Raw genomic sequence first — 54482 nt, 5'->3', positions numbered from 1 at the left:
GGCAATTACGATCTACAACCAAGAGCGACCGCACCTGTCTCTGAAATACAAAACGCCCGATGCGGTGCATCGGGCGTTAGAGTGAAAAAGGTGTAAACCTATTTCAGGACTAGACACTGCGAATTGCTGAAACCGAAAAAACCGAGCACAAAAAAAGCACCCCGAAGGGTGCTTCTCTTTAAGCGATCAGCAGATTACTGGGCTGGCTCATTCTGCGACAGAACCAGTTTGCCTTCCTTGTCGACCGGTATCTGGTTGCCCGGATCACGATCCATGCGCACTTTGCCTTCCTTGCCATCCAGCGAATAACGAACGTCATAGCCAACGACCTTGTCGCTGATGTCGTTCACCGTATTGCAACGGGTTTGCGTGGTGGTGTAGGTGTCGCGATTCTGCATGCCTTCCTGCACCTTATTGCCGGCGTAACCGCCACCGACCGCACCGGCCACCGTGGCAATCTTCTTGCCGGTGCCGCCGCCAATCTGGTTACCCAGCAAACCACCCGCTACGGCACCAATCGCGGTACCGAGAATCTGGTGTTGATCCTTGACCGGCGCCTGCCGGGTCACTGCGACATCCTTGCACACTTCACGTGGCGTCTTGATTTGTGTCTTCACCGGTTCAACGGCCAACACTTGCGCATACTCAGGGCCGCTTTTAACCAGGCTGTAGGTGGCAACAGCACCCCCGGCAGTCACACCGACAGCACCCAATACCGCACCAACCAGCAACGACTTGTTCACATGAACCTCCTGACCATCACATGCGGGACGCGCCCGCGCTTCTCCCAGCCTTGGAGCATAAAAAAAGGCGCGAGTTCAACTCGCGCCTTTTTTAGCTGATAGCCGGGAAAACGACGACCGTTATGGAAGGTCGTCGACTTCCTTCTCGGTGTTAGCCGGTGGAATCAGGTCTTCGGTCGTCAGGTTCAGCCAGATCAGCACCACGTTGGCGATGTAGATCGACGAGTAAGTACCCGCCAGCACACCGATGAACAGCGCGATGGAGAAGCCGAACAGGTTGTCACCGCCGAAGAACAGCAGCGCCGCGATCGCCAGCAAGGTGGAGATCGAAGTCGCCATGGTGCGCAACAGGGTCTGGGTGGTCGAGATATTGATGTTCTCGATCAACGTAGCCTTGCGCAGCACGCGGAAGTTCTCACGCACCCGGTCGAATACCACGATGGTGTCGTTCAGCGAGTAACCGATGATCGCCAGTACCGCCGCCAGTACCGTCAGGTCGAAGGTGATCTGGAAGAACGACAGGATACCGATGGTCACGATCACGTCGTGGATCAGCGAAACAATGGCGCCGACCGCGAACTTCCACTGAAAGCGGAAAGCCAGGTAGATCAGGATGCCACCGAGCGCCAGCAGCATGCCGAGGCCGCCCTGATCGCGCAGTTCTTCACCGACCTGCGGCCCGACGAACTCGACACGCTTGACCATCGCCGGGTTGTCGCCGCCGACTTTCAGCAGCGCTTCCGCCACCTGATGCCCCAACTGCGGATCTTCACCCGGCATCCGCACCAGCAGATCGGTAGTCGCACCGAAGCTCTGCACGATGGCTTCGTGGTAACCCGAGGTCGCCAATTGCTCACGCACCTTGGTGACATCGGCCGGACGCTCGTAGGTCAGCTCGATGAGCGTACCGCCGGTGAAGTCCAGACCCCAGTTCATGCCCTTGGTGGCAACACTGAACAAGGCCAGCACGGTGAGAAATACTGTGACGCCGAACGCGAAGTTGCGAACGCCCATGAAGTTGATTGTACGTAACATGGCAGCCCCTTAAATCCACAACTTCTTGAAGTCACGTCCGCCGAAGATCAGGTTGACCATTGCGCGGGTCACCATGATGGCCGTGAACATCGAGGTAAAGATCCCGAGGGACATGGTCACTGCGAAACCTTTGACCGGGCCGGTGCCCATCGCAAAGAGAATCCCGCCAACCAGCAACGTAGTCAGGTTGGCGTCGAGAATCGCGGTGAATGCCCGGCCGAAGCCTTCGTTGATTGCACGCTGCACGGTCATGCCGGCGGCGATCTCTTCACGGATCCGCGAGAAGATCAGCACGTTGGCGTCGACCGCCATACCCATGGTCAGCACGATACCGGCGATACCCGGCAGGGTCAGCGTTGCACCCAGCAGCGACATCAGCGCCAGCAGCAGCACCATGTTCACCGACAGCGCGACCGTGGCAATGACACCGAAGAAGCGGTAGATGGCGATGATGAACAGCGAGACAAACAGCATGCCCCACAGCGATGCATCGATACCTTTGGTGATGTTGTCGGCACCCAGGCTCGGGCCAATGGTGCGCTCTTCAGCGAAGTACATCGGCGCCGCCAGACCACCGGCACGCAGCAGCAGCGCCAGTTCGGACGATTCGCCCTGGCCGTTCAGGCCAGTGATGCGGAACTGAGCACCGAGCGGCGACTGAATGGTCGCCAGGCTGATGATCTTCTTCTCTTCTTTGAAGGTTTGCACCGCGACATCTTTCTCGACGCCGTTGACCACTTGCTTGGTGTAAGTGGTAACCGGACGCTGCTCGATGAAGATCACCGCCATGCTGCGACCGACGTTGCTGCGGGTTGCGCGGCTCATCAGTTCGCCACCGTGACCATCCAGACGGATGTTCACTTCAGGCGTGCCGTGCTCGCCAAAACCGGCCTTGGCGTCGGTAACCTGGTCACCGGTGATGATCAGACCACGTTCGATCTGCGCCGGAGGACGGTTGCCTTCACGGAACTCGAAGCTTTCGGAAGTGGCTTTCGAAGCGCCGGGCTCAGCGGCCAGACGGAATTCAAGGTTGGCCGTCTTGCCGAGGATACGCTTGGCTTCGGCAGTGTCCTGCACGCCCGGCAGCTCAACCACGATACGGTTGGCACCCTGACGCTGGACGATCGGTTCGGCAACACCCAGCTCGTTGACGCGGTTACGTACCGTGGTCAAGTTCTGCTTGATGGAGTATTCACGGATTTCCGCCAGCTTGGCCGGGGTCATCGCCAGACGCAGCACCGGTTGACCGTTGAGATCGGCCGGAACAATGTCGAAATCGTTGAAGCTCTTGCGGATCAGTGCACGGGCCTGCTCGCGGGAATCTTCATCGCTGAAGCCCAACTGAATGGCACCGCCCAGTTGCGGCAGGCTGCGATAACGCAGTTTCTCTTTGCGCAGCAGGCTCTTGACGTCGCCTTCGTAGACTTTCAGGCGCGCATCAAGCGCTTTGTCCATGTCCACTTCGAGCAGGAAGTGCACACCACCGGACAAGTCCAGACCCAGTTTCATCGGGTGCGCGCCGAGGCTGCGCAGCCATTGCGGGGTGGTCTGAGCCAGGTTCAGTGCGACAACGTAGTCATCACCCAGCGCCTTGCGTACAACGTCTTTGGCCGGCAACTGGTCTTCAGCCTTGGTCAGACGGATCAGACCGCCCTTGCCGTTGGCCGCCAGGCTCGAAGCCTTGACGTTGATCCCGGATTCTTTCAGCGCAGTACTTACGCGATCCAGATCGGCCTGATTGACTTTCAGAGCCGTGCTGGCGCCGCTGATCTGAATGGCCGGGTCATCAGGATACAGATTGGGAGCGGAATAAATCAGACCGACCGCCAGCACCGCCAGGATCAGAATGTATTTCCACAGAGGGTATTTGTTCAGCATCACGCCGCCCGTTATGAACGCGGGGCGCCTTGCGCGCCCCGTCGATTGAGTAGAAGTTGAAACCTTTAGATCGCTTTCAGCGTGCCTTTTGGCAGCGTGGCAGCGATGGCGCCTTTCTGGAACTTCATTTCCACGGTGTCGGAAACTTCCAGAACCACGAAGTCATCGGCCACTTTGGTGATCTTGCCGGCGATGCCGCCGGTGGTGACCACTTCGTCGCCCTTCGCAAGACTGCTCAGCAGGTTCTTCTGCTCTTTGGCGCGCTTGGCCTGTGGACGCCAGATCATCAGGTAGAAGATGACCAGGAAGCCGACCAGGAAAATCCACTCGAAGCCGCCGCCCATTGGGCCGGCAGCTGCCGGTGCAGCAGCGTCAGCCATGGCGTTAGAGATAAAAAAGCTCATTTAGCACTCCAGTTGCAAATGTTGAATCTTGGGGTCAGAAAACTCAGTCCAAAGGCGGAACGGGGAGCCCGCGTTTGGCGTAGAAGGCATCGACAAAGGCGGCCAATGTACCCTGTTGAATAGCCTCGCGCAAACCAGCCATGAGCACCTGATAATGGCGCAAATTGTGGATGGTATTGAGCATGCTGCCGAGCATTTCGCCGCACTTGTCCAGATGATGCAGATAAGCGCGCGAGAAGTTCTGGCAGGTATAGCAATCGCAGGTCGGATCCAGCGGCGAATCATCATGGCGATGGAACGCGTTACGGATCTTCAGCACGCCGGTATCAATGAACAGATGCCCATTGCGGGCATTACGGGTTGGCATCACGCAATCGAACATGTCCACACCGCGGCGCACACCCTCAACCAGATCTTCCGGTTTGCCAACGCCCATAAGGTAACGAGGTTTGTCAGCCGGCATCAGGCCCGGCAGATAATCCAGCACCTTGATCATCTCGTGTTTCGGTTCGCCCACCGACAGACCGCCAATGGCCAGGCCATCAAAGCCGATCTTGTCGAGGCCTTCCAGCGAGCGCTTGCGCAGATCCTGGTGCATGCCGCCCTGAACGATGCCGAACAGTGCAGCGGTATTCTCGCCGTGGGCATTCTTCGAACGCTCCGCCCAACGCAACGACAGCTCCATCGACACACGGGCGACGTCTTCGTCAGCCGGGTACGGCGTGCATTCGTCGAAAATCATCACGACGTCCGAACCCAAATCGCGCTGAACCTGCATCGATTCTTCCGGACCCATGAAGACTTTCGAGCCATCGACCGGCGAGGCGAAGGTTACGCCCTCTTCTTTGATCTTGCGCATCGCGCCAAGGCTGAACACCTGGAAACCACCGGAGTCGGTCAGGATCGGGCCTTTCCACTGCATGAAATCATGCAGGTCGCCGTGGCCCTTGATCACTTCGGTGCCCGGGCGCAGCCACAGGTGGAAGGTGTTGCCCAGAATCATTTCTGCGCCGGTGGCGACGATGTCACGCGGCAACATGCCCTTGACCGTGCCGTAAGTACCCACCGGCATGAAAGCCGGGGTCTCGACGGTGCCACGCGGGAAGGTCAGGCGACCACGGCGAGCCTTGCCATCGGTGGCAAGCAGCTCGAACGACATACGACAGGTGCGACTCATACTGTTTCCTCTGGGTCCGATTCACTAGGGGCAGTCGGCGCGGGATTGCGGGTGATGAACATCGCATCACCGTAGCTGAAAAAGCGGTATCCATTTTCGACGGCGGCTTTATAGGCGGCCATGGTTTCGGGATAACCGGCGAACGCCGAAACCAGCATCAACAGTGTGGATTCGGGCAAATGGAAGTTGGTCACCAAGGCATCGACCACATGAAACGGGCGGCCCGGGAAGATAAAGATATCGGTGTCGCCACTGAACGGCTTGAGCACGCCATCGCGCGCGGCACTTTCCAGCGAGCGCACGCTGGTGGTGCCCACGGCAATCACCCGACCACCGCGCGCACGGCACGCGGCGACCGCATCGACCACGTCCTGGCCGACTTCCAGCCACTCGGTGTGCATGTGGTGATCTTCAAGTTTTTCGACGCGCACAGGCTGGAACGTACCGGCGCCAACGTGCAGCGTGACGAACGCGGTCTCGACGCCTTTGGCGGCAATCGCTTCCAGCAGCACCTGATCGAAATGCAGCCCCGCCGTCGGCGCCGCCACCGCACCGAGCTTCTCGGCGTACACGGTCTGATAACGCTCGCGATCCGAGCCTTCGTCCGGGCGGTCTATATAAGGAGGCAACGGCATGTGCCCGACGCGGTCGAGCAACGGCAGCACTTCTTCGCTGAAGCCCAACTCGAACAACGCATCGTGGCGGGCAAGCATTTCTGCTTCACCACCGCCATCGATGAGAATCTTCGAACCCGGCTTCGGCGATTTGCTGGAACGCACATGCGCCAACACGCGATGGGTATCGAGCACGCGTTCGATGAGGATTTCCAGCTTGCCGCCAGACTCCTTCTGCCCGAACAGGCGCGCCGGAATCACCCGGGTATTGTTGAACACCATCAAATCGCCCGGGCGCAAATGCTCCAGCAGATCAGTAAATTGACGGTGTGCCAGGGCGCCGCTGACCCCATCGAGGGTCAACAGGCGACTACCGCGACGCTCGGCCAAAGGGTGGCGGGCGATCAGCGAATCAGGGAGTTCGAAAGTAAAGTCAGCAACGCGCATGATGGGGTTCGTCTAGCAGGGGCCGGAAGTCTAGCCGAAATAGTGAAAATTCTCTATGTACCTGATTGACCGACGGTAATCTCATCTCTATACTTCGCCGCCATTGAGCCCTGATGGCGGAATTGGTAGACGCGGCGGATTCAAAATCCGTTTTCGAAAGGAGTGGGAGTTCGAGTCTCCCTCGGGGCACCAAAATTAAGAAAGGTCTTGCTTAGCAAGGCCTTTTTTTTCGTCTGGAGGAAAGTGGTAGCCAAACTGCACGTGCGGAGAAAGCGCTGCGCCTAGCCTTGGCAGCGCTGTCCACGGCGAATTGTGGCAACCACTGCACAGGCTTTGAAAAATGAAGTTGAAAAGCTCGACGCGGAAATCACAGAGATCAAAGAGGTTCTGAAAGATCTCCGCCAGCGGCAGCTACGGGTAGCGCGCATTATGTGGGCTGACTGCTTGGACAAGGCCGCTCTGGAATTTGCCGCCGTCGCAGCACACCTGGAAGCCACCGAGAAAGCGCTGGGTTGGACAAGCTCGATGAGTGAGCTCTACGTACAATTGCAAACCCCGCACGGCCCTGCGTGCATCAGCGGGAAGACAGTCAGCGAGAAAGCCTACGCACTGACCATGGAGCAATTGCTAGCTGCCAGATTCACCGCATCGCCGATACCTACGGCGATGCTCTCCATCCGTAACCGGATCACCAATCGCGGAACACCAAACGTGTTCCACTTAACCGGTGTTCCGGTTATTTGCATTTCGAGTTCCACCTCTTAAAGCCACGTATTCCGTGGTCTCCGGCGTTTTTGGAACACATGGAACACATGGAACACCGCTTTTTCGCTACCTAAGCGTTAGCGTTCCCCTCGCCCCTTTTCACGGGGTGAACCTTCAGCGCTAACGGACGCGGCGGATAGCTCCAGATCTCCCGATTGTTGTGTCCGATTCGTCCCAGGCGAAGGAGCTGTAGCGGCAGATTTTACGGGTCCTCCCTAAGGGGGGGCCCCTACACGGGTTATCAGACTCGCAGGTTTCCTCTAGCTAAAACATCAGACGGAATGTCCGTCTTATTAAATAACATTCTAAATAAGCTGATCACTGACGACCTTACTAAGAATCAGTGAGAGCTGATATACAATGACGCCTCGGCTTTAGAGCATGTAGCTGAAAGCTCCGGCATGAGGCCCAAAATAATCTTCAGACTAGTTAACAAATAAGCGGACTGTTCACCTGCCTCTACCTCATAAGACACTTCTGTTAACCAATCACCCAAAAACACAGACCACCCCTCAATGCTTGATATTGAAGCAGCAGCTATTAGAGCTATTCTTAACTCCTCCACTGCCGATATAGCTAAATCCTTACGCCTCCTTGTGACTCTGCTCAATATTCGGACTTCAGCTGCAAGTTCCTCACTTCTAGTCACTGCAGCAACAGTAGCCAAGCCACTTATTAATGCAAAAAAATTATTAGTACTTCCTGACTGCTCGAGTTGGTATTTAACTTTTCGAAGAGCTGTAGCAGCAAGACGCGCATGATCGATAGTAATATTAAAAATCAACGAACTATTAACTAGGGAATTGAAGGAGTCAATATTGATAACATCAGACTTAAGCTGACACTCCAAGCCTTTTAGGATCTCCTGAGGCATATCTAATATGGATGCAACCCCGCCTTCCAAAGGACCAGGTAGAAATGATTCAGGAAATTTTAGAAAACTAACTCTCCCTTCAGCATCCACCTTTGACAAATCAAATAATTCCGGCAGCGTAATACTGTCCCGCCTTAGATTTAATGCGTTTACCGCCCTACCGAGCAACTCAAATTTGAGCTGTGTCGGTGAAATGAAATCCGGTTGCCATCTAGGTTCTAGCCGCATATCTAAAAGAGACTGCATGAAAAAATGCATTCCTCGAGTTTCAAAAACCCAGCTTTGAAAATCTTCTGGCATTGTGTGGGTAGCTAGATACACTCTTTCAATGTGAGACGCATGCGCTATTGCAGCGAGGCGTATCCAAAACGGTGGCCTATCTTTAAAGATTTTAGTCCTAGACAACTCACCTACCACCAAAACAACAAGCGACGAAACTAACGCAAATCGCCCGCATGGATCGAGCGGATCATCATTAATCAACTCATCGAACAAATCCAATAGGTACGGTTGAATCTCCGGCCATTTATTAATGTTCGCGAGGCCCAACTCTATCACACCAACCTTAGAAAAGACGTCCCCCTTACTCTTAACAAATTTCAACACGGAGAAAAAATCTTCCAACCCCCAACCAGCCAAGTCAATATTTGAAATCAACTGCGAATGACCTGAAAGCAGCAAAGCAAATTCCAATCCAGGTACACACTCCCATTCCAAAAGTTGAGCCATAAAAACTTTGTTCTCCAGAACGTAGCTGGAGAGATCTTCGACTTGCGGAGGTGAACCTACTAACGCCTCATAATATGCAGTCTCCCGAGGAATGAGATCGGTAATATTACAATCGTCCCGACGTAATTTCGCTGCTAGAGATTCCGCAAAGCGTTTTGGAGTTAATGACAGATCCTTTCTAAACGCATCAAGACTATCGAGATCTAAAGGTGCGACGGATATTTTTTCCTTCCAATGAGTTAGAGCTGAACCTCTTAGATTAGTTAATCTAGCTTCTTTATCAAACTCTGAAGCACGTATGACAGCGTTAGGAGAAAGCGGCCAAAAATAAGGAAGTCTGGCTTTTTTTTCACCATGCACTAGCAATGTAAATATACCACTTTTATCAGCTTCGACACTCAGCACCCACTCGTTGCCATTTGAGTCGTTCAGAACTGACTTAGCCCCCAACTCAGACATAATATAGGAAACACTACGGAAGAAATCCTTACTATCAAACGAGAAATCCAAATCGCCGAACGAGAGTTGGGAGGAAGTTTCAATACCAAAACGCTGAGTCAACTGCGGGTCATCTAAAACCGAATTACTTATGACTTCAGGAAACAGACTCAACGCCGCTTGAAACATTAAGGACCCGCTTTCTTCACTGCGCATCGCTCACCTCGTTATCATATTGCTGCTTGAGCCCATGTTCAATAACTACGGAGGCCTGCTCTATTAAACTACTAAAGAGAACTGGATCCTCTTCCTTAAGCTGCCTTAATATTCTCCCCTCCAGCCAATCCGAATAGTTCTTCCGAACAAATGAAGATTGATGGTTTGGAACAACCATAAGAGCCATTAGCTGCGCTTCAAACTGACTTTTGACGTCCAAACCAGCGACTGAAAACCGATGTGACCACTTTCTTATATCCAACAAATTAAAAAGCCAATTTGATCGAGCTATGGAGATGCTTAGTTCTGCGCCTTCATACCAGAGCTCTCTCATCGCATTATAACTCTCTTGAAATATGCCATGTAGCCAAGGAAACTCTTTAGGGAGCTGCAGAATGTCAGACATTGCAATCCTGAGCACCGATTCTCTAAGCGCTTTTAATCCGGCATTCTCTATTACTTGGCCATCTACAATTTTTGACTGCAGCAAATGGTGCTTCAACTCAAACGCATCCACAGGAACTAATGCCATGCCCATACGACGCAACTGAGTTTTGAGCTCTGAAACTTCAATATCAGTCAATACTCCACGAGAGGAAAGATTGTACAAAATGTCAACTGTTGTAAGCACATGATGTGAAACACCACTTTGCTCAAAGGCAAGAAATTTATTTATATACCTATCGTCGGAAACGATCGCATCCACAACATTTATTAACTTCAGGACATCGAGACAGGGGTGGTCACGCATTGATTTTTCGTCTTCAGTTTCGGAATCTCGAGAAAGTGAACCCACCACGATTCTTCCAGAAACAATTCCATCCCTAATTCTCAACCTAAGATTTTCAAGTACCGAGATAGAAACCAAAGCTTGCTTCTCATAACTAATCAACTCATCAGACTCAGAAACCTCACGCGGTGAGACATACACAGTAAGGCCTGACCGAGAGAGTTTTGGCAGTAACTTCAAATGCTGAAAGTAGGAAACCGCAAGATCATCTAAATATAAATGAGCAGAATCAGCTATCACAGGTGATTGAGGCCACGTGTGCTCACGAGGAGACAGAAAATCTTTTGCAACTTGCGCCTCTGCTGCCGTTAGGACACCACGTTCTATCAGCTTTTCGATTACAGCCTGACAATTACAAAGGCACGCTGAAAAGTCCGATAGATCCGCTTCCTCCATTACTAGACTACCGATTCGATGTACAGGACCAGGGTGAACCACAAGGCGTTGCGGGACAGTGCTAGAAAGTCCATCAGATGCAACAGCCAACATTGACGCTAGCCCCTCCCCAACCTCCGAAGAGATTGCAGTCGACGCTTTCATGGTAGTCTCGAAATGTTTAATTGTTCCCGCAGCTATTAATTGCTTAAGTTCGTGAGCCTCTCGGACTTTACTGGGCTGATGAAATGACAGGCTACGCCTCTCATCAAATAGCCATTTCAATGTTCCATGAGCAATCATTACAACGCTAAAGGAACTGAGGACCGAATCCAGCACTCCAATTAGCTCTAAAGTTAATAGTGCAGTGACGTCCATAGCGATGCGGTCAGGAGTAACCGTGACCGTTGGTCTAGATCCTGAAAACGAAAAAATCACGCTCCGTTTTCTTGCATCAACCTGGTCTAGGTTATTGAGCGCTAATGCTAGATAAAAATTGAGTAGATTTTTATTATGAAGCCTAGCTGCTACAAATATTGGAATATCGCCTTCGACCATTTTCTTATATGCTTGCCCTGTTTGCTCCTCCCAATCTGGCTGCCTATCCATCACCTCTTGTAGAGACATTTTAAGAACAGGCCCGTCTTTATCCGATAGCTCACTGGCAGTCTGCATCCACCCAAACGCGAGATCTCCTTCCTCCCACCCACATTCAGTTGAAATCCCGTAACACGCTATTAGTATTTGCGGATCGCCCTCCCCTTTTCGAGCTGCTTCGAACACCAACTCTTTTAGCCGAGGAGATGCTATAAGCTGGGCAAGTTTTGCCGCACGAATTAAGTCCATGGCGGAGCGAGTTTCCCTAGTCCTCCACTCTTCCTCGACATTGACTTGAAGTGAATCCCAGTCACCAGACGCTACCGCAATACTAATCGTTAGACTTCTCTGCTCATCTTCGTTAAATCTTTTTTTGAGCTGGTGTAGAGCATCACGCGCCTCAACGAAACGCCCCTTTTCATAAAGACTCCAGCAACGAATTCGCTGTAATTCTTCTGACTGCTCTAAAAATATAGAATATTCAGTACAAAACCCTAAAGCTTCATCGACCTTTCCAGCATTGTAAAGTGCCCGCGCGTAACGCTGCGCATCTTTTATATCGCGAGTGAGAACAAATATTTCGCTAGCGTAATTTACTAATCCTCCCCAGTCTTGCTGCTCCTCTAATAATGACACCACATTATGTAAGTCTGTAATGGATTTACTAGACTCATACAAAGCAACGCGTTGTGAAATCAGGTCGGAATCAGACGCTTCGAAGACTAGCCTTTCAATTCTCTTTCTTTCGAGATCTGATACACCAGCTTCTATTACTTCTCTTAACCGTTCCTCGGCAGCGGTTTTTTGACCAGATCGAATTAACATTTCAATCTCGAGAAACGCGACGGTTTTGTAATTTAAATGACCAATCAATTGAGATCTATGACGATCGATATATGAGGCAACAGCCCTTGGGCTATTTTGTTTAAATGCCAAAGCAAACCTTGCAACTGCGGCGTCGGATGATTTACCTCCGCTTAAAGCAGTTCTGCGCTCAATTTCCCGCTCTACAGCGGGGACATCGATATTTAGACCAAACTGCATCGCGAGGGGTAAACGTCTCAAAGACGCACCTCGATCACTCATACTTTGTTCAAGTTCTCGTCTAGCTAGTTCATAACGCTGAACATCTCTAAGAGCAAGCCACAAAGCACTATCACTTGCTATTTCCGCCATCGAATTGAGATTCAAGCTAGCCGCACTGCGAGCAACACCTTCAAAATAACTCAGTGACTTTCGCCTGAATTGTAGCGCCTGTTGGTCCCCTGCCAGTGGAAACGTGCGCGCCTCGAAAGGAGGGGTTTGATATACCAACGCCCTCAACTCTGCGGGCACTGCTTGAGCCAAATAAACAATCGCAGACAAATATGCAAGAGCTGGCGTAGAAAGGTGGTCTTCTTCAGAGAGCCTTTCAACAAGTTTCAAGGCTTCATCCCAACAGTCACACTCGACGAGGCTTTGAACTAAAAAGAATTTGCCATCTGAATCAAGATCACCCAAACAAACTTCTGAGTCCTCAGTCCATTTTAATGCCTCAGAGGCACCACGAATATTGCGCATCAAGATTAGAGCCGCCGATCTTGACGTCGGAGTTTTTAAATCATCCAAGAGTGCTAAAGCCGACAGTAGATCCCCCGTCTGCCCTGCTATAAAAGCTTTCGTAATTTTTGTTTCATCAATAGCATCTGTACTACTAACTTCGTCTATTAGATCACGCGCATACTCTATATCAGACACAGATATGAAGCGGGCACACCAACTAAACACTCGTGTCTTTATTGGCACCGAAACTCCACTAAGATCTCCTAACCGTAAACTCTCCGCTAGTTTTTTCGATTCCAACCCTGACTCATACTCTAAAAACAACCTTGATTTCGCAATAATTTCGAGGCGCTCACAAGCTTCATTATCGACGATTTTTGATGTTCCACTCACTATAGAGCTTGTAGATACAATACGCTCAACGGAGCTTATTATTTTCCCCACTTCCTCGATTGCTTTAGTATGCACTTCAGATTTATTAGAGAGATCTTCAAGAGCCGCTGTCTGCACCCTTAAATTTTTTTCGATCAAGAAGTCTTTATGTTGCCTCGTAAATTCCCGACTGACAAACTCTCCGATATGAATGTAAATCTCTGAGCTTCTAGTGGCAGGTTTAGCAATTTGAATGTGGTCTGCATCTACTGGAATAGCTGTGGCATTTACTCCTGGGTCAGAGCTATCCGGACGTACAACTTGCCCTAAAAATTCCGGCAATCTCACTCCTAGAATTCGTACCGATTTAGTTTCTACGAGTACCAAATTTTCTAGATCGCTATCAATGCAAAATTTTCTGTACCAGTTATTCAGATCACGCAAATTTGGATCATTTCGCTCGAGAGCTCGAGTAGACGAGGAACGTCTGATGATTGGGCTTAATAGTTTTGCTAGTTGTGCCAAACTCGCACCAAAATGCGGCGTACCAAGAAATACGACACGCCTCACACGATGCAAAAAAGACTCAGCTTTGAGGTTATTTGATGCATCCCGCTGAGCGATTCTTAAAAGTTGTTTTATTACAAGTCCGCCGAGACTGTGCCCAATAAGAATCAAGTTTCCATCTTGGAGCCGGCGCTCAGCTAAAATCAGAGGTAAAACATTCTCCGCTCGGTCTGGTAGGTGCATGCTGCCGCCCCACCATTTTGTTGCAGATGACTCATAGCCCACGCTCCAAATACCGACGTTGGCGTAGTCCGCACCTAACCAACGCGGCCACAGCTCAGTTGGTTCGCTACTGGAGAGCCATGTTTTTTCTTTATCACCGTCCAAACCGTGAAAAAAAATTACATGGGTAGTTACTCCATCATAGCTATCCGACAATTCTAATAACTCTGCCAGATCATCCTCCCGATGCTCAAATTGAGCTAGTCACAGAGCTAAGCGGTAACCATTCTTGATGGCTCGCTGGCGGCTCTTTCTAAAATTCGGACGCGTCTCAGGTACGCGTCTGCTTATTATCAATGTTCTCCTACCGGATGATCGTAGCAGTTCCTATGCTGCTGAATGCCGGACAAGGGAGCACATCTGTGAGTAAGATAGGGCATGATCGCTTGAGCATGTGTAGCCCTCTTGGGAGTGCCGGGATCTTGAGACAGCCGAATCAGCTTCGACGCGGAGAAGAACGGTACTGGCGGGAATCGCACACTGTCCAACGCTTTGTGAACAGAGCCCTTGGAGCAATGGGACCAACCTACAGATAGAAAATCTGACGCAGATATCTTAGCGAGAACTCGAAACCTGAATCGAGATGACATAAGCAAAGTAGCGCACGCCTTGTATCCCCAGATGTATCCCATCACGTATAATTCTGCTGCAAGCCACGGATTATATAGGACGCACGAGTCTCCCTCGGGCACCAAAATCAAGAAAGGTCTTGCTTAGCAAGGCCTTTTTTTCGTCTGTAGAAAAGTGACCGGCGCATTCAACTGACCGCCACCTTCCTACCCAATCTCCCCCGCCCCTTCACCATCCCCACAACCAACGCCGCCAGAATCAACCCAATCGAAAGCCCTTCACTGACGTCGACTCTGTGCCCAAGCATCAGCACAGATCCGCCAATCCCAAACACCGGAATCAACAACGAAAGCGGCGCAACCTTCGACACCGGGTACTCGCGCAGCAACAGGTTCCAGCCCCAGTAACAGAACAGCGTTGCCGCGTAGACCTGGAACAACAGCGAGAACACGGCCATCCATTCGAATTGCGTGACCAGATTGGTAAACGGTGCTGTTCCATGCGCGAGCCAAGTGAGGATCAGTAACGGGATCGGTGGAAACAGGCTGGCCCATACTACGAAGGCAAACATCTCGCGCACTTTCGACCGCTTAATGATGACGTTACCGACGCTCCAGCTGAATGCGCTCACCAACAACAATCCGTAGCCGACAGTTGCCGCGTGACCGGGGCTGGCGACGATGATGCTGATCAAGCCAAGTGCTGCAAGTACAACGCCTGCGATTTGCCCAAGACTCAGGCGTTCGCGAAACAGCAAGACGCCCCAACCCAAAGTGAAAAAAGCACTGAACTGAATTAACAGCGCGGCGGTTCCTGGCGGCACGCCCATTTCGATGCCGAGGTTGATCAGCGCCCACATTGCGACGCCGAAGATCAATCCATACGCCGCCAACCAACCGATGGCGATCGCTGGTCGCTGCACAAAAAACACCCAAGGCAACGCCGCCAGAGTAAAGCGCAACGCCGTCAATAACAGAGGATCAACCGCGGCCAGTCCCAGTTTGGTAATGGGAAAATTCAGTCCCCAGATTGCCGTCACCAATATGGCCAAGGCCAAGTGTTTCTTTTGCATCGCGCTCTGATTCCAGATGTGAGGGTCGGCGGCTGTGTGCGCCAACCAAGCCGTCACTATGGGCAATCAGTGCACTGGCTCGCTTGCACTATCAGGTCACACATCATTAAATTCGGGCCATGCGCGAAACTGAACTGGATCTTCACGAAAATATCCCCCGCGATGCGGTAGTTACGGCCAATGACTATCGAGATGGTCAGCACTTTGTGCTGCATACGCATCAACGCGGGCAATTTGCCTATGCGGCTTGCGGGGTGATTACCGTGTTCACCGATCAGGGCAATTGGGTGGTGCCACCACAGCGGGCAATCTGGGTGCCGGCGGGCGTGCCGCATGAGATGAGCATGAATGGGCCGGTGACCATGCTCAACACTTACATCCGCAGCAGCGCTGTTGAACGAGTTGGTCTGCCAGCGCATTGTCAGGTGTTTGGCGTTTCGACATTGCTGCGGCAGTTGCTGATCCGCGCGATTGACTTGCCGGCGCTGTATGCCGAGCAGCAGCGTGACGGTCATCTAATGAGCTTGCTGCTGCATGAAATCGCCGACATGCCGCCGCTGTCGCTGAATGCGCCGCTGCCGAGCGAGCCACGGGTGGTGCAGGCCTGTCGCAGATTGCTCGAACAACCGTCGCTGGAAATCGGCATTGACGACATGTGCCGGCAAGTCGGCATGAGCCGCCGTACCTTCACCCGACTGTTTCGCCAACAGACCGGTATCAGTTTCGTCGAATGGCGTCAGCAGGCGTGCCTGTTGATGGCCGTCGTACGGCTGGGCAACGGCGAGTCAATCACGCGCGTCGCGACCGATCTGGGTTACAGCAGCCCCAGCGCTTTCACCAGTGTTTTCCGGCGTGTGCTGGGTGATGCGCCCAGTCGATACTTCTCAAAAAACGGGCTTTGAAACATCGGGTTGGAAAAAGCCCAGCCACGTTCCTACAATCGCGGCCCGAATCTTTTGATCCCGTGCTCCAAACCCTAACTCCCGAAGGATTTGCACCATGCAATTGTCACTGGAAGCCGTCGCCCTGTTCTGCCTGAAACTCGCTTACGAGGAAGAAGGCCTGAGCCCGATTCTGCGCGATGATCTGGTGATGGGTGATTACGACCGCGACGTTTTCGAGTTGCTGGTGCGCCGTGGCGATGTCGAGACAATTCAGCTCAAGCTGAATGAATGCCTGAGTCTGGCGCTGAGCGCCTTGGGGGGTGTAGACAAGCCGCTCGGGCGTGAGCTGCAACGCTTGACCGCCGAGCTCAGCCACGCGCAGACGATGGAGCAGCTGGATGCGCCGCTCCTCGCGCTCAAAGGTTATTTGAAGGACATTCTGTAATCAGACGCGCGATCTGAAGAAACAGCCCTTCGGATTACTCCCGCACTTTTACCACTCGAATGTCGATGGGAAACCCACCAGGGCCTTCCAGCTTCTTCCATCCCACGTATTGAAAAACCGCTTCCTGATCGATGGTCTCGCCCCTCTCCACCAGTTCTCCACCCAGCACCGCGACCTCTCTATAGATTGCGCAGCTGCCCTCATCGGGATGGGCGGTGTAGATCACATAGGGTTTGACGTAGCGCACAGCGCGGAAATGTCGGCCGCAGCCCCAGTCGACCGTAATCATCAACGTCTTCAGATATGCTTCACCATCCGTTTCCGAATCCCGGGCGAGTTCCTTGAGCTTGCCGAGTTCGCCGACGTCGCTAAAGCCCAGAGCGCGGGCGCGCTTGTACTGCGGGGACTCCAAATGCTCGGCCTGTGCCGCGAAGGCTTGCTGTAGAATCTCTTTGTCCTGGACGTAATGTTCGTTGTGCCAGATCTCGGTCGCTTGGGCAATGACGTTTTTGCAACGGGCATACTCTGGAGAGGCAAGGCTTGCCTGGGCGAGTTGCTCGTGATGGGCGAAAACAGTTTGATTCAAGTTATCGACGCGGACCATCGCTTCCCTGGCAGTCATGGTCCCGTTTTGAACGTTGTTCACTACTTGCTGAAAACGCTCACAATCGGAGAGGTATCCCTTCCAGGCGACCTCCGGGGTTTCATCCCGGTCGGCAAGCGCCGGGGTCATTACGATGGCGAGGAGGAACGCGCCGAGCAGGCGTGAGACAGAAGAAACGGTAGGCATGTGTAGTCCGTTACGCAGATGAAGAAAGTGGCGCGAAGCTACTATTTTGATATCTGGCTGTCCACTTTCGCTGGAGGACTTCAACCGGCTCGATCTGAAGTTGAAGAAAAGCGAATCTTAAGCCTCGCTTAAGGGCAATGGGCGCCGGCTGCGCTATCATCGCCGGCCTGCGCGCCCAGAGCCTTGACCCTGAATGTCCCGACCGCTTGATGAATTGAACCCGTTGCCACCGGTTTTGGCCGGCCCGCTGCTGCGCCGACTGGAACCTGCGCGCTGCGTGATGTGGCTGGTGGGCACTCGCCCGTTGTCGCTGACTTTGCGCCTGCAAGGTGTGGGAGATATTCCTCTCGACGAGACGAAATGCACGGTCATTCCTGTAGGCGCCCGCGCGTTCGTGCATCTGATTGATGTCGTTCTCGAAAGCGCCCTGCCCTGCGACACGCGCATCGACTATGACTTGCTGATCGACGGCAAAACCGGGATCGCCGATTGGGCTGCGCACTTGCTCTACGCCGATGCCATCTGCCCGAATTTCGTGATTCGCTCGCGCATCGATCAACTGCTGCACGGCTCCTGCCGTAAACCGCATCACCCGGCAGCCGATGGCTTGCTGTGCGTCGATCAACTGTTGTCGGCCGAAACCGATCCGCAACAACGCCCCGCGCTGTTGATGATGAGCGGCGATCAGGTCTACGCCGACGATGTCGCCGGGCCGACGCTGCGCGCGATTCATGCGCTGACCGAACGTCTCGGGCTGTTCGAAGAATATCTCGAAGGCGCAGTGGTCAGCGACAGCGCCAAGCTCTACGAACACCCGGCCAGCTATTACCACCGTGCGGATTTGTTACCGGCGCTTGAGAGCAACGAGACATTGCGCGAGCGATTTTTCGGTGGCGCGCGTAAGCCGATTTTCACCAGCAGCAGTGCCGACAATCACCTGGTGACATTTGCCGAAGTGATGGCGATGTACATGCTGGTGTGGTCGCCGACGCCGTGGACGCTGATCGAGCCGCAACCGCCGGTGCTCACGCCCGAGCGCGCCAAGCGTTATGCCCTCGAACAGACTCGGATCAATGCCTTCACCGCAGGCTTGGGCAACGTCGCGCGGGCCTTGGCGCATCTGCCGAGCCTGATGATTTTCGACGACCACGACATCACCGATGACTGGAATCTGTCCGCGCAATGGGAGGAAACCGCCTACGGCCATCCGTTCTCCAAGCGCATCATCGGCAACGCGCTGATCGCCTATATGTTGTGTCAGGGCTGGGGAAATAATCCTGATGCCTTCGACGTTCTTTTGGAGAAGACCCAAGGCCTCAGCGCCAGCGGCGACGACCGCTATTTAGACAGCCCGGTGCAGGACGCTCTGATCGATGAATTGCTGCGTTTTCAACACTGGCACTTCGTGTTGCCGACCAGCCCGGCGCTGGTGGTGATCGACACTCGCACCCGGCGCTGGCGCAGCGAGATGGCGCTCAAACAACCGTCGGGATTGCTCGACTGGGAAGCCCTGAGCGAACTGCAACAGGAACTGCTCGATCACCCCTCGGCGATCATTGTGTCCCCGGCGCCGATCTTCGGCGTGAAGCTGATCGAAACCGTGCAGCGGATATTCAGTTGGTGTGGCTTTCCACTGCTGGTCGACGCGGAAAACTGGATGGCCCATCGCGGCGCAGCGCAGGTGATCCTGAACATTTTCCGACACACGCGTACACCGGGGAATTACGTGGTGCTGTCCGGCGATGTGCATTATTCCTTCGTCTACGAAGTGCTTATCCGACACCGCAAGGCCGGCCCGCGCATCTGGCAAGTCACCAGCAGCGGCATCAAGAACGAATTCCCCAAGACCCTGCTCGAATGGTTCGACCGCCTCAACCGCTGGCTCTACTCGCCACGTTCACCGCTCAACTGGCTGACCAAACGCAGACTCATGCGCATCGTGCCGTATGTGCCGGAACATGCTGAAGCGGGTGAGCGACTGTGGAATTCGGCGGGGATTGGCCAGGTGTTTTTCAATGAGCAAGGGCAGCCGCGCGAGATCTATCAGCACAACTCGAACGGCGCCCCGAAGACCCGGATGCTCGCACCGGATTTGTCGGATTATCCGGAGTAGGACGCCTCCTACAGAATGCTTGCAAGCGCGCCCCCGGACGTCAGTTTTCTAGGAACGGGATTACAGACGTCTCAGAAACGTCTCGAACAGAGTTCAGCGATACTTAGTGCAGCGCAGATGACCCGTTTGCGCATCAATCACGCTAGGTATCGCCTTTTCATGGACTCCAGCAAGCCAACCGTAACTGGCACCCTTGCCCACATGCATTTGACCGGAACAGTAGATCGTGTCGAAAAAGACACACCCCCTATGCCGAGGGCTGATCAGAACCACGAACTGGATGAGACCGCATATCTGCTTCGCTCTCCAGCCAATGCGCAGCGACTGATCAGATCAATTGCCCAATTGCGTGCAGGTAATACCGTCGTCAGGCATGTGTCTGAAGAATGAGCGGACGATCACACCCCATCCAGCGCCCGCGCCACACCTCTGACAATCATCTCCACCTCGCGCTCATCAATCGTCAGCGGCGGCAGCAGCCGTATGGTTTTGCCGCGCGTGACGTTGATCAGCAGCCCATGATCGCGCGCCGTGATCAGCGTCAGATCACGGATCGGTTGTTTCAGCTCGATGCCGATCATCAGGCCTTGGCCACGAATCGCCTGCACGTTCGGGTTGTTTGCCAGTTCTGCGCGTAAGCGACTGATCAGGCGTTCACCTTGAATCCGGGCGTTTTCCAGCAAGCCTTGTTCTTCGATGATCTCGAGTACGGTGCAGCCGACCCGGCAGGCCAGCGGATTGCCGCCGAAGGTGCTGCCGTGACTGCCCGGCGTGAACAGGTCCGCCGCTCTGCCCCGCGCCAAGCAAGCACCGATCGGCACGCCGTTGCCCAGGCCTTTGGCGAGGGTCATGACATCCGGAACGATGCCTTCGTGCTGAAACGCGAACCACTGGCCGGTACGGCCAATGCCGGTCTGGATTTCGTCGAGCATCAGCAGCCAGGCGTGACGGCTGCATAGATCACGCAGGGCTTTGAGGTAACCCGGTGGCGCCAGTTGCACCCCGCTCTCACCCTGAATCGGCTCGACCAGAATCGCCACGATGCGCGCGCCGTGCCGTTGCTGGACTTCTTCCAGTGCGGCCAGATCGCCGAACGGGACTTTGACGAAATCCCCCGGCAGCTCGTTGAAACCCAAGCGTACCGCCGGGCCATCGCTGGCGGACAAGGTGCCCAAGGTGCGGCCATGAAAAGCGTTGGCCATGACCACCACCAGCGGCTGTTCGATGCCTTTGCGCCAGCCGAATAACCGCGCGAGCTTCAACGCCGTTTCGTTGGCCTCCGCCCCGGAGTTATTGAAGAACGCGCGCTGCATCCCCGACAGTTGTGTGAGTTTCTGCGCCAGTTGTAGCTGCCAGTCGATGCTGTACAGATTGGAGGTGTGCAGCAACAGTCCGGCCTGCTCGCTGATGGCCGAGACGATCCGCGGATGTGAATGGCCGACATTGGTCACCGCCACACCGGCCACCGCATCCAGATACTCGCGACCGGCCTGATCCCACAGTCGCGTGCCCAGGCCCTTGGTGAAGCTCAAGGCCAGTGGTTGATAGGTATTCATCAGGGCGGCGGTCATCTCGGTGTACTCCAGCACAGGTTCGGTGTGCTGGCAGTATGGTTATCCACTTGAACTGGATAAACTCGGCGAAACTTCAATCATTTAAAAGCAGAGCTTGATAATGGATCTGTTCCAGTCGATGAGCGTTTACGTCAAAGTCGTGGAAGCCGGCAGCATGACGGCGGCCGCCCTGCAGTGCGAAATGTCCACGACCATGGTAGGAAATCACCTGCGGTCACTGGAACAACGACTCGGCGTGCAACTGCTGCAACGCACGACTCGCCGCCAACGTTTGACCGAGTTCGGCAGCGTTTACTACCAGCGTTGCCTGGAAGTGCTGGGGCTGGTTGCGGATTCCGAACGCCTGGCCGAACAGACCCTCGATGAGCCGCGCGGCACTTTGCGCATCACCGCGCCGCTGACCTTCGGCGTCGAACGTCTGGCCCCGGCACTCAGCGAATTCTCACTGCAATACCCGCAGCTCAAACTCGATGTAGCGCTGACCAACCGCCGTCCGGAGTTGCTGGAAAATGGCCTCGACGTTGCGTTTCGATTAGGCAATTTCGAAGCGACCAATCTGATCGCCCGGCCGCTCATCGACTACACCCTGACCGTGTGCGCCTCCCCGGATTACGTGGCGCGACGCGGTATGCCGCTCACACCCGACGACTTGCGTCAGCATGACTGCCTATCCTTCGCTTACCCTGCCGGCGACGACTGGCAATCGGTCGAGAAAGAATGGCGCCTGAGTGGCCCGGACGGCGAAGTGATGGTCGATGTCAAAGGGCCGATGCTACTGAATAGCTCCGCAGGATTGCATCAGGCCGCGCGCACCGGCATGGGCATCGTGATGCTGCCCGATGCGCTGGTGGAACAGGATCTGCGCGACGGCAAACTGGTGACGGTAATCCCCGACTACCAACCGCCGAGCCGACCGATGCACTTGCTCTACGCTCAGGATCGCTACCGTTTGCCGAAATTGCGGCGGTTCGTGGAGTTTGCAGTGCAGACGTGGGGCAGACCCTAGTCGCGCTCACCCGGTATGCACTAATCTCCTGCACGGGCAAATCACTTTGATATCAGCACGACCAGGGGCGCGATGATGGGTGAGGCATCGAACAGGACGAAGCCCGACTGGTCGCCCAGAGCATTCGCAGCAATCTGGCGAAGCTGCCATCCGTGGGGGATTTTCGGGTGAGCATGAGTTTCGGGGTGGTCCAGCGCTTCGATCAGGAACAGCAGACCGGACTGATGGCCCGCGCCGATCAGGCGTTATATCGCTCGAAGATTGCCGGCAAGGATCTGATTAGCGGATGAACAACGAATTGATTATTCGCGACCTGCTGCTCACCGAACTCGAAGCTGTGAGACTGTTTCTTGGCGCGCATGGCTGGGGTCATCGCGTCGGTTCCAGCGAATACTTCGCGCAATTGATCCGTAACTCCCAACGCACCGCAGTTGCACTGAAGAACGGCCAGATCGCAGGTTTCGCCCGCGGCATAACCGATGGGTTATCCAACGGTTATCTGTCGATGGTAGTTGTCGACGCACAGTACCGCCGGGCTGGCATCGGTCGTGCTCTGGTTGAACGGGTGATCGGCGAAAACCCGGACATCACGTGGGTATTACGCGCCGGGCGTGAGGGCGCCGAGGCATTTTTTTCCAGCGTGGGGTTCAAGACATCCGAGATTGCGATGGAGCGGCCCCGCGGTCAATATGCAAGGTGACCATGGCCGGGCATCATTTCGATGCACGGCATCTTGATCGGTCTGATTACGTATCTTTAGTTATTTAGCATGGAAGCCGCTCAATGCTCGCCATTCTGCAAAATACCCCTTTGTGGGTTTATGCGACTCTGCTGTTTCTGCTGTATTGCGGCTTCAAGGCCCGTACGCCCCACCATGAAAGCCGATTCGCCCTGCTACTGACCCCGCTGGTGCTGATTGCCTGGTCGCTGTTCTCATTAAATCTGAATCTCGATCCTGGCCTGTCGTTGAGCTGTTGGCTCTGCGCTATGTTGCTTGGCGCAGTCTCGGCATGGCTGATTTTCTCGCGCCGAGGCGTGACGCTGGACGATGCGGAAACTGGATTGATCGTGCCGGGCACCTGGAAGGTATTGATGCTGTACCTGCTGTTTTTTACGGTGAACTACTACTTCGGCTATCAGGACGATGTACATCCCGAGCAATCTTCCACTTCGCACATTTTATTGCTCAAGGCCGTCGTATCAGGATTTGTCTGCGGACTGATCGGCACGCGCTCGCTGAAATTCTACTGGCTGTTGCGAACGCTTCAGGCGCAACGCCCTCCGTTGGGCACTCGCTAGGCGACTGGGAAAAAAACCCGACCGCAGGCCCGTTGCTCCGTGACAAGCACGCCCCGCTCCCCTAAATTAGGCGGCCTGAAAAAGACCCCGTGCTTTCTCGTCTCAACTCAAGTTAAAGAAGTAGTGAAATTTCAATGTCCGATTCCAACACCGCTGAATCCGTAGTCACCCAGTCGTCCAAAGCGGAATACGAAAACTCCATCAATCTTTCACAACACATCCCACAGGCGAAGATCATCAGCGAGATGGTGCTGGACGCGTTCCAGTCGTCGCGCGAAAGCGATGAGATTCGCGATCTGCGCGCGGCGATCCGTCAGGCTCACGACCGCTTCGATGACGATCAGGCTTATGAGCTGATGGGCGAACTAAAGCGCTTGAAGGACGCCGAAGCTGCGGATATCGCTGCCCTTGAAGACCTGAGCAGCAAATTCCCCATCAGCCGCATTCTGTCCAGCTTCAAAGACGATCCGGCGTTCCAGGAAATCGTCTACGGTCTGGCCTTGAAAGTGCTGAACCAGACGCATCAGGCGATCAGCAATCCGAGCAGCGGCAAGAGCAAAACCGCACGCGCGAAGAAAGAAGCCGAAGTGTTCAGCATCAGCAAGGACGGCATCAGCGTGACCCTGCCGCTGCGCACGCCGCGCTCGCGCCTGAGCATGGATCGGGAAGCGCTGGAATTCCTCGGTTTCACTTTCGTTGGTGAAGGCGACGAAGCCGAGCTGGACGGCGAAACCTTCGTCGACAACGCCGGCACCGAACAGGCGATCAACCGCAAAAACATCATCACCGCCCTGCAACAGCAGACCGCGTTCGATGGCTACAGCATCGCCGTTCAGTAAGCCCGGCGCTGACGAAACAGCCCCGCCCTGAGATTCAGGGCGGGGCTTTTTGTTTTCTGGCGGGCAGTCAGGCCGACGGCAGCAGCGCGACGATCATGTCGACTTCGATAGCCGCGTTTTTCGGCAACTGATACACGCCGACGGTGGTGCGCGTGTGCCGGCCAACATCACCCAGCACATGACTGAACACATCCGATGCACCGTTGGCGACTTCACTCAGATCAACGAAATCGGCGGTGGACTTCACATACACCGTGACCCGCAGCAACGACTTGATCTTATCCAGCGAACCCACGGCATCGACGATGAAGGCCAGACACCGCATGGCGCTGATGCTCGCCGCGGCTTGCGCATCCTTGAGTGTCAACTCCTGCCCCACCCGGCCCGGGTACTGAATCTTGCCGTCCGCGCGTGGCACCATGCCGCTGATGTACAACTCGTCATGGTGACGGATCAGCGGTGCGTAATTGCCGCCCACCGTGTTCTCGCCATTGATGTCGTAATTCAGCTCTTTTGCCAGGGCAATGAAGCGTTCGTCGCAGGTCATCCTCTCAGTCATGTCGCCCAGCCTCGTGATCGATGCGTGTAGTTGGATCCGAATCTAGGGCTTTTGCCAAGCAACCGCAACCTGTCGATTCTAGTTAGTCGCTTCCAACAAAAAACCCCGCGCATCTCTCGATGGCGGGGTTTTTCTTACAGCGTTCGAACCTTACGGCGCGTACGTCACCAGCAGTTCGGCCGGCACCTTGAAGTCCAGGGACATCATGACGCTCAGCGCGGTGATGGTGAAGATCGAGAACACGAACAGCTTGCGTGCCCAGACCGTGTCATCCACTGCTTTGTAACCGGTCCAGGCCATGTACAACCAGTACATGCCCATGGCCGCGGCGACGGCGAGGTAGCTCATGCCGGCGTAGCCGCTGAAGGTCAGCATCAAGGTCGCTACGAGGAACGCCAGGATGTAGAGCAGGATGTGCTTCTTGGCCACTTTGATCCCGCGCTTCACTGGCAACACCGGAATCGATGCAGCCAGGTAATCGTTGAAGCGGAAGATCGCGATGGCGTAGGAATGCGGCATCTGCCACAGGCTGAACATCACCAGCAGGGTCAGCGCGGCCATGTCGAAGCTGTTGGTCACGGCCACGTAACCGATCACCGGTGGCATGGCGCCCGACAGACTGCCCACCAGCGTGCCGTGAACCGACTTGCGCTTGAGGTACAGGCTGTAGAAGCCGACGTAGATCACGAAGCCGATTACCGCGAACAAAGCCGCCAACGGGTTGGCCACCTTGTACAACAACGCAACGCCGAGAACACCCAGGACGGTCGCATAGATCAGGGCCAGTTTCAGGGAGATCAAGCCCTGCACCAGCACCCGGTTCTTGGTGCGTTCCATCTTCAGGTCGATGTCGCGGTCGATGCAGTTGTTGAACACGCAACCGGAGGCCACAACCAGGGAAGTGCCGATCATGGCTGCCAGAAACACGGCCAGATCAACATGCCCTTTCGAGGCCAGGAAGAACCCGCCTGCCACAGAAAGCACGTTACCGAAAATGATCCCCGGTTTGGTGATTTGGATAAAGTGCTTGAGCGACATCGGGTCTACCTCACTTCGCCATCATGAACGTGTGGATGCTGAACATGATCCACAGCGACAGGCCGACCAGCAGCACGATCACGATTGCGGCGAAGACAAACGCAATCACGTTGTTACGCTGAGCCTGCGAGCGGTCCAGGTGCAGGAAGTAGACCAGGTGGACAACCACCTGGATCACGGCGAATGCCAGAACGATCATCAGCGTGATCGACTTCGGCAGCGTCGGGTACATGACCAGCGCAAACGGGATCGCCGTCAGGATTACCGACAGGATGAAGCCGATCGCGTAGGACTTGACGCTGCCGTGGCCGGCGTCGTCGTGGGAATGTGCGTTAGCCATTTACATAGTCCCCATCAGATAAACAACGGTGAATACGCAGATCCACACCACGTCCAGGAAGTGCCAGAACAGGCTCAGGCAGCTCAGACGGGTCTTGTTGGTCGCCGTCAGGCCGTTCTTCTGCACCTGGTACATCATGATGCCCATCCAGATCAGACCCGCCGAAACGTGCAGACCGTGGGTACCGACCAGGGTGAAGAACGCGGACAGGAAGCCCGAACGGCTAGGACCGTAGCCCTCGGAGATCAGCAGGTGGAACTCGTTGATCTCCATCGCGATGAAGCCTGCGCCCAGCAGGAAGGTCATGAACAACCAGCCCAGAACCTGCTGCTTTTTACCTTTGTACAACGCCAGCATGGCGAAGCCGTAGGTGATCGAACTGAACAACAGCAGAGCGGTTTCGCCCAGCACGTATGGCAGTTCGAAGATGTCGTGGCCCGATGGGCCACCGGCGACGTTGTTTACCAGTACCGCGTATACCGCGAAGATCGATGCAAACAGAATGCAGTCGGTCATCAGGTAGAGCCAGAAACCGTATACGGTCATCTCGCCCGAATCGTGGTGATGGTCATCGTGCCCATGGTCACCATGGGCGTGTCCAGCATTGGTCACTAAATTCGACATGGTTTAAGCCTGTTCCAACGAGGTTTCAACACGGGTGGCGGAGGCCGGGATTTTCCCTGCCGCGACCAGACGCTTGTGCTGCTCGGCTTCGATACGCTCGATCGTTTCAACCGGAACCATATAGCCCTGGTCATCACGTGCAGCGTGGATCACGAAGTACACGACAGTACCGACCAGGCTTGCGATGGCCAGCCACCAGATGTGCCAGATCATTGCGAAACCGAACACGGTCAGCAGAGCGCCCATGACCACACCGGTAGCGGTGTTGTTCGGCATGTGGATCGGCTCGTACTTGGCCGGAGCCTGGTACGCAGTACCGTTTTCCTTGGCTTCGGTGAACGGGTCGATGCAGTCAGCCTTAGGCAGCACGGCAAAGTTGTAGAACGGTGGTGGCGACGAGGTCGACCATTCCAGAGTGTGGGCATTCCACGGGTCACCGTGTTCGCACATGTTCTCTGGCTTGTTGCGGTCACGTACCGATACGTACAGCTGGATCAGTTGGCAAGCGATACCGACAGCGATCATCACCGCACCGAACATGGCAACGTACAGGTACGGTACCCACTCAGGGTTGGTGGTGGCGTTCAGACGACGGGTCATGCCCATGAAGCCCAGTACATAGAGCGGCATGAACGCGACGAAGAAACCGGTGATCCAGAACCAGAACGCTGCTTTACCCCAGCCTTCGTGCAGCTTGAAGCCGAACGCTTTCGGGAAGTAGAACGCGAAACCTGCGATGTAACCGAATACCGCGCCGCCGATGATCACGTTGTGGAAGTGAGCGATCACGAACAAGCTGTTGTGCAGAACGAAGTCAGCACCCGGAATGGCCAGCAGTACGCCGGTCATGCCGCCGATGGCGAAGGTCACCATGAAGCCCAGGGTCCACAGAACCTGGCTGGTGAAACGCAGACGGCCCTGGTAGATGGTGAACAGCCAGTTGAATAGCTTCACACCCGTCGGGATCGAAATCAGCATCGTCGCCAGACCGAAGAAGGCGTTGACGCTGGCACCCGAACCCATGGTGAAGAAGTGGTGCAGCCAAACCATGAAGCCCAGGATCGAGATTGCGCCCGATGCGTAGATCATCGAGTGGTGGCCGAACAGTTTCTTGCCGGTGAAGGCCGAGATGACTTCCGAGAAAATGCCGAATGCCGGCAGGATCAGGATGTAAACCTCAGGGTGGCCCCATGCCCAGAACAGGTTGACGTACATCATTGGATTGCCACCAAGTTCATTGGTGAAAATGTGGAAATCCATGTAACGGTCAAGCGTCAGCAGTGCCAGGGTAGCGGTCAGGATCGGGAACGAAGCCACGATCAGGACGTTGGCCCAGGTGCAGGTCCAGGTGAAGATCGGCATGTCCATCAGTTTCATGCCAGGGGTACGCATTTTCAGCACGGTAGCGAGGAAGTTGACCCCCGTCAGCGTCGTACCTAACCCGGATAGCTGTAGCGCCCAGATGTAGTAGTCCATCCCCACGCCAGGGCTGTATTGCAGACCCGACAGCGGTGGATAAGCAACCCAACCGGTCTTGGCGAATTCGCCGACGCCCAGCGACAGGTTGATCAGCACAACGCCGGACACCAGCAGCCAGAAGCTCAGGGAGTTCAGGAACGGGAACGCAACGTCACGCGCGCCGATCTGCAGCGGCACTGCAAGGTTCATCAGGCCGGTGAAGAATGGCATCGCCATGAAGATGATCATGATCACACCGTGAGCGGTGAAGATCTGGTCATAGTGTTCAGGTGGCAGGTAGCCAGGCGAACCCTCGGTGGCCATGGCCAACTGGGTACGCATCATGATGGCGTCGGCAAACCCGCGCAGCAGCATGACCATGGCGACGATGATGTACATCACGCCGATTTTCTTGTGGTCGACCGACGTCAGCCACTCGGTCCACAAGTAAGTCCACTTCTTGAAGTAGGTGATTGCAGCGAACAGCGCCACGCCACCGAGCGCGATCATGGCGATGGTAATCATCACGATCGGCTCGTGGAACGGGACCGCTTCCCAACTTAATTTACCAAACATCGTTTACTCCTCTGCCCCGGCAGCTGAATGCGAGTTCATGTCCGATCCTTGCGTCGCGGCCACTTCTTTCTCTTTCTTCTCGTGCTTCAGCGGCTTGCCCGGTTTCATGCCTTCGTACTTGTCGACGATGATCTGGAACAGGTTCGGCGTGACCGAGGAGTAGAGCTCGACTGGGTTGTTCTGGCTTGGCTTGGAAAGGGCTTCGTATTCAGCTTTTTCAAGCTGTTTAGGTGCCTTTTTGACTTCGCTGACCCAGGCGTCGAATTGCTCCTGAGTCGTAGAGATGGCTTTGAATTTCATGCCGGTGAAACCAGCGCCGCTGTAGTTGGCGGAGATACCGTCCATTTCAGCGTCACGGTTGGCAATCAGGTGCAGTTTGGTCTGCATGCCGGCCATCGCGTAGATCTGGCCGCCCAGGCCCGGGATGAAGAACGAGTTCATCACGGCGTCCGAGGTCACTTTGAAGTTAACCGGAGTGTTCGTCGGGAACACGATCTTGTTGACCGTGGCAATGCCTTGTTCCGGGTAGATGAACAGCCACTTCCAGTCCAGCGCAACCACTTCGATGGTGATCGGCTTGACGTCGGATTCAAGCGGACGATACGGGTCCAGCTCGTGGGTCGACTTGTAGGTGATGTAACCCAGGGCAATGATGATCAGTACCGGAATGGTCCAGACTGCCACTTCGATTTTGGTGGAGTGCGACCATTTCGGGGTGTACACGGCATCCTTGTTGGAGGCGCGGTACTTCCAGGCGAAGAGGAAGGTCATGACGATAACCGGCACGACGACCAACAGCATCAGCAGGGTCGCGGTGATGATCAGGTTTCGTTGTTCCAGGCCAACCTGGCCCGTGGGATTGAACAAGGTCATGTTGCAGCCTCCCAGCAACAACGTGCCGAGCAGCGGCACTAGGCCTAGTAATCTGGGGTACCTGTTTTTACTCATCTCACGACCTCTAAAGCAGCTTGCGCAATGCAGTTGGGTTTTGATCGCCAACACTTCACCCTGCCAAGGGTTGGCATTTTCTTTGGATTGAATAAGGGCCGCCCGTCTCGCGTCAGACGCTCGACAAATCCTGGGACAGCGGTGAGTTCTTATTCGAATTCGTGGTCAAAGGCCTTGTTACAGACCAATTCCATTTGGTGCGGAAAGTTGAGGCACCGACACCAGGGTGACTTACAGCCTTACGGCTGCTCGACACCCGACTTCCTGCGTAGCGCCTTATTAAAGTGTTCCTTAATAAAGGCTGAACAGTGCCGGGAATTCAGTGCGGGCGATTGTAGATAGGTAGCGCCCTATACACCATGTCTTATCCCGAAATAATTTTTATCCGTTACAGCAACAATCCATTCCGGTTTTTGCAAAAGTCGCTCATGGTATCGAAATCGATTCTCAACAAAAACACCAAAAAATGTAGGTCTACCCGCCTCAGATCAGACAGCTCTGAAAGCTTTTTCCCTGGCCGTGAATGGCGCAAGCCCCGGTAACCCGAGGCTTCTGGCTAATTGCCAGAGGTTGTTAAAACTGCCTGTTGTCGCCGCTGTGTATAAACGCCGACAAATCTGGAAACAGACCAATCCGGTTACACAGTCGCAGACCAATCCGCGCCACCGATCCGGCCCGCGACAGACCTGCTGTGACAACATGTCGCACGCCTGTCGCAACCTTCATTGCCGTTCGTCACGGTGTTTTCACAAATGCTCTGAAATGCAAAACGCCGCGCCTTCCTGACTCGGAAAGCGCGGCGTTTTGTTATATCGGCAAGCGCGCCTGAAGCTTGACTCAGCGCAAGGCTTTGCGGTTACGCGAGATCAGCAATGGCACCAGAATCACCACCAGCACGAACGCCACCAGCGCCCATTGCGCCAGCGACAGGCCGAGGATCGGCGGGTACGGCGTCGAGCAGAAACCGTCGACCTGGAAGCCCAGCGGGAAGATTTTCGCCAGCGGCAGATCATCGACAATCGGCTGCAGCACATCGATGCCGCAGCTCACTGCCGGATAGAACTGGGTGTAGACGTGATGCCCCGCCACCCCTGCCCCGGCAATCGCGCAAATCACCACCAGCACTTCGAACACCGTGAGACTGCGGCGCGTGCGCATCGCAGCGCCGATGAACGCGAACAGCGCAATCAGCAGCAACGCGTAACGCTGCAGAATGCACAGCGGGCATGGCGCCTCACCGAGCACGATTTGCATGTACAAGGCGCCGCCAATCAGCGCCAGGCAGATGATCCCCAGCAACACCAGATAGCGCCGCTCACGGCCCAACCGCATCGTTTCCTCGCTCATCGCGTTTCCCTTTCATGTCCATGGTTCAGCCGGCGGGCGGCTGAAAGTTGTCGCAAGTCTACACCGGGGGAATAAACGATAAAGCGGTTAAGAAACCATTAAGTTGTAGGGATTTTTGCCAAATCAGAACCGAGGGGCCCCCATCGCTAGCAGGCTAGCGATGGGGGCAACTCGGTCTCGAAGGTTATTCCAAAGCAGAAGCCGGGCCGAAGAACTCGTAACGGCTCTGTTTTTCCGGCACACCCAGCGTTTTCAGATGACGCTTGATCGCGCCCATGAAGCCCTTCGGCCCGAGGAAGTAGGCGTCCACATCACGCTGCTCGGGCAGCCACTGGCCCAGTTGTTCCTGACTCAACATGCCGACCTTGTCCGCCGCCGGGCTCACGCCATCATCTTCAGCGTAGCAATAGAAGCGCTTGAGTTGCGGGTGCCGCTCGGCCAGACCATCGACCCAGTCACGAAACGCATGCACGCTGCCATTGCGCGCGCAGTGGATGAAATGCACCGGACGGTCGGTTTGCAGCGCTGCTTCGAGCATCGCCAGGGTCGGCGTGATACCGACGCCGCCACTGATCAGCACCAGCGGCTTGTCGCTGGCAGTCAAAGTGAACTCGCCCGATGGCGGAAACAGTTGAATAGTCGCGCCGACGTGCAGTTGATCGTGCAAGTGATTCGACGCACGACCGTTCGGTTCGCGTTTGACGCTGATGCGGTACTGCCCCTTATCAGCCAGTGCCGACAGCGAATAGTTGCGGCGGATTTCTTCGCCGTCGAGGGTGAGTTTCATGCCGATGTACTGACCTGGCTCGGCGGCGAGGATCGGGCCTTTGTCAGCCGGTTCGAAGTAGAAGGAAATGATCTCCGCGCTCTCTTCAACCTTGTCCGCCACGATGAACTCACGCGCCCCGCGCCAGCCGCCGACTGCGTGTTCCTTCTGGTCGTAGATGGCGGTTTCGGCACCGATCAGAATGTCCGCCAGTTGCCCGTACGCCGCGCCCCAGGCGCTCATCACTTCCGGGGTGGCGATTTCATCGCCGAGCACTTCGGAGATAGCGCGCAACAGGCAGGTGCCGACGATCGGGTAGTGTTCCGGCAGGATCTGCAGGGCCACGTGTTTGTTGATGATCTTCGCCACCAGATCGCCCAACTGGTCGAGCTGATCGATGTGCCGGGCGTACATCAACACACCGTTGGCCAAGGCCCGAGGCTGGTCGCCGCTGGCTTGGTGCGCCTGGTTGAACAGCGGACGGACTTCCGGGTATTCCGAGAGCATCATGCGATAGAAGTGAGTGATCAACGCTTCACCGCCGCTTTCCAGCAGGGGCACGGTGGATTTGACGATGGCACGATCCTGGGCGCTAAGCATAAGGGTGACTCCTGAGCTATCTTGAAAGTTACCGTATGTATTCCAGTTTTCGTGCCAACTAATTTATTCATTAAAATCAATGGCTTGAAAATAAAGTAGTCATATCGACACAGATCTTCGTATAGTCGTTCTGACTACATCTTGTCTCTTTGACTACAAAACCATGTCTGCCAAATCATTGCTTACCGCCCTGCTCCCCCTGGTCTCGGACCTGTCCCGCGAACTGCCAGAGGGCGAGCGCTATCGACGCTTGCTCGAAGCCATGCGCGCCTTGTTGCCATGCGACGCCGCCGCGCTATTGCGCCTCGACGGCGAATCGCTGGTGCCACTGGCGGTGGACGGCTTGAGCACTGACACCCTCGGCCGGCGCTTCAAGGTCAGCGAGCATCCGCGCTTTGAAGTGCTGCTGGCCGGCATTGGGCCGACCCGCTTCGCCGCTGACAGCGACTTGCCTGATCCGTATGACGGACTGGTCGATGGTCTCGACGATCATCTCGAAGTCCACGATTGCCTCGGCTGCCCGTTGTTCGTCGATGAAAAACTCTGGGGCCTGATCACCCTTGATGCGCTCGACCCGGAGCGCTTTGAGCCGATCGAACTCGACGCCTTGCAAGCCTTCGCCAGCCTCGCCTCGGCGACGGTCAACGCCGCCGAACGCATTCAACGGCTGGCCACCCGCGCCGAAGACGAACATCAGCGCGCCGAGGTCTACCGTCAGGCCAGCGGCCAGCAGAACCGCGAAATGATCGGCCAGAGCAAGACCCACAAAAAACTCGTGGAAGAAATCAATCTGGTCGGCGGCAGCGACCTGACCGTGCTGATCACCGGTGAAACCGGAGTCGGCAAAGAGTTGGTGGCCCAGGCAATTCACGCCGCTTCCAAGCGCGCCGATAAACCGATCATCAGCCTCAATTGCGCCGCGCTGCCGGATACTTTGGTTGAGAGCGAGCTGTTCGGCCACGTGCGCGGCGCCTTCACCGGCGCCACCAGCGACCGACGCGGCAAGTTCGAACTGGCCAATGGCGGCACGCTGTTTCTCGACGAAGTCGGCGAGTTGTCCCTGACGGTGCAGGCCAAGCTGTTGCGCGTGTTGCAGAGCGGGCAATTGCAGCGTTTGGGTTCGGACAAGGAGCATCAGGTCGACGTGCGCCTGATCGCCGCGACCAACCGCGATCTGGCCGAGGAAGTGCGCAGCGGGCGTTACCGCGCTGACTTCTATCATCGTTTAAGCGTGTATCCGCTGCGGGTGCCGGCATTGCGTGATCGCGGGCGTGACGTGTTGTTGCTCAGCGGTTTTTTCCTCGAACAGAACCGCTCGCGCATGGGCCTGAACAGTCTGCGGCTGAATAGTGATGCCCAGGAGGCACTGCTGACCTACACCTGGCCGGGCAATGTGCGCGAACTGGAACACTTGATCGGGCGCAGTGCTCTAAAAGCGCTGGGTAACTGCAAGGTGCGGCCGAAGATTCTCAGCTTGAGCGCGGCGGATCTGGATCTGCCACGTGAGGTTGTGGATAACTTGCCGCAGGCAGCGAGTTCGATTGCCGAGGGGCCACTGATTGGCGGGGATTTGCGCGCCGCCACTGAGGAGTATCAGCGACGCTTGATCGCGGCGGCGCTGGAGCGTAATCAGGATAACTGGGCGAGCGCGGCGCGAGAGTTGGGGCTGGATCGGGCGAATCTGGGGCGGATGGCCAAGCGGCTTGGGATGAAAAGCTAAAAGCCAAAGAGCCCCTCACCCTAACCCTCTCCCCGAGGGAGAGGGGACTGATCGGGGGATTCTGGAGATCTACATCGACCTGATCTTGCTTCCCCGAATCCATAATCGGCTCGGTTCTTCAGGTCGATGTATGACGCAAAACACCTCGGTCAGCCCCCTCTCCCTCCGGGAGAGGGCTGGGGTGAGGGGCTTAGGATCTGAGCGTCAGCCGACGACCGACCTAAAGCCCACCCCTTTAACGCCGATAACCCGGCATCAATAGTTTTCTGGCGATTCCCACCCTCGCCCATCACCTTTTCCACAGAAGGTTTTTATGTCCTCCACCAAAGCCCGCGCAGATTCACTTTCGCTTCTGCTGTTTACCTTGCGCAGCGGCAAGCTGATGGCGATCAACCTGCTTAAAGTCAGTGAAATCATTCCCTGCCCGCCGCTGACCAAGCTGCCGGAGTCGCACCCGCACGTCAAAGGCATCGCCACCTTGCGCGGCGCGGCGCTCTCGGTCATCGACCTCAGTCGGGCGATTGGCGAGCGGCCGTTGGAAGATCCGAATGGCGGCTGCCTGATCGTCACCGATGTCAGCCGATCGAAGCAGGGTCTGCACGTGCAGGCCGTGAGCAAGATCGTGCATTGCCTGACCACCGACATCAAACCGCCGCCGTTCGGTTCGGGAGGCTCGCGCGCTTACATCACTGGCGTGACATCGGTCGACGGTACGCTGGTACAAGTGCTGGATATCGAAAAAGTCATCCACAGCATCGCGCCGGCGCAAATTGAAATGGCCCCGACCGATCTGAGCATGCAAGACGCCGAAGTGCTGGGGAACGCGCGGATTCTGGTGGTCGATGACAGTCAAGTGGCGCTGCAGCAATCGGTGCACACCCTGCGCAACCTGGGCCTGCAGTGCCACACCGCACGCAGCGCCAAGGAAGCTATCGATTGCCTGCTCGATCTGCAAGGCACCGCGCAGCAGATCAACCTGATCGTCTCCGATATCGAAATGTCCGAAATGGACGGTTACGCCTTCACCCGCACCCTGCGTGAAACTCCGGATTTCGCCCACCTGTATGTGCTGCTGCACACCTCGCTGGACAGCGCGATGAACGGTGAAAAGGCGCGACTGGCCGGCGCCAATGGCGTGCTGACCAAGTTTTCCTCACCGGAACTGACTCACTGCCTGATCGAAGCGGCCAAACACGTCGCCGCCCAGGGTCACTGAGTTGTGGCCGAGACATTCTGCTTTTTGATGCGGCGCGACCTTGTTAAGGACGTGCCGGCCATCGACTGGCCTGAAGAGTTTGAACTCAGCACCTACCGCGCCGAACTGGCGCCAGCCGTGCACAGCTTGATGGAGCTTGGCTACCGCGAAGGCGGCGGTCGGGTGCCGGCGCTGGATGTGTGGCAGCAGCGCTTTGAACGCGATCCTGAATATGATCCGACGTTATGTTTCATCGCTCGCGATGCCGAGGGTATTGTCGGTGTGGCGCAGTGCTGGACCAGTTCGTATATCAAGAATCTGGTGGTGCATCCCCGGGCTCAGGGCCGGGGATTGGGCAGATTATTGCTGCTGCATGCGTTCAGGACATTTCAGCAACGGCGCGAAGGCTTTGTTGATCTGAAGGTACTGGAAGACAACCGACGGGCACAAAGCCTGTATGAAAGTGCCGGGATGTACGTAGTCCGCCGCGAATTGGTGCCGGAGTGAAAAACTAAACAACCGCGATAGACTCCAACCTTGGCCATTACCAAGGATGCCAACCATGAAAGCCATCGCCCTCAGCCTGTTCTGCCTCATCGCCCTCGCCCCACTGGCCCACGCCTCAAGCCCCGACGCCTGGGCCGCCTACGACAAAGCCGTGCTCGCCAGTTGCACCAAGGCCAGCGGTTTGAAAAACGCCAAACCAGTCGGCAACGCTGCGCAATTCGATGACCGCGTCGGCTACACCGCCCTGTTGCTGCAAGGGCAATACCCGCAAAAACACATGAAGGGCCAGCAAGGTAGCGAGCTGTGTCTGTACAACAAAAAAAGCAAAACCGCATACGTCACCGAGTGGGACTCGATCCGGCCCACCGCCAAGCCTTGAACGAGTGGCGCACAACTTGCTTCAACCCGCGTCTGTACGGCGACTTAATGTCGCCGATTCACACATCGGTTGAAGATTGATCGCTCAATGAATACGACGTTTTCCTGCGTAGGCTGCGGCAAATGCTGCACCGATCACCACGTTCCGCTGACCCTGGCCGAAGCGCGCATGTGGGCCAACGACGGCGGCCAGGTGATCGTGCTGGTCGAAGCCTTCCTCAGCAACGGCCTCGGCCTGCCCGCAGCGCAGCGCGAACACGCCGAACGCCGTTCACAGGTCGTACGCAGCGGCGCTTCAGACGCGCACGTTGCGATCACCTTCGCCGCTTACAACGTTGGCCCCTGCCGGAATCTTGACGAAGACAAGCTGTGCCGAATCTACGAACGTCGGCCGCTGGTGTGTCGCATTTATCCTGCGGAAATCAATCCGCACATCCCGCTCAACCCCGCTGCCAAGGATTGCCCGCCGGAGTCCTGGGAACAGGGGCCGGAGTTGATTGTTGGCGGCGAGTTGGTGGATCAGGAGCTTGTGCGATTGATCGAGCGTTCGCGTCAGGCGGATCGCGATGACATTCAGATCAAGGACTTGATCTGCCAGGCGCTGGGGATTCGGACTACGGCGCTCAAGGGCGATGGGTTTACTGCGTATCTGCCGGATATGGCTGCGTTTGCTTCGGTGATTGATCAGGTCACGGCACTGCCAGTTGCTGCTGCGAACAGCGAATGGCAATTCCATGTGTCCGGCGAAGATATTGCCGGACAACTCCTGGCGGCGGGCGCGCAAGTCGTGACCGAACCTGCGCAGATCTACGCCTTCATCTCGCTACGAGCGGGATGATCAATCAGCGCTTGCCCATCGAACGACGGGTGCCCGATGGCGCCACACCCGGAATCTTGGCGTGACGGTCACCGTCCTTGCCCTTGAAAGGCTCCTGCTTGGCGGCTTTGGCTGCCGCTAACTCGCCCGGTTTGAACGGGAACTTGAAAGCCGGGATTACCGGTTTGGTTGCGCTGGTTTCGGTCAGCTCGGCCGGGACATCGCTCACGGCGTCGTCGATTGGGGAAGTCATGAAAGCTCCGGGAAGCAAAAAGTCGGGCCCGGTAGGTGAGCCGCGAAAGCGCGCAGTATACCTGCGCGCGCGAAATTTAGAGTCCCAAAAAGGGAACGACCGGTCCCTTTTTGGGACTGGGCGACTAGTGGAACAATCCATCATTCGCTGAAACATTCCGAGTGACCGGGCGGGCCTTATCGCTAGCAGGCTAGCTCACACAGTTTGGATTTGGGTGCATTCAGTTAGAGATTGGTCGGCTGTCAGGCCGCCATCGCTGGCAAGCCAGCTCCCACAGTAGTAATTCGCGTACGACCCATGCGGCGAAGCCGCCCCACTCAACACAATGAGCGTTAGCTCGAGTACCGCTCTTGATCTACAGCGCCCATCGGCAGGCTGAGTGGAGGGGTTCATTCGGGGTAGGCGCGCAGCGCCGTTCGACGCAGTCGAACACATCGAGAGGAGGTGCAGCGCAGCAAACCGGAGGCGATGCCCCGGATGAACCCCGGAGCGAAGGAACCCCGAGCCTAAGCGAGCGGGCCGAACGTCAGGGTAAAAGACCTTTGGTTACTTTGGGGCGTTTGCCAAAGTGACCCGCCGTCAGGGCGGAACCATAACCCGCAACAACCGCAGCAACGGATATGCCCCCAGAACCAAAAGCCCAAACTGACAGCCAGGACAGCCAGCCGTCACCCTCCCGACCCCCAAACAAGTTTATAAAGAACCATCCCGCCCAAACTCCGTCCCCTGGCGCCCAACAGCATGCAAATCCAAAAAACCAAAGCCCTGCTCGCCACCCTGTTGATCGCCATCGCAGCCGGGGCCCTCTGGCTAACCCTGAAACCCGCCCCAACCAAACTGGCAGCGCCCACCGCAATCCCGGTGCGAGTCATCACCGTCAGTGAAAAAGACGTCCCCCGCTACACCAGCGGCATCGGCTCGGTCCTGTCCCTGCACAGCGTCGTGGTACGCCCACAAGTCGACGGCATCCTCACCAAAATTCTGGTCAAAGAAGGCCAGCTTGTAACCAAAGGCGACCTGCTAGCGACCATCGACGACCGCTCGATCCGCGCCAGCCTTGACCAGACCCGCGCCCAACTCGGCGAAAGCCAGGCGCAACTGCAAGTCGCTCAAGTCAATCTCAAACGCTACAAACTGCTCAGCGTCGACGACGGCATATCCAAACAGACCTACGACCAGCAACAAGCCCTGGTCAACCAGCTCAAAGCCACCGCCCAAGGCAATCAAGCGTCGATTGACGCCGCACAGGTTCAACTGTCCTACACGCAGATCCGCTCCCCGGTCACCGGCCGGGTCGGGATTCGTACCGTCGACGAGGGCAATTTCCTGCGCATGACCGACACCCAAGGCCTGTTCAGCGTGACCCAGATCGATCCGATCGCCGTCGAGTTCTCGCTGCCGCAGCAGATGCTGCCAACCCTGCAGGGACTGATCGGCGATCCACAGCGCGCGCAGGTCAAGGCTTACATCGGTGCCGATACCGATGGCGAAACCGGCAACCTGCTTGGCGAAGGTCACCTGACCCTGATCGACAACCAGATCAACGCCAATACCGGCACCATCCGCGCCAAGGCCGAATTCAACAATCCGAACCAGAAACTCTGGCCCGGCCTGCTGGTGACGGTAAAAATTCAGACAGCGCTGGATAAAGATGCGCTGGTAGTGCCGCCCACCGTCGTACAACGTGGCCTCGATCAACACTTCGTGTACCGGGTCAACGGCGGCAAGGTTGAAGCGGTGCAAGTGCAGATGGTTTATCAGGGCAGCGGTCAGGACATCATCAAAGGCGTGAACCCCGGCGACGTATTGGTCAGCGACGGCCAGTCAAGGCTCAAGCCCGGTTCGACCGTGCAGGTCATGACCGAGCCGCCGCAAGTGGTGCAAGCGGAGCCGAAACCATGAAGCAGCACAAAGGGATCTCGACCTGGTGCATCGACCACCCGGTGGCGACCATTTTGCTGACCATCGCACTGGTGCTGGTCGGCATCATTGCCTTCCCGCGCTTGCCGATTGCCCCACTGCCGGAAGCGGAATTTCCTACGATTCAGGTTTCGGCACAATTGCCCGGCGCCAGCCCGGACACCATGGCCTCGTCGGTCGCAACGCCGCTTGAGGTGCAATTCAGCGCCATTCCCGGCATGAGCCAAATGACCTCCAGCAGTGCCTTGGGCTCAACCCTGCTGACGCTGCAGTTTTCTCTCGACAAGAGCATCGACACCGCCGCGCAAGAAGTGCAGGCCGCGATCAACACCGCCGCCGGCAAACTGCCGAAAGACATGCCGACCCTGCCCACATGGAAGAAGGTCAACCCGGCCGACAGCCCGGTGCTGATCCTCAGCATCAGCTCAACGTTGATGCCCGGTACCGAACTCAGCGATCTGGTGGAAACCCTGCTCGCCCGTCAGATCAGTCAGATCGACGGCGTAGGCCAAATCAACATCACCGGTCAGCAACGTCCCGCGATCCGCGTGCAGGCCTCGGCGGACAAACTGGCCGCCATCGGCCTGACCCTCGCTGACATTCGCGTGGCGATCCAGCAGACCAGCCTCAACCTCGCCAAAGGTGCGTTGTATGGCGAGTCGAGCATTTCCACGCTGTCGACCAACGACCAGTTATTCCACCCCGAGGAATACAGCCAGCTCATCGTTTCCTACAAGGATGGCGCCCCGGTTCACCTCAAGGATGTCGCGAAAGTCGTCAACGGTTCGGAAGATGCCTACGTGCAAGCGTGGGCCGGCGATCAACCGGGGGTCAATCTGGTGATCTCGCGTCAGCCGGGCGCCAACATCGTCGAGACCGTCGACCGGATTCAAGCCGCGCTGCCCGGTCTGGAAGCCATGCTGCCGGCCTCGGTGCAGGTCAAAGTGCTGATCGACCGCACCCAGACCATCCGCGCCTCATTACATGAGGTGGAAATCACCCTGCTGATTGCGGTGCTGTTGGTGGTCGCGGTGATGGCGCTGTTCCTGCGTCAGTTGTCGGCGACGCTGATTGTGTCGGCGGTGCTCGGCGTGTCGCTGACCGCGAGTTTCGCGTTGATGTACCTGCTGGGCTTCAGCCTGAACAACCTGACGCTGGTGGCCATCGTGGTTGCGGTCGGGTTTGTGGTCGACGATGCGATCGTGGTGGTGGAAAACATTCACCGTCATCTGGAGGCCGGCGACGACATGCGCGAGGCCGCGATCAAGGGTGCCGGCGAGATCGGCTTCACAGTGGTCTCGATCAGTTTCTCGCTGGTGGCGGCGTTTATTCCGCTGCTGTTCATGGGCGGCGTGGTCGGGCGCTTGTTCAAGGAGTTCGCGCTGACCGCCACTTCGACGATTCTGATTTCAGTGGTGGTGTCGCTGACCTTGGCGCCTACCCTCGCCGCACTGTTCATGCGCAAACCGGTGCATCACGCTCGCGCCAAACCAGGCTTCAGTGAACGCCTGCTCGGCTGGTACGAGAGAGGCCTGCGCCGCGCCCTCGCCCATCAGACATTGATGATCGGCGTGTTCGGTTTGTCGGTGGCGCTGGCGATCGGCGGTTATGTGCTTATCCCCAAGGGTTTCTTCCCGGTGCAGGACACGGGTTTTGTACTCGGCACCACCGAAGCCGCTGCGGACATTTCCTACGGCGACATGGTGAAAAAACACCTGGCCATGGCCGAAATCGTCGCCGCTGATCCGGCGGTGCAAGCGTTCTCGCATTCGGTTGGCGTGTCCGGCAGCAACCAGACCATCGCCAACGGCCGTTTCTGGATCGCCCTGAAAAAACGCGGCGACCGCGATGTATCCGCCAGCCAGTTCATCGACCGGATTCGTCCGCAACTGATGAAAGTCCCCGGCATCGTGCTTTACCTGCGCGCCGGTCAGGACATCAACCTCAGCTCCGGCCCGAGCCGCGCGCAGTATCAATACGTCCTCAAAAGCAACGATGGCCCGACCCTCGCCACCTGGACCCAGCGCCTCACCGAAAAGCTGCGCAGCAACCCGGCGTTCCGCGACATTTCCAACGACCTGCAACTGGGCGGCAGCATCACCCACATCAGCATCGACCGCAGTGCCGCCGCGCGTTTCGGCCTGACCGCGAGTGATGTCGACGAGGCGCTCTACGATGCGTTCGGCCAGCGGCAGATCAATGAATTCCAGACCCAGGTCAACCAGTACAACGTGATACTGGAGCTGGACACCAAACAGCGCGGCAAGGCCGAAAGCCTGAATTATTTCTACCTGCGCTCGCCGCTCAGCGGGGAAATGGTGCCGCTGTCGGCGCTGGCCAGGTTCGACGCACCGACCATCGGCCCGTTGTCGATCGCGCATGACGGCATGTTCCCGGCCGCCAACATGTCGTTCAACCTCGCGCCCGGTGTCGCGTTGGGCGATGCGGTGATTTTGCTCAATCAGGCCAAGGCCGAAATCGGCATGCCGACCGCGATCAGCGGCAATTTCCAGGGCGCAGCGCAGGCGTTTCAGAGTTCGCTGAAAAGTCAGCCGTGGCTGATTCTCGCGGCGCTGGTGGCGGTGTACATCATTCTCGGCGTGCTCTACGAGAGCTTCGTGCATCCACTGACGATCATTTCGACGCTGCCGGCGGCGGGCCTCGGCGCGGTGATCATGCTGTGGATCTGCGGCCAGGACTTTTCAATCATGGCGCTGATCGGGCTGGTGCTGCTGATCGGCATCGTCAAGAAGAACGGCATTCTGATGATCGACTTCGCCCTCGAAGCTCAGCGCGAGCGCGGTATGTCACCGCAGGATGCAATTTTCGAAGCATGCATCACCCGGTTCCGACCGATCATCATGACCACGCTGGCCGCGCTGCTCGGCGCTTTGCCGTTGATGTTCGGCTACGGGCCTGGCGCTGAATTGCGCCAGCCGCTGGGCATTGCGGTGGTTGGCGGATTGTTGGTCAGTCAGGCGCTGACGCTGTTCACCACGCCGGTCATATACTTGTGGCTTGAGCGACTTTTCCATAGACCCAAAGCCGCGCCCGTAGCGGCGTTGGCGACCACAGACTGAGGCGGGGTCATGCGCGTCCTGATTATCGAAGACGAAGAAAAAACCGCGGACTATCTGCATCGCGGTCTGACGGAACAGGGTTACACCGTGGATCTGGCCCGCGACGGTATCGAAGGCCTGCACCTGGCGCTGGAAAGCGATTACGCGGTGATCGTCCTCGACGTGATGCTGCCGGGCCTGGACGGCTTCGGCGTGTTGCGCGCATTGCGGGCGCGCAAGCAAACGCCGGTGATCATGCTCACCGCCCGCGAGCGTGTTGAAGACCGGATCAAAGGCTTGCGCGACGGCGCCGACGATTACCTCGGCAAGCCGTTCTCGTTCCTCGAATTGGTGGCGCGCCTGCAAGCGCTCACGCGGCGCAGCGGCGGGCACGAACCGGTGCAAGTGAGCATCGCCGACCTGTGGATAGATTTGATCAGTCGCAAGGCAACCCGCGCCGGCACTCGACTGGACCTGACCGCGAAAGAGTTTTCACTGCTCAGCGTGCTGGCGCGACGCCAAGGCGAAATCCTCTCGAAAACCGCCATTGCCGAGATGGTCTGGGACATCAATTTCGACAGCGACGCCAACGTTGTCGAAGTCGCGATCAAGCGCCTGCGGGCCAAGCTCGACGGGCCGTTCGACGAGAAACTGCTGCACACCATCCGTGGTATGGGTTACGTGCTGGAGAGCCGAGGTGTCCAGTAATTCGATTGCCCTGCGCCTGAGCGGGATGTTCACGCTGGTGGCACTGCTGGTGTTCATGTTGATCGGCGGCGCGTTGTATCAGCAGGTCGACAAGGGTTTGGGGTTGTTGCCGGAAGCTGAACTCGACGCGCGTTACAGCGTGCTCGAATCCACGGTCGGGCGCTTCGGTACACCCGAGCATTGGGTGAAGATCAACAACAAACTCAAGCTGCTGGGCGAGGAAGACAAACGCATCCGCTTCTGGATCGTCAGCGGCGATGCGCAGTACGAATATGGTGACCTCACGCCGCAGATTCGCGCATTCGCCAACGGCCCGCTGGGCAGACGCGATCTGCAATTGCCCGGTCAGCCCTACCCGCTGAAGGTGCTGGTCAGCCAGTTCCCGGCCAAGGATCAGCGCCCGCCGCTGCGCTTCATGATCGGCATCGAAACCGATACTTTCCACCAGACTCAGCACCAGTTGTTGATCGCGTTGATCAGTCTGGCGGTGATCGGTGTGTTGCTGGCATCGGCGTTGGGTTATTGGGTAGCGCGGATCGGCTTGAAACCGCTGATCAAACTCTCGCAGGAAGCGCAGCGTCTGGCGCCACCGCTGCGTGCGGGACGTTTGCGTTTGTCGCCGCTGCCGCCGGAGCTGGAACAGTTTGTTGATTCCTTCAACTCGACGCTGGAACGCGTTGAACAAGCTTATTCGCGGCTTGAATCGTTCAACGCCGACGTTGCCCATGAACTGCGCTCGCCGCTGACCAATCTGATCGGTCAGACTCAAGTTGCGCTTACCCGTGGCCGCTCCGCCGAACACTACTTTGAAGTGCTGCAATCCAATCTCGAAGAACTCGAACGGCTGCGTTCGATCATCAACGACATGCTGTTTCTGGCCAGCGCCGATCAGGGCAGCAAAGCCACCAAACTGACGTCGACCTCGCTGGCCGATGAGGTGGCGACGACCCTCGAATATCTGGATTTCATTCTTGAAGATGCGCAGGTACAGGTGCGGGTCAGCGGTGATGCGCAGGTGCAGATCGAGATTGCGCATTTGCGCCGGGCGTTGATTAATTTGTTGAGCAACGCGGTGCAGCATACGGCGCCGGGACAGGTGATCGAGGTGCAGATCACGGTTGAGGAACATCAGGTGAGTATCGGGGTGGCCAATCCGGGGTTGCCGATTGCCAGTGAGCATCTGCCTCGGTTGTTTGAGCGTTTCTACCGGGTCGATGCATCGCGCAGCAACAGCGGCAATAACCATGGGTTGGGGTTGGCGATCGTCAAGGCGATTGCGCTGATGCATGGTGGGGATGTGTTTGTGCGCAGTGATCGGGGGATGAATACGTTCGGGATTTATTTGCCGGTTTGATCGCGCATGGCTTTCGATCCAATGCCCTCACCCTAGCCCTCTCCCAGAGGTAGAGGGGACTGACCGCGCCGCACTTTCGACATTCATCGACCTGAACTATCGAGTCGAACTCAGGCTTGAAAAGCATGAAGATCGGCTCCCTTTCCCCCTCGCCCCCTTGGGGGAGAGGGCTGGGGTGAGGGGGTGATCTTTGCTTTTGCTGTAACAGTCATTTATGAAAATCACGCTGTTTCCGGGCACTCCACAACCTTATCTTTGCCCGCACCAAACAGCACTTGCCAAGCAAGAAGGTTTTCCAGATGTCCAACAGTATGGGTATTGCCAGCGCTTTCGTTTTGTCCTCATTGTTCCTGTCGCCAATGGCGATGGCTGAAGAGTCTCAGGCGTTTGTTGCGCAGAACTCCGCCCGCGCCCAGGCTTATGAACAGCATCAAACAGAAATGATGGCCAAGGCCAAAGACGCTACGCAAGCCCCGCAGGCTGCCACTTCCGAGGCTCCATCGGCTTCCGGCGCAGACAGCTGAGTCGCACTCCGCACCGTTTCCCTCGACGCGGTTGTTTGGCTCTTCCCGTTCAACCGTCGTCATTCCAGGCCGCTGATGTTCAGCGGCCTTTTTTCGTTGTGGTCTGAAAGCGTCGAGGTTCGTCTCTTACAATTGGAAACATCCCGCAGTTGAAAATAATGATGTGTAAGTTGACCCAAGGAGCTTTACCGCACGTGCGTTACCCAGTCCGCTTTACCCCGTTGTTCATTGCAATCGCCGCAACGATGGCGCCCACCGTTCACGCCGACGAGCCGCAGAAAGAAGGCTTCGTCGAAGGTTCGAGCCTCAACCTCAACGCCCGCAACTACTACATGAACCGCAACCGCTTGCAGCAAGCGGATGACAATATCGAGTGGGGCCAGGGCTTCCTCGGGATTTTCCAGTCCGGCTATACCGAAGGCACAGTCGGTTTCGGCATCGATGCTCACGCCATGCTCGGGTTGAAACTTGATGGCGGTGGCGGCACCGACGGTTCGAGCATCCTGCCGATCAGCGATGGCAACGGCAAAGCGCCGCATTCGTTCTCCACCGCTGGCGGCACCCTGAAAATGCGTGCGTTCGATACTGAGTTGAAGGCCGGCGACCTGTTCCTCACCAACCCGGTGATTGCCGGCGGTGACTCGCGCATGCTGCCGCAGACCTTCCGTGGCGTGAGCCTGACCAGCCACAGTTTCGACGGCTGGTTGATCGAGGGCGGCCAGGCGAGTTTCAACAAGCCGTATAACCAGAGCGGCCACAAGCGCATCGGCACTTCCTACGGCACATTGGCCGACGGCGACGAGAGTCAGCACCTGAACTGGGCCGGTGTGGCCTGGAGCGGTGTCGAAGGGCTGACCAGCAGCCTGTATGCCTCGGAGCTGAAGGACATCTGGAACCAGTACTACTACGACCTGGATTACACCTGGGCGTTGAACGACCTGGTCAGCCTCAACCCGGGTCTGCACTTCTATCACACGCAAGACACTGGCGATGCGCTGCTGGGCAACATCGACAACAACACCTACAGCCTGCATTTCACCGTCGGCGTGGGCAATCACAGCGTCACTGCCGCGTATCAACGGGTCAACGGCAACACGCCGTTCGACTACATCAGCCAGGGAGACAGCGTTTACCTCGACAACTCTCAGCAATATTCGGACTTCAACGGCCCCAATGAGCGGTCGTGGAAGCTCAAGTACGCCTATGACTTCGCCGGTGTCGGCGTGCCGGGGCTGACCTCGGGTGTGTCCTACTCGCGCGGCACGCTCGACCTGACCAAGGCTGACCCGGACAGCAAGGGCTACTCCAACTGGTACAGCGCCGAAGGCCGCAACGCCAAGCACTGGGAGCGCGACATAGATCTCAAGTACGTGGTGCAAAGCGGTCAGGCCAAAGACCTGGCGGTGCGTTTGCAATGGGCCACCAACCGTGGCGGCAACGGTTATGGCGTGATTGATTCAGATACAGATGAATACCGCGTGGTCATCGACTACCCGATCAACGTCTTCTAAGATCGGCTCTACCGTGAATGGGTCAACTTCACATTGACCTTGTGGCGAGGGAGCTTGCTCCCGCTGGACTGCGCAGCAGGCCCTGCTCTTGATTAAAGAGCGGGGCCGCTTCGCGCCCCAGCGGGAGCAAGCTCCCTCGCCACAACAACGTTCCACAGACAGGCTGGTCTCATCCAACTACGCTTATACCAATCCTCCATTGATACCCCCGACCATGATCGCCAGCCGCACCCCACCCGTTTCGGGTCAGACCGGACGTCCCGAGCTGCTGTTGATTTCCGGCAGCCTGCTGACGGTGATCGCGATTGTGTGCATCGTCACTTTTCTGCTGATCCGTGAGCATGCCAATGCTCAGGAGTCGGCCACCCGTAGCGCCACCACCGTCGCGCAACTGATCGACGCCGATGTGCTGCGCACCGTCGAGCTCTACGACCTGACCCTGCAAGGCCTGATCGCCGCCGCCCAGCGCGATGATTTGCAAAGCGTGTCGCCGCAGATTCGCCATCTGGCGCTGTTCGACCGCTCGACCACTGCGCGCTTCAAGGGCGATATCCTGCTGCTCGACAAGCATGGCGAGGTGTTGGCCGACTCTTCGCGGATCGAGCCCAAACCTGGCAACTTCGCCGACCGTGAGTACTTTCTCGCACATGCTTTCAACAGTGACGTCGGCATGTTCATCAGCCGCCCGTTCAAGACCCGTTGCGACTGCGACGAGGCGAACCAGTGGCGGATCAGCTTCAGCCGGCGCATCTCCTCAGACACCGGCGAATTCATGGGCGTGGCCGTGGCGTCGATGAAGCTCGACTACTTCGATCAACTGTTCAACAGCCTCGACATCGGCAGTGACAGCACGCTGAACATTATCAACAACGACGGCGTACTGCTGGCGCAAAAGCCCTATCTGCAAAGCGACTCGATCGGCAAAAGCTTCGCCACCCGGCCCAACGTGGTGAGGATCCTGCGCGAGGGCAACGGCAGTTTCAGCAGCGTGTCGAGCATCGATAATCAGAAGCGCCTCTACACCTATTCACGGGTCGGCAATCTGCCGTTGACGGTGATTGTTGCCGTCTCCAGTAATGAGGTGTTCGCGGCCTGGCGGCGCACCGCAATTGTGATCAGCGGCGCTACCGGCGTGCTGTGTATCGGGCTGTTGTGGCTGACCTGGTTGCTCGCCCGCGAACTGCGCCTGCGGCAACGTGCCGAACACGAACTCGCGCAACTGGCCGCGACCGACGCACTCACCGGCGTGGCCAACCGCCGGATGCTCGATCAATCCCTGCGCCATGAATGGTTCCGCGCCCAGCGTTCGGGCAAAGCGTTGTCGGTGATGATGATCGATGCCGATCACTTCAAGGCGTTCAACGATCAGCACGGGCATCAGGCCGGGGATCAGGCGTTGCGCGAATTGGCCAAGGTGATCAGCGCCAACGTGCGGCGCCCGGCGGATCTGGTGGCGCGGTATGGCGGGGAAGAATTCTCGGTGATTCTGGCCGAAACCGACAGTGCCGGGGCGCAACTGATTGCCGAGAAGATTCGAACGGCGGTCGAACAGTTGCCCCATGTGAATGGCGCAGATAGGCCGATGACCGTGAGTATCGGCATCAGCACCTGGACGGCAGCGAGCGAGATGAGTCTGGAGCAGTTGTTGTTTACGGCGGACAAGGCGCTGTATCAAGCCAAGGAAGGTGGGCGCAATCGGGTTGTTGTGGCTGGTTGATGATTGCTTTGCCCTTACCGGCCCCATCGCTGGCAAGCCAGCTCCCACAGTGGTTGAGGTGTTCTGCAGATCTGTGGAAAACACAGAAACCTCTCAGGGCTGACTTGCCAGCTCCCACAGTGTTTGAGGTGATCTGCATATCTGTGGAAAACACAGGAACCTGTGGGCGCTGCGGTTCGACGATTCGAACTTGCCAGCGATGAGGCCAGTTCAGGCAATACAAAAATACCAGGGATAAAAAAAGGCCACCCGAGGGTGGCCTTCAAAAAACTAGAGAGGTTTTTTACTTACACGGCCGCAACAGGGCGCATGTAAGAGATTGGTGCAGCACTGGCGTCTTCAAACGTCACGACTTCCCAGGCATCTTTCTGCTCAATCAACTTGCGCAGTAGCTGGTTGTTCAGTGCGTGGCCGGACTTGAAGCCCTTGAACTCACCAATAAGGCTATTGCCCAGCAGGTACAGATCGCCAATTGCATCGAGGATCTTGTGCTTCACGAATTCGTCTTCATAGCGAAGGCCGTCTTCGTTCAGTACGCCATCGGCATCAACCACGATCGCGTTTTCAACGCTGCCGCCGAGTGCGAGGTTGTGCTTGCGCAGGTACTCGATATCACTCATGAAACCGAAAGTACGTGCGCGGCTGACTTCTTTTACGAACGAAGTGCTGGAAAAATCCACGCTTGCACTTTGGGTGCGGTCCCGGAAAACCGGGTGATCGAAATCGATCTCGAAGCTCACCTTGAACCCTTCGAAAGGCACGAAAGTGGCGCGCTTGTCGCCGTCTTCCACTGTCACTTCACGCAGGATGCGGATGAATTTCTTGGCGGCGTCCTGTTCTTCCAGGCCTGCCGATTGAATCAGGAATACGAAAGGTCCAGCGCTGCCATCCATGATCGGGACTTCGGACGCGGAGAGCTCGACGTAGGCGTTATCGATGCCCAGGCCAGCCATGGCCGAGAGCAAGTGCTCTACCGTGTCCACTTTGACGTCGCCGTTAACCAGCGTGGTCGACATAGTGGTTTCACCGACGTTTTCCGCGCGGGCAGGAATCTGCACCACAGGGTCGAGGTCAGCGCGACAAAACACAATGCCAGTGTCGACAGGCGCAGGCTTGAGGGTCAGGTAGACCTTCTCCCCCGAGTGCAGGCCTACACCTGTGGCACGGATAATATTTTTCAGTGTGCGTTGTTTAATCATGGCTTGGGCCGCTTCAGCGCAAATTGCGAACTGGTATCAACAAAGGCTGGCGATGATAGCAGACCATGCCTTTGCTGAACACCAATCACCTTCATAGCCCTGATACATTCCATCAATCGGCCTGACGACGCAGGAAAGCCGGGATGTCCAGGTAGTCCAGGTCATCTTGCGGATTCATCTTCGCGGCAGTCGCAGCACCGGCCTGAGCCTGGTTGCGCATGACGGTCGGACGGTCCAGATCACGGTAGTTCACCGCTGGCGCTTCCTGACGGGCGGCGGCCGGTTGCTGCACCTGAGACGCAGCCATCGACGTGTGAACGGTGTTGTCGATGACCTTTACAGGCTTCTCGATTTTCGCGCCCAGACCGGTGGCAACCACAGTTACGTGCAGTTCGTCGCGCATGTCCGGATCGATAACGGTACCGACCTTGACCATGGCGTGCTCGGAAGCGAAGGCTTCGATGATGCTACCCACGTCGGAGTACTCACCCAGAGACAGGTCAGGACCGGCGGTGATGTTCACCAGGATGCCGCGTGCGCCTTGCAGGTTCACGTCTTCCAGCAGCGGGTTACGAATTGCTGCTTCGGTAGCTTCACGTGCACGGTTCGGACCGCTGGCGCAGCCAGTGCCCATCATCGCCATGCCCATTTCGCTCATCACGGTACGAACGTCGGCAAAGTCGACGTTGATCATGCCCGGACGTTTGATGATGTCGGAGATACCGCGAACGGCACCGGCCAGTACATCGTCAGCCTTGGCGAAAGCCGACAGCAGGCTGGCGTCTTTACCGAGGATGGTAAGCAGCTTCTCGTTGGGAATAGTGATCAACGAGTCGACGCTTTCCGAGAGCATGCGGATGCCTTCATCGGCGATCTGCATACGCTTGCGGCCTTCGAACGGGAACGGACGAGTCACCACCGCAACGGTGAGAATGCCCATTTCCTTGGCCACTTCGGCGATGATCGGCGCAGCACCGGTACCGGTACCGCCGCCCATGCCAGTGGTGATGAACACCATGTTGGTGCCCTGCAGGACTTCGGCAATGCGCTCACGATCTTCGAGAGCGGCCTGACGACCTACTTCAGGGTTGGCGCCGGCGCCCAGACCTTTGGTCACACCGGTGCCCAGTTGCAGAATGGTACGCGCGCCGATGTTTTTCAGCGCTTGAGCATCGGTGTTGGCGCAGATGAATTCAACGCCTTCGATGTTGCTCTTGACCATGTGGTTGACAGCGTTGCCGCCGCCACCGCCGACACCGATAACTTTGATTACCGGGCTTGCGGGGATGTTGTCTACGAGTTCGAACATTTTCCCTCTCCTTACATTCTCTAGTTTTTTTCGCCTACTGCGTTTGTTGCGGTGTAGCGGTGTCGCGGTAAATCTTTAGAAATTGCCTTGTACCCAGCTCTTGATGCGATCGAGCAGAGCGGCTTTCGGTTCTTCACTGCTGTTGCCGTAGTCGCGGCTGCCGATGCCCGAGAACGAAATCCCGTCGGACTGCTTTTGCAGGCCGTACATCAACAGGCCAACGCCGGTCGAATAGATCGGGTTACGCACTACGTCATCCAGACCTTTGACGCCGTGCGGCACACCGAGGCGTACCGGCATGTGGAAGATTTCTTCAGCCAGTTCAACCGCGCCTTCCATCTTCGACGTACCACCGGTCAGGACGATGCCGGCCGGGATCAGGTCTTCGTAGCCGCTGCGACGCAGTTCAGCCTGAATCAGGGTGAACAGTTCGTCGTAGCGCGGCTCGACCACTTCGGCCAAGGCCTGACGCGACAGTTCGCGCGGTGGACGGTCGCCAACGCTTGGCACCTTGATGGTTTCGCCGGCACCGGCCAGTTTGGCCAGGGCGCAGGCGTAGCGAATCTTGATTTCTTCGGCGTACTGGGTCGGGGTGCGCAACGCCATGGCGATGTCGTTGGTCACCTGATCACCGGCAATCGGGATCACCGCCGTGTGGCGGATCGCGCCTTCGGTGAAGATCGCGATGTCGGTGGTGCCGCCGCCGATGTCGACCAGGCACACGCCCAGTTCTTTCTCGTCGTCGGTCAGTACCGAATACGCGGAAGCAAGCTGCTCAAGAATGATGTCGTCGATTTCCAGACCGCAGCGACGCACGCATTTTTCAATGTTCTGTGCGGCGTTGACGGCGCAGGTGACCACGTGAACCTTGGCTTCCAGGCGTACGCCGGACATGCCCAGTGGCTCGCGAACGCCTTCCTGGTTATCGATCACGTAATCCTGCGGCAGGGTGTGCAAGACACGCTGGTCAGCCGGAATCGCCACGGCTTGAGCGGCGTCGAGTACGCGCTCAAGGTCGGCCGAGCTGACTTCACGATCACGAATCGCCACGATGCCGTGGGAGTTCAGGCTGCGGATGTGATTGCCGGCCACGCCGACGAACGCCGAGTGAATCCGGCAACCGGCCATCAGCTGCGCTTCTTCGATAGCGCGCTGAATCGATTGCACGGTGGACTCGATGTTCACCACCACGCCTTTCTTCAGGCCGCGGGACGGATGCGTGCCGATCCCGACGATTTCCAGCGTGCCGTCGTCCGCGACCTCGCCGACCAGCGCCACCACTTTGGAGGTGCCGATATCGAGACCGACGATCATTTTGCCGCTTTGCACGTTTGCCATGGGTCCTGCCTCTTCTTAATTCTTTGCGACAGCGGGTTGGGCTGTCGTCGGCGCTACTGGTTCCCGCCAGCCAACGGCGAGGCCGTTGGCGTAGCGCAGATCGATGCGCGCAATGTTCGTAATCTGTTCTTTGAGCGTCTTGTCATAGATGGCAATGAAGCGGCGCATCTTTTCTACCAAAGCGCCGCGTCCCAGCAGCAGCTCGATGCCCGGACCGGCACTGCCGGCTCCGGTGGTCAGGAACCAGCTGCCACGTTCACGCAGCTCGAGGCGCGCAATCGAGAAGCCCAATGGCCGGAGCATCTGGCTCAGCACCTGGTATTGCTGCATCACTTGCTGCTGGGCACGCTGCGGGCCGAACAGTTGTGGCAGGTGTTCGTAGTTCGCCAGTTCCTTGGGCGTAAACGCCTGGCCCTGGTTGTTCAGCAAAGACTCGTCGCCCCAACGGGCCACCGGCAGTTGCTCTTCGAGGCGGATCACCACTTGATCCGGCCACACGCGACGGACTTCGGCGTGGGCAATCCATGGCATCTGCTCAAGCTCGGCGCGCATGCTCGCCAGGTCGATGGTGAAGAAGCTCGACGTCACGAACGGGGCGATTCGCTGCTGCACCGCTTGCTGGCTGATGTAGCTCAGGTCGCCCTGCACCGCGATCTTGGTGATCGGCCGGTCGGCGTATGGCAACAGCCGCTGTGCGCCTTCGTAGGTGCCGAAGCCCAAAGCCACCAGCAGCACCGGCCAGAACAGCCCTTTCAGAAAGCTGAAATTGGTTTTCGGCAGGCGCGCGGACATCGGCTCTTTGGCCACCATTCGGCTGGCACCCCGCGGCACCGGCTTGCGGCCGGGAGCGGGTGGCTGATGTCTGAGCTGTGCGCCTTGCATGGTCTTAACCTCGCGCCTCTTGCTGGCCAACACTGGCGGCCAGAATCGCTACAACCAGTTGCTGGAAATCCAGACCGGCAGCTCGCGCCGCCATCGGCACCAGGCTGTGATCGGTCATGCCCGGTGCGGTATTCACTTCGAGGAACCAGAACTGCCCGTCGGCGTCCTGCATCACGTCGGCGCGGCCCCAACCGGCGATACCCAGCGCATCACAGGCTTTCGCCGTGAGGTCCATGAGTTCTTGTTCCTTGGCTGCATCGAGCCCGCACGGGATCCGATACTGGGTATCGTTGGCCACGTACTTGGCGTCGTAGTCGTAAAACGTGTGGGGCGTACCCAGGGCGATTGGAGGCAACACCTGGTCACGCAGGGTGGCGATGGTGAACTCCGGACCTTGAATCCATTGCTCGACCAACACTTGCGAATCGTAGGTACTGGCCGCTTTCCATGCGTCGATCAACTCGGACGCAGAATTCACTTTGGCCATACCGATACTTGAACCTTCATGCGCCGGTTTGACGATCAAAGGGAAGCCCAGTTCCGTCGCTGCCGAAATACAATCGGCTTCGCTGCACAGCACGGCGTGACGCGGCGTCGGAATCCCGAGGCTGTGCCAGACCTGCTTGGTGCGCAGTTTGTCCATGGCCAGTGCGGAAGCCAGAATGCCGCTGCCGGTGTAAGGAATGCCGGCGCATTCGAGCAGGCCCTGGATGCTGCCGTCTTCACCGCCACGACCGTGGAGAATGATGAACGCACGGTCGATCTTTTCGGCCAGCAAACGCTGTAGCAAGTCATCACCGACGTCGATGCCGAATGCGTTCACGCCAGCGCTTTGCAATGCGCTGAGCACGGCATTGCCAGACTTCAGCGAAACTTCGCGCTCGGCACTCTTGCCACCGAACAGCACGGCAACACGACCGAAGTCTTTCGGCGCGATGGTGGAAACCAGATTGGCGTAGGCAGCAGTCATTTCAACTTCCCCTCGACCGATGCAACCACGGCACCGGCGAACAACTCACTTTTCAACAGTTTCGGTGCGAGACCGCCGATATCCCCGGCGCCCTGGCACAACAGAATGTCGCCGGCACGCAGCAGCGGCTTGACCAGCGGCGCCAGATCGACGCCACGCTCGATGTAGATCGGGTCGAGCGCACCGCGTTGACGGATGCTGTTGCACAGCTTGCGGCTGTCGGCACCGGGTATCGGCTCTTCACCGGCCGGATAGACTTCCATCAGCAGCAGCACGTTGGCGTCGGCCAGTACATTGACGAAATCGTCGTACAGGTCACGGGTGCGGCTGTAACGGTGCGGCTGGTAAACCATCACCAGACGGCGCTCCGGCCAGCCACCGCGCACGGCTTTGATCACGGCGGCGACTTCGGTCGGGTGGTGACCGTAGTCGTCGACCAGCATCACGCTGCCGCCGTCCACCGGCAGTTCGCCGTAGACCTGGAAGCG

Annotated in this window: 46 protein-coding genes, 1 tRNA gene and 1 pseudogene (1 of these 48 only partly in view); 22 read left to right on the top strand and 26 right to left on the bottom strand. The window is 56.9% G+C overall.

The features are described from left to right. Positions 1–194: 194 nt before the first annotated feature. The 6 genes from ACP7BN_RS20375 to queA all read right to left on the bottom strand — a co-directional run bounded on the left by ACP7BN_RS20375 (position 195) and on the right by queA (position 6298). Positions 195–743 carry a glycine zipper 2TM domain-containing protein gene (locus ACP7BN_RS20375; protein WP_420650560.1) on the bottom strand — a complete coding sequence of 183 codons (549 nt, stop codon included), beginning with the start codon at positions 741–743 and terminating at the stop codon, positions 195–197. Positions 744–863: 120 nt separating this feature from the next. Beyond that, a complete protein-coding gene (secF, locus tag ACP7BN_RS20370; RefSeq protein ID WP_426205810.1) occupies positions 864–1778 on the bottom strand; it encodes a protein translocase subunit SecF in 915 nt (304 codons plus the stop codon). Positions 1779–1787: 9 nt separating this feature from the next. After that, positions 1788–3656: a protein translocase subunit SecD gene (gene secD / locus ACP7BN_RS20365; RefSeq protein WP_426205809.1), complete on the bottom strand. Its 1869-nt coding sequence runs from the start codon at positions 3654–3656 to the stop codon at positions 1788–1790. A gap of 65 nt (positions 3657–3721) precedes the next feature. Further along, complete coding sequence (gene yajC / locus ACP7BN_RS20360) at positions 3722–4060, bottom strand: preprotein translocase subunit YajC (RefSeq protein WP_003227923.1); 339 nt, start codon at positions 4058–4060, stop codon at positions 3722–3724. Positions 4061–4103: 43 nt separating this feature from the next. Beyond that, positions 4104–5219: a tRNA guanosine(34) transglycosylase Tgt gene (gene tgt / locus ACP7BN_RS20355; RefSeq protein ID WP_426205817.1), complete on the bottom strand. Its 1116-nt coding sequence runs from the start codon at positions 5217–5219 to the stop codon at positions 4104–4106. A 14-nt stretch (positions 5220–5233) separates the two neighbouring features. Further along, the gene (gene queA / locus ACP7BN_RS20350) at positions 5234–6298 is read right to left on the bottom strand and encodes a tRNA preQ1(34) S-adenosylmethionine ribosyltransferase-isomerase QueA (RefSeq protein WP_426205808.1); all 1065 of its coding nucleotides are present in this window, start codon (positions 6296–6298) and stop codon (positions 5234–5236) included. Positions 6299–6405: 107 nt separating this feature from the next. On the opposite strand from queA, the gene ACP7BN_RS20345 reads away from it, so the two are divergent. After that, positions 6406–6490: transfer RNA gene (locus tag ACP7BN_RS20345), tRNA-Leu, on the top strand. A gap of 120 nt (positions 6491–6610) precedes the next feature. After that, positions 6611–7063, top strand: coding sequence for a hypothetical protein (locus ACP7BN_RS20340; protein WP_426205807.1), 453 nt, complete (start codon positions 6611–6613; stop codon positions 7061–7063). 340 nt (positions 7064–7403) lie between these two features. Here the strand turns inward: ACP7BN_RS20340 and ACP7BN_RS20335 are convergent, their stop codons facing one another. The 3 genes from ACP7BN_RS20335 to ACP7BN_RS20325 form a co-directional block, all read right to left on the bottom strand. Beyond that, positions 7404–9320: a hypothetical protein gene (locus ACP7BN_RS20335; RefSeq protein ID WP_426205806.1), complete on the bottom strand. Its 1917-nt coding sequence runs from the start codon at positions 9318–9320 to the stop codon at positions 7404–7406. Then, the gene (locus ACP7BN_RS20330; RefSeq protein ID WP_426205805.1) at positions 9310–13941 is read right to left on the bottom strand and encodes an esterase/lipase family protein; all 4632 of its coding nucleotides are present in this window, start codon (positions 13939–13941) and stop codon (positions 9310–9312) included. Before ACP7BN_RS20330 ends, ACP7BN_RS20335 begins: the two co-directional genes overlap by 11 nt. Positions 13942–14542: 601 nt before the next feature. Then, positions 14543–15427, bottom strand: a complete 885-nt coding sequence (locus tag ACP7BN_RS20325; protein WP_426205816.1) for an EamA family transporter — start codon at positions 15425–15427, stop codon at positions 14543–14545. Positions 15428–15546: 119 nt separating this feature from the next. Here ACP7BN_RS20325 and ACP7BN_RS20320 point away from each other — a divergent pair, with 119 nt between their 5' ends. Both ACP7BN_RS20320 and ACP7BN_RS20315 read left to right on the top strand, forming a co-directional pair. Further along, on the top strand, positions 15547–16329 hold the full coding sequence (locus tag ACP7BN_RS20320) for a helix-turn-helix domain-containing protein (protein ID WP_426205804.1): 783 nt from the start codon (positions 15547–15549) through the stop codon (positions 16327–16329). 97 nt (positions 16330–16426) lie between these two features. Further along, on the top strand, positions 16427–16756 hold the full coding sequence (locus tag ACP7BN_RS20315) for a hypothetical protein (protein ID WP_426205803.1): 330 nt from the start codon (positions 16427–16429) through the stop codon (positions 16754–16756). 34 nt (positions 16757–16790) lie between these two features. Here the strand turns inward: ACP7BN_RS20315 and ACP7BN_RS20310 are convergent, their stop codons facing one another. After that, complete coding sequence (locus tag ACP7BN_RS20310; RefSeq protein ID WP_426205802.1) at positions 16791–17546, bottom strand: hypothetical protein; 756 nt, start codon at positions 17544–17546, stop codon at positions 16791–16793. Positions 17547–17739: 193 nt separating this feature from the next. Here ACP7BN_RS20310 and ACP7BN_RS20305 point away from each other — a divergent pair, with 193 nt between their 5' ends. Beyond that, complete coding sequence (locus tag ACP7BN_RS20305; RefSeq protein WP_426205801.1) at positions 17740–19659, top strand: alkaline phosphatase D family protein; 1920 nt, start codon at positions 17740–17742, stop codon at positions 19657–19659. A gap of 398 nt (positions 19660–20057) precedes the next feature. On the opposite strand, the gene ACP7BN_RS20300 is transcribed toward ACP7BN_RS20305, so the two are convergent. Further along, positions 20058–21230 (bottom strand): aspartate aminotransferase family protein, encoded by a 1173-nt coding sequence (locus ACP7BN_RS20300; protein WP_426205800.1) that lies wholly within the window; start codon positions 21228–21230, stop codon positions 20058–20060. Between the two features lie 103 nt (positions 21231–21333). Here ACP7BN_RS20300 and ACP7BN_RS20295 point away from each other — a divergent pair, with 103 nt between their 5' ends. The 5 genes and pseudogenes from ACP7BN_RS20295 to ACP7BN_RS20275 all read left to right on the top strand — a co-directional run bounded on the left by ACP7BN_RS20295 (position 21334) and on the right by ACP7BN_RS20275 (position 24377). Then, a complete protein-coding gene (locus ACP7BN_RS20295; protein ID WP_426205799.1) occupies positions 21334–22239 on the top strand; it encodes a LysR family transcriptional regulator in 906 nt (301 codons plus the stop codon). Positions 22240–22337: 98 nt separating this feature from the next. Further along, positions 22338–22529 (top strand): annotated as a pseudogene (locus ACP7BN_RS20290) (diguanylate cyclase); the annotation flags it as partial. Then, positions 22526–22939 carry a GNAT family N-acetyltransferase gene (locus tag ACP7BN_RS20285; protein WP_426205798.1) on the top strand — a complete coding sequence of 138 codons (414 nt, stop codon included), beginning with the start codon at positions 22526–22528 and terminating at the stop codon, positions 22937–22939. The pseudogene ACP7BN_RS20290 and the gene ACP7BN_RS20285, both read left to right, overlap by 4 nt. 83 nt (positions 22940–23022) lie before the next feature. Then, complete coding sequence (locus ACP7BN_RS20280) at positions 23023–23538, top strand: hypothetical protein (RefSeq protein WP_426205797.1); 516 nt, start codon at positions 23023–23025, stop codon at positions 23536–23538. 134 nt (positions 23539–23672) lie between these two features. Then, positions 23673–24377 (top strand): hypothetical protein, encoded by a 705-nt coding sequence (locus ACP7BN_RS20275; protein ID WP_420650878.1) that lies wholly within the window; start codon positions 23673–23675, stop codon positions 24375–24377. Between the two features lie 67 nt (positions 24378–24444). Here ACP7BN_RS20275 and ACP7BN_RS20270 read toward each other — a convergent pair whose 3' ends face one another. The 8 genes from ACP7BN_RS20270 to hmpA all read right to left on the bottom strand — a co-directional run bounded on the left by ACP7BN_RS20270 (position 24445) and on the right by hmpA (position 32633). Beyond that, positions 24445–24936, bottom strand: coding sequence for a RidA family protein (locus ACP7BN_RS20270; RefSeq protein WP_426205796.1), 492 nt, complete (start codon positions 24934–24936; stop codon positions 24445–24447). Between the two features lie 150 nt (positions 24937–25086). Then, complete coding sequence (gene cyoE, locus ACP7BN_RS20265; protein ID WP_420650876.1) at positions 25087–25974, bottom strand: heme o synthase; 888 nt, start codon at positions 25972–25974, stop codon at positions 25087–25089. Between the two features lie 10 nt (positions 25975–25984). After that, a complete protein-coding gene (gene cyoD / locus ACP7BN_RS20260; RefSeq protein ID WP_426205795.1) occupies positions 25985–26314 on the bottom strand; it encodes a cytochrome o ubiquinol oxidase subunit IV in 330 nt (109 codons plus the stop codon). Then, positions 26315–26938, bottom strand: coding sequence for a cytochrome o ubiquinol oxidase subunit III (locus ACP7BN_RS20255; protein ID WP_426205794.1), 624 nt, complete (start codon positions 26936–26938; stop codon positions 26315–26317). Positions 26939–26941: 3 nt separating this feature from the next. Further along, complete coding sequence (gene cyoB, locus ACP7BN_RS20250) at positions 26942–28972, bottom strand: cytochrome o ubiquinol oxidase subunit I (protein ID WP_426205793.1); 2031 nt, start codon at positions 28970–28972, stop codon at positions 26942–26944. A gap of 3 nt (positions 28973–28975) precedes the next feature. Further along, entirely contained in the window at positions 28976–29920 is a 945-nt protein-coding gene (gene cyoA, locus ACP7BN_RS20245; protein ID WP_420650872.1) for a ubiquinol oxidase subunit II, read from the bottom strand. 837 nt (positions 29921–30757) lie between these two features. Further along, entirely contained in the window at positions 30758–31267 is a 510-nt protein-coding gene (locus ACP7BN_RS20240) for a disulfide bond formation protein B (protein ID WP_426205792.1), read from the bottom strand. Positions 31268–31451: 184 nt separating this feature from the next. Beyond that, positions 31452–32633: an NO-inducible flavohemoprotein gene (gene hmpA / locus ACP7BN_RS20235; protein WP_426205791.1), complete on the bottom strand. Its 1182-nt coding sequence runs from the start codon at positions 32631–32633 to the stop codon at positions 31452–31454. A gap of 163 nt (positions 32634–32796) precedes the next feature. Between hmpA and norR the strand changes: the two genes are divergently transcribed. The 5 genes from norR (at position 32797) to ACP7BN_RS20210 (ending at position 37271) form a co-directional block, all read left to right on the top strand. Beyond that, a complete protein-coding gene (gene norR / locus ACP7BN_RS20230) occupies positions 32797–34353 on the top strand; it encodes a nitric oxide reductase transcriptional regulator NorR (RefSeq protein ID WP_420650869.1) in 1557 nt (518 codons plus the stop codon). 313 nt (positions 34354–34666) lie between these two features. Beyond that, positions 34667–35569: a chemotaxis protein CheV gene (locus ACP7BN_RS20225; RefSeq protein ID WP_426205790.1), complete on the top strand. Its 903-nt coding sequence runs from the start codon at positions 34667–34669 to the stop codon at positions 35567–35569. Between the two features lie 27 nt (positions 35570–35596). Then, on the top strand, positions 35597–36055 hold the full coding sequence (locus ACP7BN_RS20220) for a GNAT family N-acetyltransferase (RefSeq protein ID WP_426205789.1): 459 nt from the start codon (positions 35597–35599) through the stop codon (positions 36053–36055). Positions 36056–36110: 55 nt separating this feature from the next. Next, a complete protein-coding gene (locus ACP7BN_RS20215; RefSeq protein ID WP_426205788.1) occupies positions 36111–36434 on the top strand; it encodes a hypothetical protein in 324 nt (107 codons plus the stop codon). Positions 36435–36521: 87 nt separating this feature from the next. Next, entirely contained in the window at positions 36522–37271 is a 750-nt protein-coding gene (locus ACP7BN_RS20210) for a YkgJ family cysteine cluster protein (RefSeq protein ID WP_426205787.1), read from the top strand. 4 nt (positions 37272–37275) lie between these two features. Here the strand turns inward: ACP7BN_RS20210 and ACP7BN_RS20205 are convergent, their stop codons facing one another. Beyond that, positions 37276–37503, bottom strand: coding sequence for a hypothetical protein (locus tag ACP7BN_RS20205; RefSeq protein WP_426205786.1), 228 nt, complete (start codon positions 37501–37503; stop codon positions 37276–37278). A 741-nt stretch (positions 37504–38244) separates the two neighbouring features. Between ACP7BN_RS20205 and ACP7BN_RS20200 the strand changes: the two genes are divergently transcribed. The 7 genes from ACP7BN_RS20200 to ACP7BN_RS20170 all read left to right on the top strand — a co-directional run bounded on the left by ACP7BN_RS20200 (position 38245) and on the right by ACP7BN_RS20170 (position 48296). Then, on the top strand, positions 38245–39405 hold the full coding sequence (locus ACP7BN_RS20200) for an efflux RND transporter periplasmic adaptor subunit (RefSeq protein WP_426205785.1): 1161 nt from the start codon (positions 38245–38247) through the stop codon (positions 39403–39405). Then, positions 39402–42503 carry a multidrug efflux RND transporter permease subunit gene (locus ACP7BN_RS20195; protein ID WP_426205784.1) on the top strand — a complete coding sequence of 1034 codons (3102 nt, stop codon included), beginning with the start codon at positions 39402–39404 and terminating at the stop codon, positions 42501–42503. Before ACP7BN_RS20200 ends, ACP7BN_RS20195 begins: the two co-directional genes overlap by 4 nt. 9 nt (positions 42504–42512) lie before the next feature. Further along, positions 42513–43190, top strand: a complete 678-nt coding sequence (locus ACP7BN_RS20190; protein ID WP_090180292.1) for a heavy metal response regulator transcription factor — start codon at positions 42513–42515, stop codon at positions 43188–43190. Then, positions 43180–44544, top strand: coding sequence for a heavy metal sensor histidine kinase (locus ACP7BN_RS20185; protein WP_426205783.1), 1365 nt, complete (start codon positions 43180–43182; stop codon positions 44542–44544). The genes ACP7BN_RS20190 and ACP7BN_RS20185 overlap by 11 nt, the downstream gene beginning before the upstream one ends. Positions 44545–44843: 299 nt before the next feature. Further along, the gene (locus ACP7BN_RS20180; protein WP_426205782.1) at positions 44844–45068 is read left to right on the top strand and encodes a hypothetical protein; all 225 of its coding nucleotides are present in this window, start codon (positions 44844–44846) and stop codon (positions 45066–45068) included. A gap of 194 nt (positions 45069–45262) precedes the next feature. Beyond that, positions 45263–46579, top strand: a complete 1317-nt coding sequence (locus ACP7BN_RS20175; RefSeq protein WP_426205781.1) for an OprD family porin — start codon at positions 45263–45265, stop codon at positions 46577–46579. Positions 46580–46793: 214 nt separating this feature from the next. Continuing rightward, complete coding sequence (locus tag ACP7BN_RS20170) at positions 46794–48296, top strand: sensor domain-containing diguanylate cyclase (RefSeq protein ID WP_426205780.1); 1503 nt, start codon at positions 46794–46796, stop codon at positions 48294–48296. 287 nt (positions 48297–48583) lie between these two features. On the opposite strand, the gene lpxC is transcribed toward ACP7BN_RS20170, so the two are convergent. The 6 genes from lpxC to murC form a co-directional block, all read right to left on the bottom strand. Continuing rightward, the gene (lpxC, locus tag ACP7BN_RS20165; protein WP_019693551.1) at positions 48584–49495 is read right to left on the bottom strand and encodes a UDP-3-O-acyl-N-acetylglucosamine deacetylase; all 912 of its coding nucleotides are present in this window, start codon (positions 49493–49495) and stop codon (positions 48584–48586) included. Between the two features lie 112 nt (positions 49496–49607). Beyond that, positions 49608–50804 carry a cell division protein FtsZ gene (ftsZ, locus tag ACP7BN_RS20160; protein WP_201146599.1) on the bottom strand — a complete coding sequence of 399 codons (1197 nt, stop codon included), beginning with the start codon at positions 50802–50804 and terminating at the stop codon, positions 49608–49610. Positions 50805–50879: 75 nt separating this feature from the next. Continuing rightward, a complete protein-coding gene (gene ftsA, locus ACP7BN_RS20155; protein WP_426205779.1) occupies positions 50880–52142 on the bottom strand; it encodes a cell division protein FtsA in 1263 nt (420 codons plus the stop codon). A gap of 15 nt (positions 52143–52157) precedes the next feature. Next, complete coding sequence (locus tag ACP7BN_RS20150) at positions 52158–53024, bottom strand: cell division protein FtsQ/DivIB (RefSeq protein ID WP_420650855.1); 867 nt, start codon at positions 53022–53024, stop codon at positions 52158–52160. A 4-nt stretch (positions 53025–53028) separates the two neighbouring features. Beyond that, entirely contained in the window at positions 53029–53994 is a 966-nt protein-coding gene (locus ACP7BN_RS20145; RefSeq protein ID WP_426205778.1) for a D-alanine--D-alanine ligase, read from the bottom strand. Beyond that, positions 53991–54482: the 3' portion of a UDP-N-acetylmuramate--L-alanine ligase gene (murC, locus tag ACP7BN_RS20140; protein ID WP_426205815.1), read on the bottom strand. It continues 948 nt past the right edge of the window; the window shows 492 of its 1440 coding nt (coding positions 949–1440); its start codon lies beyond the right edge, outside the window — the gene reads right to left on this strand; its stop codon occupies positions 53991–53993. The genes ACP7BN_RS20145 and murC overlap by 4 nt, the downstream gene beginning before the upstream one ends.

Origin of the sequence: Pseudomonas sp. TWP3-1, assembly GCF_049896625.1 — a bacterium.
Taxonomy (GTDB): domain Bacteria; phylum Pseudomonadota; class Gammaproteobacteria; order Pseudomonadales; family Pseudomonadaceae; genus Aquipseudomonas.
Note: the sequence above shows the minus strand (reverse complement) of the source record. Positions and strands in the feature narration are given on the sequence as shown.

Coding starts and splice junctions, on each gene's coding strand:
- ftsA (WP_426205779.1), bottom strand. CDS start 52,142: ATGGCAAACGTGCAAAGCGGCAAAATGATCGTCGGTCTCGATATCGGC.
- ACP7BN_RS20300 (WP_426205800.1), bottom strand. CDS start 21,230: ATGACCGCCGCCCTGATGAATACCTATCAACCACTGGCCTTGAGCTTC.
- ACP7BN_RS20315 (WP_426205803.1), top strand. CDS start 16,427: ATGCAATTGTCACTGGAAGCCGTCGCCCTGTTCTGCCTGAAACTCGCT.
- ACP7BN_RS20270 (WP_426205796.1), bottom strand. CDS start 24,936: ATGACTGAGAGGATGACCTGCGACGAACGCTTCATTGCCCTGGCAAAA.
- ACP7BN_RS20150 (WP_420650855.1), bottom strand. CDS start 53,024: ATGCAAGGCGCACAGCTCAGACATCAGCCACCCGCTCCCGGCCGCAAG.
- cyoA (WP_420650872.1), bottom strand. CDS start 29,920: ATGAGTAAAAACAGGTACCCCAGATTACTAGGCCTAGTGCCGCTGCTC.
- ACP7BN_RS20205 (WP_426205786.1), bottom strand. CDS start 37,503: ATGACTTCCCCAATCGACGACGCCGTGAGCGATGTCCCGGCCGAGCTG.
- ACP7BN_RS20195 (WP_426205784.1), top strand. CDS start 39,402: ATGAAGCAGCACAAAGGGATCTCGACCTGGTGCATCGACCACCCGGTG.
- cyoB (WP_426205793.1), bottom strand. CDS start 28,972: ATGTTTGGTAAATTAAGTTGGGAAGCGGTCCCGTTCCACGAGCCGATC.
- ACP7BN_RS20275 (WP_420650878.1), top strand. CDS start 23,673: ATGTCCGATTCCAACACCGCTGAATCCGTAGTCACCCAGTCGTCCAAA.
- ACP7BN_RS20295 (WP_426205799.1), top strand. CDS start 21,334: ATGGATCTGTTCCAGTCGATGAGCGTTTACGTCAAAGTCGTGGAAGCC.
- ACP7BN_RS20170 (WP_426205780.1), top strand. CDS start 46,794: ATGATCGCCAGCCGCACCCCACCCGTTTCGGGTCAGACCGGACGTCCC.
- ACP7BN_RS20145 (WP_426205778.1), bottom strand. CDS start 53,994: ATGACTGCTGCCTACGCCAATCTGGTTTCCACCATCGCGCCGAAAGAC.
- ACP7BN_RS20285 (WP_426205798.1), top strand. CDS start 22,526: ATGAACAACGAATTGATTATTCGCGACCTGCTGCTCACCGAACTCGAA.
- ACP7BN_RS20325 (WP_426205816.1), bottom strand. CDS start 15,427: ATGCAAAAGAAACACTTGGCCTTGGCCATATTGGTGACGGCAATCTGG.
- ACP7BN_RS20210 (WP_426205787.1), top strand. CDS start 36,522: ATGAATACGACGTTTTCCTGCGTAGGCTGCGGCAAATGCTGCACCGAT.
- ACP7BN_RS20310 (WP_426205802.1), bottom strand. CDS start 17,546: ATGCCTACCGTTTCTTCTGTCTCACGCCTGCTCGGCGCGTTCCTCCTC.
- ACP7BN_RS20225 (WP_426205790.1), top strand. CDS start 34,667: ATGTCCTCCACCAAAGCCCGCGCAGATTCACTTTCGCTTCTGCTGTTT.
- norR (WP_420650869.1), top strand. CDS start 32,797: ATGTCTGCCAAATCATTGCTTACCGCCCTGCTCCCCCTGGTCTCGGAC.
- hmpA (WP_426205791.1), bottom strand. CDS start 32,633: ATGCTTAGCGCCCAGGATCGTGCCATCGTCAAATCCACCGTGCCCCTG.
- tgt (WP_426205817.1), bottom strand. CDS start 5,219: ATGTCGTTCGAGCTGCTTGCCACCGATGGCAAGGCTCGCCGTGGTCGC.
- cyoE (WP_420650876.1), bottom strand. CDS start 25,974: ATGTCGCTCAAGCACTTTATCCAAATCACCAAACCGGGGATCATTTTC.
- ACP7BN_RS20180 (WP_426205782.1), top strand. CDS start 44,844: ATGTCCAACAGTATGGGTATTGCCAGCGCTTTCGTTTTGTCCTCATTG.
- ACP7BN_RS20240 (WP_426205792.1), bottom strand. CDS start 31,267: ATGAGCGAGGAAACGATGCGGTTGGGCCGTGAGCGGCGCTATCTGGTG.
- ACP7BN_RS20190 (WP_090180292.1), top strand. CDS start 42,513: ATGCGCGTCCTGATTATCGAAGACGAAGAAAAAACCGCGGACTATCTG.
- secF (WP_426205810.1), bottom strand. CDS start 1,778: ATGTTACGTACAATCAACTTCATGGGCGTTCGCAACTTCGCGTTCGGC.
- ftsZ (WP_201146599.1), bottom strand. CDS start 50,804: ATGTTCGAACTCGTAGACAACATCCCCGCAAGCCCGGTAATCAAAGTT.
- ACP7BN_RS20220 (WP_426205789.1), top strand. CDS start 35,597: ATGCGGCGCGACCTTGTTAAGGACGTGCCGGCCATCGACTGGCCTGAA.
- ACP7BN_RS20215 (WP_426205788.1), top strand. CDS start 36,111: ATGAAAGCCATCGCCCTCAGCCTGTTCTGCCTCATCGCCCTCGCCCCA.
- secD (WP_426205809.1), bottom strand. CDS start 3,656: ATGCTGAACAAATACCCTCTGTGGAAATACATTCTGATCCTGGCGGTG.
- ACP7BN_RS20280 (WP_426205797.1), top strand. CDS start 23,023: ATGCTCGCCATTCTGCAAAATACCCCTTTGTGGGTTTATGCGACTCTG.
- ACP7BN_RS20200 (WP_426205785.1), top strand. CDS start 38,245: ATGCAAATCCAAAAAACCAAAGCCCTGCTCGCCACCCTGTTGATCGCC.
- yajC (WP_003227923.1), bottom strand. CDS start 4,060: ATGAGCTTTTTTATCTCTAACGCCATGGCTGACGCTGCTGCACCGGCA.
- cyoD (WP_426205795.1), bottom strand. CDS start 26,314: ATGGCTAACGCACATTCCCACGACGACGCCGGCCACGGCAGCGTCAAG.
- queA (WP_426205808.1), bottom strand. CDS start 6,298: ATGCGCGTTGCTGACTTTACTTTCGAACTCCCTGATTCGCTGATCGCC.
- lpxC (WP_019693551.1), bottom strand. CDS start 49,495: ATGATTAAACAACGCACACTGAAAAATATTATCCGTGCCACAGGTGTA.
- ACP7BN_RS20255 (WP_426205794.1), bottom strand. CDS start 26,938: ATGTCGAATTTAGTGACCAATGCTGGACACGCCCATGGTGACCATGGG.
- ACP7BN_RS20320 (WP_426205804.1), top strand. CDS start 15,547: ATGCGCGAAACTGAACTGGATCTTCACGAAAATATCCCCCGCGATGCG.
- ACP7BN_RS20335 (WP_426205806.1), bottom strand. CDS start 9,320: ATGCGCAGTGAAGAAAGCGGGTCCTTAATGTTTCAAGCGGCGTTGAGT.
- ACP7BN_RS20305 (WP_426205801.1), top strand. CDS start 17,740: ATGTCCCGACCGCTTGATGAATTGAACCCGTTGCCACCGGTTTTGGCC.